Origin of the sequence: uncultured Shewanella sp., assembly GCF_947491715.1 — a bacterium.
In the GTDB taxonomy this organism is placed as follows: domain Bacteria; phylum Pseudomonadota; class Gammaproteobacteria; order Enterobacterales; family Shewanellaceae; genus Shewanella.
In genome coordinates, this window is the sequence record NZ_CANLKR010000032.1 from 1 (window position 1) to 56,518 (window position 56,518).

The 56,518-nt window shown below is 39.6% G+C and carries 44 protein-coding genes; 24 read left to right on the top strand and 20 right to left on the bottom strand.

From position 1 onward, the window contains the following. Nucleotides 1–201, top strand: a 201-nt coding sequence (locus Q0779_RS18105) for a hypothetical protein (protein ID WP_298774767.1), incomplete at its 5' end; no start/stop codon positions are given. A gap of 1,948 nt (nucleotides 202–2,149) precedes the next feature. Here Q0779_RS18105 and Q0779_RS18110 read toward each other — a convergent pair. From Q0779_RS18110 to Q0779_RS18120, 3 genes are all read right to left on the bottom strand, one after another. Continuing rightward, on the bottom strand, nucleotides 2,150–3,247 hold the full coding sequence (locus Q0779_RS18110; protein WP_298774768.1) for a GTP-binding protein: 1,098 nt from the start codon (nucleotides 3,245–3,247) through the stop codon (nucleotides 2,150–2,152). Nucleotides 3,248–3,313: 66 nt separating this feature from the next. Then, nucleotides 3,314–4,630, bottom strand: coding sequence for a DEAD/DEAH box helicase (locus Q0779_RS18115; RefSeq protein ID WP_298774769.1), 1,317 nt, complete (start codon nucleotides 4,628–4,630; stop codon nucleotides 3,314–3,316). A 118-nt stretch (nucleotides 4,631–4,748) separates the two neighbouring features. Then, entirely contained in the window at nucleotides 4,749–5,174 is a 426-nt protein-coding gene (locus Q0779_RS18120) for an OsmC family protein (protein WP_298774771.1), read from the bottom strand. A 189-nt stretch (nucleotides 5,175–5,363) separates the two neighbouring features. Here Q0779_RS18120 and Q0779_RS18125 point away from each other — a divergent pair, with 189 nt between their 5' ends. From Q0779_RS18125 to Q0779_RS18135, 3 genes are all read left to right on the top strand, one after another. Beyond that, nucleotides 5,364–5,804 (top strand): thioesterase family protein, encoded by a 441-nt coding sequence (locus Q0779_RS18125; protein ID WP_298774773.1) that lies wholly within the window; start codon nucleotides 5,364–5,366, stop codon nucleotides 5,802–5,804. A 395-nt stretch (nucleotides 5,805–6,199) separates the two neighbouring features. Further along, complete coding sequence (locus Q0779_RS18130; protein WP_298774775.1) at nucleotides 6,200–7,744, top strand: PAS domain-containing methyl-accepting chemotaxis protein; 1,545 nt, start codon at nucleotides 6,200–6,202, stop codon at nucleotides 7,742–7,744. Nucleotides 7,745–8,074: 330 nt separating this feature from the next. Further along, on the top strand, nucleotides 8,075–9,430 hold the full coding sequence (locus Q0779_RS18135; protein ID WP_298774777.1) for a YjiH family protein: 1,356 nt from the start codon (nucleotides 8,075–8,077) through the stop codon (nucleotides 9,428–9,430). A gap of 69 nt (nucleotides 9,431–9,499) precedes the next feature. Here Q0779_RS18135 and Q0779_RS18140 read toward each other — a convergent pair whose 3' ends face one another. Next, a complete protein-coding gene (locus Q0779_RS18140; protein ID WP_298774779.1) occupies nucleotides 9,500–10,858 on the bottom strand; it encodes an NCS2 family permease in 1,359 nt (452 codons plus the stop codon). A gap of 304 nt (nucleotides 10,859–11,162) precedes the next feature. Continuing rightward, nucleotides 11,163–12,173 carry a low-specificity L-threonine aldolase gene (gene ltaE, locus Q0779_RS18145; protein WP_298774781.1) on the bottom strand — a complete coding sequence of 337 codons (1,011 nt, stop codon included), beginning with the start codon at nucleotides 12,171–12,173 and terminating at the stop codon, nucleotides 11,163–11,165. Nucleotides 12,174–12,511: 338 nt separating this feature from the next. Between ltaE and Q0779_RS18150 the strand changes: the two genes are divergently transcribed. Then, the gene (locus Q0779_RS18150) at nucleotides 12,512–13,099 is read left to right on the top strand and encodes a GNAT family N-acetyltransferase (RefSeq protein ID WP_298774782.1); all 588 of its coding nucleotides are present in this window, start codon (nucleotides 12,512–12,514) and stop codon (nucleotides 13,097–13,099) included. Here the strand turns inward: Q0779_RS18150 and Q0779_RS18155 are convergent. Then, complete coding sequence (locus Q0779_RS18155) at nucleotides 13,079–13,501, bottom strand: PACE efflux transporter (protein ID WP_298774784.1); 423 nt, start codon at nucleotides 13,499–13,501, stop codon at nucleotides 13,079–13,081. The two genes, Q0779_RS18150 and Q0779_RS18155, sit on opposite strands and share 21 nt — an antisense overlap. Nucleotides 13,502–13,590: 89 nt before the next feature. Between Q0779_RS18155 and Q0779_RS18160 the strand changes: the two genes are divergently transcribed. Then, nucleotides 13,591–14,463, top strand: a complete 873-nt coding sequence (locus Q0779_RS18160) for a LysR family transcriptional regulator (protein ID WP_298774786.1) — start codon at nucleotides 13,591–13,593, stop codon at nucleotides 14,461–14,463. Nucleotides 14,464–14,559: 96 nt separating this feature from the next. Here the strand turns inward: Q0779_RS18160 and Q0779_RS18165 are convergent, their stop codons facing one another. Further along, nucleotides 14,560–15,102: a DUF4136 domain-containing protein gene (locus Q0779_RS18165; protein ID WP_298774788.1), complete on the bottom strand. Its 543-nt coding sequence runs from the start codon at nucleotides 15,100–15,102 to the stop codon at nucleotides 14,560–14,562. A 229-nt stretch (nucleotides 15,103–15,331) separates the two neighbouring features. On the opposite strand from Q0779_RS18165, the gene Q0779_RS18170 reads away from it, so the two are divergent. The 4 genes from Q0779_RS18170 to ruvX all read left to right on the top strand — a co-directional run bounded on the left by Q0779_RS18170 (nucleotide 15,332) and on the right by ruvX (nucleotide 17,232). After that, on the top strand, nucleotides 15,332–15,649 hold the full coding sequence (locus Q0779_RS18170) for a hypothetical protein (RefSeq protein WP_298774790.1): 318 nt from the start codon (nucleotides 15,332–15,334) through the stop codon (nucleotides 15,647–15,649). Nucleotides 15,650–15,851: 202 nt separating this feature from the next. Continuing rightward, nucleotides 15,852–16,181, top strand: coding sequence for a stress response translation initiation inhibitor YciH (gene yciH / locus Q0779_RS18175; RefSeq protein WP_298774842.1), 330 nt, complete (start codon nucleotides 15,852–15,854; stop codon nucleotides 16,179–16,181). 40 nt (nucleotides 16,182–16,221) lie between these two features. Beyond that, nucleotides 16,222–16,782: a YqgE/AlgH family protein gene (locus Q0779_RS18180; RefSeq protein ID WP_298774792.1), complete on the top strand. Its 561-nt coding sequence runs from the start codon at nucleotides 16,222–16,224 to the stop codon at nucleotides 16,780–16,782. Nucleotides 16,783–16,809: 27 nt separating this feature from the next. Continuing rightward, on the top strand, nucleotides 16,810–17,232 hold the full coding sequence (gene ruvX, locus Q0779_RS18185; RefSeq protein ID WP_298774793.1) for a Holliday junction resolvase RuvX: 423 nt from the start codon (nucleotides 16,810–16,812) through the stop codon (nucleotides 17,230–17,232). 74 nt (nucleotides 17,233–17,306) lie between these two features. On the opposite strand, the gene hemH is transcribed toward ruvX, so the two are convergent. Then, nucleotides 17,307–18,314 (bottom strand): ferrochelatase, encoded by a 1,008-nt coding sequence (gene hemH, locus Q0779_RS18190; protein WP_298774794.1) that lies wholly within the window; start codon nucleotides 18,312–18,314, stop codon nucleotides 17,307–17,309. Nucleotides 18,315–18,703: 389 nt separating this feature from the next. Here hemH and Q0779_RS18195 point away from each other — a divergent pair, with 389 nt between their 5' ends. Continuing rightward, complete coding sequence (locus tag Q0779_RS18195) at nucleotides 18,704–22,321, top strand: invasin domain 3-containing protein (RefSeq protein WP_298774796.1); 3,618 nt, start codon at nucleotides 18,704–18,706, stop codon at nucleotides 22,319–22,321. A gap of 92 nt (nucleotides 22,322–22,413) precedes the next feature. On the opposite strand, the gene Q0779_RS18200 is transcribed toward Q0779_RS18195, so the two are convergent. From Q0779_RS18200 to Q0779_RS18210, 3 genes are all read right to left on the bottom strand, one after another. After that, nucleotides 22,414–24,510, bottom strand: coding sequence for a GMC oxidoreductase (locus Q0779_RS18200; protein ID WP_298774798.1), 2,097 nt, complete (start codon nucleotides 24,508–24,510; stop codon nucleotides 22,414–22,416). Nucleotides 24,511–24,911: 401 nt separating this feature from the next. Continuing rightward, nucleotides 24,912–26,027, bottom strand: coding sequence for a PilT/PilU family type 4a pilus ATPase (locus Q0779_RS18205; protein ID WP_298774843.1), 1,116 nt, complete (start codon nucleotides 26,025–26,027; stop codon nucleotides 24,912–24,914). Nucleotides 26,028–26,248: 221 nt separating this feature from the next. Beyond that, on the bottom strand, nucleotides 26,249–27,286 hold the full coding sequence (locus tag Q0779_RS18210; protein WP_298774799.1) for a type IV pilus twitching motility protein PilT: 1,038 nt from the start codon (nucleotides 27,284–27,286) through the stop codon (nucleotides 26,249–26,251). Nucleotides 27,287–27,319: 33 nt separating this feature from the next. Between Q0779_RS18210 and Q0779_RS18215 the strand changes: the two genes are divergently transcribed. The 7 genes from Q0779_RS18215 (at nucleotide 27,320) to Q0779_RS18245 (ending at nucleotide 34,021) form a co-directional block, all read left to right on the top strand. Next, nucleotides 27,320–28,024 carry a YggS family pyridoxal phosphate-dependent enzyme gene (locus Q0779_RS18215; RefSeq protein ID WP_298774801.1) on the top strand — a complete coding sequence of 235 codons (705 nt, stop codon included), beginning with the start codon at nucleotides 27,320–27,322 and terminating at the stop codon, nucleotides 28,022–28,024. A gap of 121 nt (nucleotides 28,025–28,145) precedes the next feature. Next, nucleotides 28,146–28,964: a pyrroline-5-carboxylate reductase gene (proC, locus tag Q0779_RS18220; RefSeq protein WP_298774802.1), complete on the top strand. Its 819-nt coding sequence runs from the start codon at nucleotides 28,146–28,148 to the stop codon at nucleotides 28,962–28,964. A gap of 31 nt (nucleotides 28,965–28,995) precedes the next feature. After that, a complete protein-coding gene (locus Q0779_RS18225) occupies nucleotides 28,996–29,544 on the top strand; it encodes a YggT family protein (protein WP_298774804.1) in 549 nt (182 codons plus the stop codon). A 145-nt stretch (nucleotides 29,545–29,689) separates the two neighbouring features. After that, nucleotides 29,690–30,142 carry a DUF4426 domain-containing protein gene (locus Q0779_RS18230; RefSeq protein WP_298774806.1) on the top strand — a complete coding sequence of 151 codons (453 nt, stop codon included), beginning with the start codon at nucleotides 29,690–29,692 and terminating at the stop codon, nucleotides 30,140–30,142. A gap of 205 nt (nucleotides 30,143–30,347) precedes the next feature. Next, a complete protein-coding gene (rdgB, locus tag Q0779_RS18235) occupies nucleotides 30,348–30,941 on the top strand; it encodes an RdgB/HAM1 family non-canonical purine NTP pyrophosphatase (protein ID WP_298774809.1) in 594 nt (197 codons plus the stop codon). Further along, entirely contained in the window at nucleotides 30,941–32,077 is a 1,137-nt protein-coding gene (hemW, locus tag Q0779_RS18240) for a radical SAM family heme chaperone HemW (RefSeq protein WP_298774811.1), read from the top strand. Before rdgB ends, hemW begins: the two co-directional genes overlap by 1 nt. A gap of 93 nt (nucleotides 32,078–32,170) precedes the next feature. Further along, a complete protein-coding gene (locus Q0779_RS18245; protein ID WP_298774812.1) occupies nucleotides 32,171–34,021 on the top strand; it encodes a DUF885 family protein in 1,851 nt (616 codons plus the stop codon). A 52-nt stretch (nucleotides 34,022–34,073) separates the two neighbouring features. Here Q0779_RS18245 and Q0779_RS18250 read toward each other — a convergent pair whose 3' ends face one another. From Q0779_RS18250 to trmB, 4 genes are all read right to left on the bottom strand, one after another. Further along, complete coding sequence (locus Q0779_RS18250) at nucleotides 34,074–35,018, bottom strand: LysR family transcriptional regulator (RefSeq protein WP_298774814.1); 945 nt, start codon at nucleotides 35,016–35,018, stop codon at nucleotides 34,074–34,076. A gap of 613 nt (nucleotides 35,019–35,631) precedes the next feature. Next, nucleotides 35,632–36,546 (bottom strand): glutaminase B, encoded by a 915-nt coding sequence (gene glsB / locus Q0779_RS18255; protein ID WP_298774818.1) that lies wholly within the window; start codon nucleotides 36,544–36,546, stop codon nucleotides 35,632–35,634. Beyond that, complete coding sequence (locus Q0779_RS18260) at nucleotides 36,546–36,872, bottom strand: 50S ribosome-binding protein YggL (protein WP_298774820.1); 327 nt, start codon at nucleotides 36,870–36,872, stop codon at nucleotides 36,546–36,548. The genes glsB and Q0779_RS18260 overlap by 1 nt, the downstream gene beginning before the upstream one ends. A gap of 23 nt (nucleotides 36,873–36,895) precedes the next feature. Continuing rightward, complete coding sequence (gene trmB / locus Q0779_RS18265) at nucleotides 36,896–37,612, bottom strand: tRNA (guanosine(46)-N7)-methyltransferase TrmB (RefSeq protein ID WP_298774823.1); 717 nt, start codon at nucleotides 37,610–37,612, stop codon at nucleotides 36,896–36,898. Nucleotides 37,613–37,857: 245 nt separating this feature from the next. Here trmB and mutY point away from each other — a divergent pair, with 245 nt between their 5' ends. After that, the gene (gene mutY / locus Q0779_RS18270) at nucleotides 37,858–38,922 is read left to right on the top strand and encodes an A/G-specific adenine glycosylase (RefSeq protein WP_298774845.1); all 1,065 of its coding nucleotides are present in this window, start codon (nucleotides 37,858–37,860) and stop codon (nucleotides 38,920–38,922) included. Nucleotides 38,923–38,924: 2 nt separating this feature from the next. Beyond that, on the top strand, nucleotides 38,925–39,206 hold the full coding sequence (locus Q0779_RS18275) for an oxidative damage protection protein (RefSeq protein ID WP_298774825.1): 282 nt from the start codon (nucleotides 38,925–38,927) through the stop codon (nucleotides 39,204–39,206). A 117-nt stretch (nucleotides 39,207–39,323) separates the two neighbouring features. Here the strand turns inward: Q0779_RS18275 and Q0779_RS18280 are convergent, their stop codons facing one another. Next, nucleotides 39,324–39,776 carry a GNAT family N-acetyltransferase gene (locus Q0779_RS18280; protein WP_298774828.1) on the bottom strand — a complete coding sequence of 151 codons (453 nt, stop codon included), beginning with the start codon at nucleotides 39,774–39,776 and terminating at the stop codon, nucleotides 39,324–39,326. A 168-nt stretch (nucleotides 39,777–39,944) separates the two neighbouring features. Between Q0779_RS18280 and Q0779_RS18285 the strand changes: the two genes are divergently transcribed. Continuing rightward, complete coding sequence (locus Q0779_RS18285) at nucleotides 39,945–41,240, top strand: DUF1566 domain-containing protein (protein WP_298774830.1); 1,296 nt, start codon at nucleotides 39,945–39,947, stop codon at nucleotides 41,238–41,240. 275 nt (nucleotides 41,241–41,515) lie between these two features. Further along, a complete protein-coding gene (gene thrS, locus Q0779_RS18290) occupies nucleotides 41,516–42,760 on the top strand; it encodes a threonine--tRNA ligase (RefSeq protein ID WP_298774831.1) in 1,245 nt (414 codons plus the stop codon). Between the two features lie 120 nt (nucleotides 42,761–42,880). Here the strand turns inward: thrS and Q0779_RS18295 are convergent, their stop codons facing one another. The 4 genes from Q0779_RS18295 to Q0779_RS18310 all read right to left on the bottom strand — a co-directional run bounded on the left by Q0779_RS18295 (nucleotide 42,881) and on the right by Q0779_RS18310 (nucleotide 50,043). Next, nucleotides 42,881–43,963 (bottom strand): HlyD family secretion protein, encoded by a 1,083-nt coding sequence (locus Q0779_RS18295; protein WP_298774833.1) that lies wholly within the window; start codon nucleotides 43,961–43,963, stop codon nucleotides 42,881–42,883. Next, nucleotides 43,960–46,209, bottom strand: coding sequence for a hypothetical protein (locus tag Q0779_RS18300; RefSeq protein WP_298774834.1), 2,250 nt, complete (start codon nucleotides 46,207–46,209; stop codon nucleotides 43,960–43,962). Before Q0779_RS18300 ends, Q0779_RS18295 begins: the two co-directional genes overlap by 4 nt. A 157-nt stretch (nucleotides 46,210–46,366) precedes the next feature. Further along, the gene (locus tag Q0779_RS18305; protein WP_298774835.1) at nucleotides 46,367–48,337 is read right to left on the bottom strand and encodes a methyl-accepting chemotaxis protein; all 1,971 of its coding nucleotides are present in this window, start codon (nucleotides 48,335–48,337) and stop codon (nucleotides 46,367–46,369) included. A 605-nt stretch (nucleotides 48,338–48,942) separates the two neighbouring features. Further along, nucleotides 48,943–50,043, bottom strand: coding sequence for a methyl-accepting chemotaxis protein (locus Q0779_RS18310; RefSeq protein ID WP_298774836.1), 1,101 nt, complete (start codon nucleotides 50,041–50,043; stop codon nucleotides 48,943–48,945). Nucleotides 50,044–51,058: 1,015 nt separating this feature from the next. On the opposite strand from Q0779_RS18310, the gene Q0779_RS18315 reads away from it, so the two are divergent. Continuing rightward, on the top strand, nucleotides 51,059–51,919 hold the full coding sequence (locus Q0779_RS18315; RefSeq protein WP_298774837.1) for a phage terminase small subunit-related protein: 861 nt from the start codon (nucleotides 51,059–51,061) through the stop codon (nucleotides 51,917–51,919). Next, nucleotides 51,916–56,518 (top strand): type I polyketide synthase (locus tag Q0779_RS18320; protein ID WP_298774840.1); only part of this gene is annotated, 4,603 nt, incomplete at its 3' end. The genes Q0779_RS18315 and Q0779_RS18320, both read left to right, overlap by 4 nt.

The following is a 56,518-nucleotide window of genomic DNA, read 5'->3' on the forward strand; positions in this document are numbered from 1 at the left end:
ACTATCATCCCTGACAGCCTGACTCATCTGCAAAGTACTTCCTGTACTCTTTATAAGCATTCAACTTCCAATATTGAACCACTAGCTGAGCCACTAGCCATCCTTGCCCGTTATTTCCCTATGCCATTGTCCATCCTTTCACGCACTATCATCCCTGAAAGCCTGACTCATCTGCAAAGTACTTCCTGTACTCTTTTATAGGCACTCAACTTATAGGCACTCAACTTATAGGCACTCAACTTCCAATATTGAGCCACTAGCTGAGCCACTAGCCATCCTTGTCAGTTATTTCCCTATGCTATTGTCCATCCTTTGACGTACTATCATCCCTGAAAGCCTGACTCATCGGCAAAGTACTTCCTGTACTCTGTATAGGCACTCAACTTATAGGCACTCAACTTCCAATATTGAGCCACTAGCTGAGCCACTAGCCATCCTTGCCAGTTATTTCCCTATGCCATTGTCCATCCTTTGACGCACTATCATCCCTGACAGTCTGACTCATCTGCAAAGTACTTCCTGTACTGTTCTCTCTCCTGCATAATTGATACAGTAACTTCCTTGAACTTAACCTCTAACAATCCTTATCTGCATTGTATAAACGACTATAGCGCCTCCTTGCACCACTTCCTTGTATTACACTTTCCTTTTAAAATATGAGAATGAGTGACTTCCATGTCAACTGCTAGCATATCCTATGCCCAATTCTCATCTTGCTTCCTTGCTTGCCTATATAAGTCGAAGACACCTAAAGTGTTTCATTGATAATCATTTAAATGAATAACATCCTTATCTCAGATTAAACACTTCCTGTGTTTAACCTTCATTTAAAACAACATTTTTATCACTTATAAATGGCTGGCACTCCTTGTGCCCATTGCTAAGAGAGTTAGTGATATCCTTATCACTCATTACGCTCATCCTAAGCACGACTCTCTTCGATGCTTCCTTGCTGGTGACTTACACTTCCTGTGTTTCATTTTTCAGCGAAGATGAGTAACATACTTGTTAACTGCTAGCACATCCTGTGCCCTCATCCTTAGCATCCTTGCTTTTACTGCTCCTTGTTTTTACCAATCAATATACGATTGGACTTTCAACAAAAAGTGTTGAAAAATGATAAAAACTATCAAATATCATCGAAAACAATTAATTTTAGTTATCAAATAAAAGCTAAAGACCACTTCTATTTCATTCTCTTTATTCGCTGGTTTAAAAAACCTTCGCTGCTTTCGATAGGGTTATTTTAGGTTTTCTATGAATAAAAAACACCGACGCTATTAAATCCCTTCTAAGTATCAACATATAAAAGATAGAGCAACACCAAATAAGACATTGATTTAAAGTAACTTTTAAAGCATCCGTCGTGATTGCCTCAACGAAAAAAGACCTATATCCCACAGCTTTGTAGGATATGTCTTACATTGCGAATAGCATTTACAACAAATAAGCCCCACAAGAAGAACAGTAAACAAACAAAATTTCATTTTTGATTAAAAATAAAACAAAAAAACATATTAAAATAACTTTTGCTATACAAAAGTATTAGATTAATTATGCTAAACCCACGCACAGTTAAAAATAAAAGGATTTTTGAATGAAAAAGAATATATACCCGTGATACTTGAAGATGCAGGATTCAGCTGGAATTAAAAGCCTTTTAGGCAAGGTCATTAATTGCTCCTGCATAAATGACATTTCCATCATCCTTGATGGTCAGCTTGAACAGCGTGCCTAGTCATTCTAAGCTGATGTTCAATAACGCAGTATAAAAGGCTTTTAAACCAGCCCTTTGGGAGTCTGTAAAATCACCTACTTCTGCGTTGTATCACCTTAAAAGGCAATAAGCATTCTTGCAATAATACGCCTTGAATTAGGCACTTTTACAGGCTCTGAAAACATGCATCTTCAAGTATCACGGGTATAACTAGCTTATTCACACTCCTTGAGCTCTGCGCTGTAATGGCTCAAAAAGCGAATAACCTACCTGAATTCAGGTTAATCAATATAAAGTTAAGAAGGATAAAAGCGAACAGGACAATCAATAATACTGACAAGCCATGAAAATCCCTTTCTTAGGTTTCCCTTAGAATAAATGATAAAAAGTTAAAACAGGGATAGAGAGCCTCTAATACAAATAAACCTAAGCTCACTTTAATAAAGTGAACAATTGTAATTCAAGTTCAGCAACAACACTCTCTTTTCGAGTGATAATTTCAATTCTTGAGTCCATGACTTCATCAAATTCACTTAACTCCAGTTCACCTTCTATCCAATTGATACCAACTATCCCTTCATCAGTAATCAATATCGCTTTAACTCTCACAGCCTCTATGCTATTGATAAATTTTAGCAAAAGGCTCAAATCGAATTCATATCGTGGAACAAACACCCAAGCATAAGAATAATGCGCTTCAGCGAAGTGAGACTTACTCCATATACCTCGATGATCAAATACAATATTCTTCGCATCATCAATTTCATCAAAAACTGGAAACTGATAATGTGGAATAGCTCGAGACAATAGTGAGCTAGACTGAGATCCTAATGTCAGTTTCGATGCTATAGGCTTAACCTGACTTGTAGAAGGTGAGCGCTGCTCAGTAACATAATGACAAACATTGTCCATTAGCACTAAAAGCTGAGCCGTTTCAATATCAGACTCCTCAGGCACTTTAGATGAAACTCGTAAACACTGACTCTGTTTCAATTGCTTTTCTTGCAAAAAAAGCATCAAATTGACAAATTCATCATGACGATATTCATCTGACTTACTAGCCAAAATGATATCTGCAACAGTCAATTGCTGTAAAAAAGTCTCATTGCTTCTATAGCAAGTATCAGCCACTTTACGCGCATCCACTAAGGTAATACATGCTTGCATTGCGATCACATGTTTAAAGTGCGGCTCTGTGAGTACTTTTAATATGGCAGCAGGATGACCCAGTCCAGTAGGCTCTATAATTAACCTATCAGGTTTTGCTTTTGCAATTAATTGAGTAATGGCCACTTGCATGGGTACGCCTGCAGCGCAGCACATACAACCTCCCGCCACTTCTCGAATATGGATATCTTGCTGCTCCTTAGCCAGTAAAGCACTATCGATACCGACATCACCAAATTCATTGACTAAAACGGCCCACTTTTCCTCTTTAGGCTTCACTAAGAAAAGCGCTTTAATAAGCGATGTTTTTCCCACGCCCAGAAAACCCGTTATGATATTTGTTGGTATCGCTGTTTGGATCATATCAATATACCTTAAGATAATCATTCGATGAAAAAGTTAACATCTACAAGCGTAAAATTAATGAAATTAACCTTTAATCTTAGGTTTCAGCCCTTTTCGCTGAGCTCTTCCTTTACTTTTATTCATTTTCCCCCGTTTGTCAGCTGAAGATTTATAAGTTGAAGAGCGGTATTTTTTGGGCTTTTTAAGTGCCGAATTCTCTCTATAACGAGCAGGTAAAGGCGTGCCAAGTTCATAACCTGGTAGAGTCACTTTCGGTAATGACTGTAAAATAATAGCTTCAATATCCGCTATCATAGCGTCATCTTGGGGAGAGACAAATGAAATCGCTCTCCCTTTCTGGCCTGCTCGTCCTGTTCTGCCTATTCGATGAATATAATCTTGAGGATCCTCTGGTAATTCAACATTAATCACCAGAGGCAAAGACACGATATCTAAGCCACGAGCAGCGACATCGGTCGCCACCATGACACGTAATAAACCTGCTTTAAACTCTTCTAAAACACGATTTCGTGCACCTTGTGTTTTATCACCATGAAAGACGCCATTTTTTATTCCATCAAGCGTTAACTCTCGACATAAATTGTCTGCGCTTTCTTTCGTACTGACAAAGACCAGGACTTGCTGCCAATTATTGCGTCCGACTAATTCTGAGAGTAATTCCGTTTTTCGGCGCTTATCCACTAAATAAACTTCCTGACTTATATGGTCACCCGTTGGCTGACTGGCCACATTGATCCAATGGGGCTTGGATAGCATTTTTCCCGCTAATTGTTTCACCTCATCATTATAAGTAGCCGAAAAGAATAACGTTTGATGCTGAGGCACCAACAATGTCTTAATCTTTTCAATATCACGAACAAACCCCATATCCAGCATACGATCGGCTTCATCAACGACAAGATGAGCCACCTCAGAGAGATCAACATGCTGCTGGCCAATATGATCAAATAAACGCCCAGGTGTCGCCACTAAAAAATCCACTCCTGACTGCAAAGCTTTACGTTGAGGATTCATATTCGCACCACCATATACTGCGATAGCATTAAAAGGCAAAAATTGACTATATTTAACAATACTTTGGCTGACTTGAATCGCAAGTTCTCGAGTGGGTGTGAGTACTAACACCTTAACCCGTGGCTGGTAAGTCAATGTATTATCATTAGCAGATACATTATCGAATGTCGATTTAATCAAGAGTTGAAGTAAGGGCAGAGTAAAGGCAGCTGTTTTGCCTGTCCCTGTTTGGGCGCACGCCATGACATCATCACCCAATAATGCTAATGGGATCACCTCTGACTGGACCTGTGTTAATGCTTGGTAACCGCACTGAGAAACAGCATCGACAATTCTTGGATCTAAGCTGAGGCTAGAAAATTTCATGATAAACTCATAGGGGGTTGTTAGGAGATAATAAAGGTATCAAGTTTACCAAGAAGCCCCAGCTTTTAATAGCCAAAGCATTCTTCCCCCCCCTATTTATTGCATTTTATGGTCCGTATTATGCCGCGCTATGACTGACTAATGTCGGATTCAATAAATTATCGTGTATTGGACAGCGATGACAAACAAGATCTAAAAAAGCTTGTTTTTCTGATTGGGTTAAATCAGCATCAATATCGGCTTGAATATCTATCGAATCAAACCCCACTGGAGTGTCGACTTCCTTTCCAAGTAAACCATCAGTATTAATGCTTGCCGTCACTTTCACATCAATTCCGTGCAATACTATACCTTTATCTCTCGCCACCATCTTAGCAATCGTTGAAATACAACCTCCAAGTGAAAAAATAAACATTTCAAGTGGCGTCGCACCAGCATCGGTTGCAGAGGGTTGATCAATCACTAAAGCGTGATCTCTAATACTGGCACTGACTTTCCAATCAGCTGCCATTTGAGTATTCACCACTATTGTTTTATTGGGCATACTATTGTCGTCCATTTAAAAGGCATTAAACTAACACTATTAATACCACAATTAAACTAAAGGTATAGATATAAATAAAAACCAAGCTTAACCTAAAAAATTCACCTTCGTGCTAGAATACTGAGATAGGTCCACACTATATCCATGCTCATCCAAAGTGCATGCATATATTCAACTAACAAGCTAACTATGGCAATCAAGACCAAATTTGACCAATCAAAAATATTTCACTTTTCTATGCAAATCTATTATGAGGATACTGATTTCTCAGGAGTCGTTTACCATCCTAATTTTTTGAAGTATTTTGAACGAGCAAGAGAGCACGTTATCGGCCCAAGTACGCTGTCCCAATTATGGAAACAACACCAACTCGGTTTTGCTGTCTATCGAAGCGATATGACCTGCTTTGAAGGCATTGAGTTTTCAGATGTCATTGATGTTCGCACTCAATTTTACTTTGAAAGCCAATACCGAACAGTATGGCACCAAGAAATTTGGCGAGCAAATAGTATACGAGCGGCAGTCAAAGCCGATATTGAAATGGTGAGTATGGATAAGTCGCGTCAATTAGTGCCTATGCCAGCGGAAGTGATTATTCAATTAGGACAAGATCCCGATTTATTACTGTAACCCTTTCCACTTTTTAACCATTAAGCAGACAGGATAAAGGCATTCTGTCGCTTTTTTCGCTTTCCGCTAATAAAATCCAGTCGGTTATTTAAACAAAACTTTTATCTGTTAAGACTTCAGTCACCCAATGATCCAACCGCCTGTATGCTTCGACATTAGCAGCATGCTACTAAAGCAATAAAACCGCTAATAGTCAAAAATAAAAAATTAAAATACAATAAAGCCAATTGATTAGCTTAAAAACCTTATTGAACCCTTATATTATTTAAGGGTATAGTAACGTTAACCTTTAAATAACAATAAACATAAAATTAGCGTAAAAACATCACATATAAGTCCCCTTGACTTTCCTTTGGAAATGAGGTGCTCCATACGCTGATATATGGAATAAACGAATGAGTAAAACCTTCTCCACAGGCATGAGTCAAGAACGAAAATTATCACTTTCTGATGAGTTGATTTCAACCACTGACAAAAATGGAATGATCACTTACGTCAATCAAAAATTCATCGATATTTCTGGTTTTAGTCAAGATGAACTGCTCGGCCAAAACCACAGTATTGTTCGCCATCCTGATATGCCCAGTGCAGCATTTAAAGAAATGTGGCATAAGCTAAAATCAGGGCAATCATGGAGAGGTATTGTCAAAAATAGGTGTAAAAACGGACAATTTTATTGGGTTGATGCTTTTGTTACTCCGCTGATCGAGAATGGAGAAATCATTGGCTATCAGTCAGTGCGTATTGCCCCCAAGAGTCAATTTATTAAAAATGCCGAAAAAATTTATTTGAAACTAAACCAAAAAAAATCCGTTTCAGATCCTATCAGTTTAACGCAAAAACGCATTCTATCGGCTTTTAGTGCCACGATTGGTTTGCTCATCGCAGGCTATATTTGGGGTTGGGGGGTGATCTTAGCGGGGATTTTATTAATGGGGATTAATTTAGCTATTTTTTACGATGAAGCCTTTCGCATTCCAGCTAAGCTTATGACAATGAAGCATAACTATGACTCAATTAGTCGCTTTATTTATTGTGGCCGAGACAGTTCATCTTTACTCGATTTTCAACTCATGATGAAAGACGCTAAACTTCAAGGCGTATTAGGCCGATCTCGAGATCATGCCCAGCATATTGAAAATATTTCACAAAAGCTGATCACATCAACCCAACAAACCCATTCAAATCTCGATTTGGAAAACCAACAAATAGAACAAATTGCCAGTGCAATGGAAGAAATGGGCGCCTCTATTAGTGAAGTGGCCAATAATGCCCAATCCACATCACTTAACATTGATGAAACCTGCCAACTTTGCTTAGATAGCCGCGATACCATGCAAGAAAATAGTACCAGTATTGATGCATTAACAGCATCAGTCGTTGAAGCTGCCGCAAATGCACATCAATTAAATAAAGAAGCAGAATATGTTGCCAGTGCAATGACTGAAATTGACGCTATCGCCGAACAAACCAATCTGCTTGCTCTAAATGCTGCAATTGAAGCAGCAAGGGCAGGTGAACAAGGTCGTGGTTTCGCCGTTGTCGCAGATGAAGTCAGAGCACTATCGAGTCGCACCCAAGAATCAACCAATAGCATATCCAAAAGTGTTGATAAAATGTTCAGCATGCTAAGTCGTTGGGCAAAACAAATGGATCAAAGTCAGTCCCAAGCAGAGCAATGTGCATTAGACACCCAAAAATCAGCCACTAAAGTCGATACCATTTATCAATCCATGAATCATATTCACGATCTCGCTCAGCAAAATGCGGTTGCAGCAGAGCAACAAAAGCAAGTCATTGGTGAAATAAACACAAATATCACTCAGATCAGTCAAGCTGGATTTGAAAACCTCAATGCTGTCAATATGGTCGAGTCATCCGTACTTGAACTTAAAGTGAATGCTGAAAAAGCAAAGTCATTAAGAAAAACATTTAGTTAACACATAAAAAAAACAAAAAACGTTTTGAATAATTATTCAAAACGTTTTTTGTTTAAAATAAAGCAAGTTGCATCCATATAATAATTCACTTTTATTTCATAAAGTTAAGAAACACTTTCAGTATAAAAAACGCCTTCCATTTCATAAACTAAAGTAATAAGCAAATATAATCACTTTATTTAAAAATATAATTATTTTACATGAGATGAATTTGACGGTAGAGTTGCCCACTTATTTTTTAAAATTGCGATAACGATTCTAAATGTTTGACTAATGTCTAAACATGACACCAATACATGCCGAAAATTCTCGCTATATGGGGTATAAAAAATGTCTACCAAAAAAACCCACAATTTAAAAACAATCCTTACTTTTCTTATTCCATCTTTAATTGGCTTATTATTGTTCATGACTCCCGTCAGTTATAATGATGCCATTACAATACCTATTGCTATTTTTGCGAAAGGACTTGAAAGCCTTCTTGACAGCGTGTTGACATCCATTATTACGGGGATCGTTATTTTTACTGGCGTCATGTCACTTTTTACCAAGATTGCTCGCCCCCAGTGGATCATAAAAAATACATTCTTGCATTCTCTATTTAATATTAGCCCTGCATGGTTAGTGATCCGTTTACTGGGCACAGGCTTTATTATTCTCACTTTTTTCCAATTTGGTCCCGAAGCTATTCGCTCTGAGAACACAGGCGCACTGGTATTAAATGATTTATTACCCATTCTCCTATGTGTGTTCTTATTTGCAGGTCTATTGTTACCTTTATTGCTTAATTTCGGCCTACTCGAATTATTTGGTAGCTTACTCACTAAAGTGATGCGCCCTATTTTTAACTTGCCAGGCAGAAGTGCCATTGATTGTATGGCCTCATGGTTGGGTGACGGCAGCGTGGGGATCCTGCTGACAGCAAAACAATATGAATCCGGTTTTTACACCCAAAGAGAAGCCGCGATTATCGGTACAACCTTCTCTGCCGTTTCCATCACTTTTGCTTTAGTGATTATTTCACAAGTACAACTCGAACATCTCTTTGTGCCTTTTTATCTCACCGTTTGTTTTGCGGGGATCATGGCCGCAGTAATCGTACCTAAACTTCCCCCTTTATCTTGGAAAAAAGACACTTATGTCGATGGAACGCCGCGACATCCGGATGATGAAGTCATTCCAGCCGATCATAGCGCCTTTTCTTGGGGGATACATTTAGCCCTCAAAAAAGCAGAAAAGTCAGTAGGCTTTAAACAAACCTTTATTGATGGGCTCAAAAATGCTATCGATATGATTTTTGGTATTATCCCTGTGATTATGGGCATGGGAACCATTGCCCTTATTTTGGCAGAATACACCTCGATTTTTGATTATTTAGGCATGCCTTTTATTCCATTATTAGAACTTTTGCATGTCCCTGAAGCCACAGAAGCCTCGAGAACCATAGTGGTTGGTTTCGCCGATATGTTTATTCCTTCCATTCTAGCTGGCAGTATCGAATCTGACATGACACGCTTTATTATTGCCGCCATGTCAGTCACGCAGCTTATTTATATGAGTGAAGTCGGCGCCTTGCTCATCGGTAGCCGGATTCCCATCAATATTCTTGAACTCTTTGCTGTTTTCATATTAAGAACTTTAGTCACATTACCCATTATCGCTGGTATTGCTCATTTGATTTTCTAAACCATATTAGAAAGTTACCCATAAAAAAGGAGCGGCGATTGCCGCTCCTTTTTTATCACATTGGCATCACTAAATCGCCCAACCACCGAGATAGAAAATCACTAAACCTAAAGTAATAATGATCACTCCAGGTTTTAGTAAACGCCACTCTCCACTACACAAGCGCCCTATCACTAAAGTGACAAACCCCAGCATAATACCTGTGACAATGTTGCAACTTAATATGATAAACACAGCACACGTCAAGCCGGCCATTGCATCCACTTTATCGCTAAAATCAAGCTTAGTGACATTGGATAACATTAATAAACCCACATACATTAATGCTGGGGCTGTCGCGTAAGCAGGCACTAAATAACTTAATGGTGCAAGAAACACCATCAACAAAAACAATAACCCAACTATTGTCGCCGTCAACCCAGTTTTACCGCCTGCAGCAGTCCCAGCAGCGGACTCAATATAAACCGCTGCTGGCGCCCCACCAACCGCCCCCGCAAACATACTGCTTACCGAATCAGAGGTTAATGCCTTAGCCGCACCTTTAATATCATCCTTTTCGTCCAATAAATCTGCTTGTCCCGCCACAGCTCTAATCGTTCCTGTCGCATCAAAAATTGCCGTCATCACTAATGCCAACACTATAGGTAATACCACAGGATTAATGGCACCAATAATATCCATTTGTCCCATCAAAGAATGCTCGGAGTTAAAATCCGGCATAGCCAATAAGCCTTGATAGTGCACTTTAGGATCAAAAATAAGGCCGAAAATAGATGAAACAATCACAACAATTAAAATACCACCCGGCACTCCTCTACGCTCAAGGCCAATCGTGGCAGCCAACCCGATAATGGTTAATATAACAGGTAAGCTATTAATATCACCTAAAGCAACAGGTAACCCTGTATCATTCGCCACAATAAGCTGTACACTATTAGTCGCGATGAGAAGTAAAAATAATCCAATACCAATACCCGTTCCATGCGCAATCCCTTTGGGCAGATTACTCAGTACCCACTGGCGGGCGCCAGTAATACTGGCTAAAGTAAATACCACGCCCATTAAAAAAATCGCCCCTAAAGTCACAGGAATAGCAATCCCTTGACCTAGCACCATACTAAAAGCAGTAAAAGCCGTTAATGAAATAGCGCAACCAATTGCCATAGGTAAATTAGCCCACAAGCCCATCAATAGAGAACCAAAAGCCGCAATTAAGCAAGTTGCAATAAATACCGCTGCAGGATCAAAGCCTGCACTGCCAAGCATATTAGGCACAACAATCACAGAGTAAACCATAGCCAGAAACGTCGTCAGCCCTGCTATCATTTCTTGACGTACAGTACTGCCTCGATCACTTATCTTAAAATAACGATCTAACAATGTCCCTAATGGCGCTGTGCTCGTAGTTAGCGTCTGCTCAGACTTCATAGTGATTATAACCTTAGATTTGATAGTATTTAATAGGAAGGAGACCAATACATATAATGGCTAAATTTAACAAACAACCCGCACTAACTAGTTGTAAGTTATGATGATATCAGCAATATACACATAGAGCTGACAGTTTAAAATCCGCTAGTTTACAGGATCTTATTAATGTTAAATAGGTGTGTTAGGCTTTCTATTAACCTTCAAATCAAAAAACAGAAATTTCTATTTAAAGCCTATTAATGCCACATCAAAACAAGCTAAATTTGTCATTCAACTTGTTTTGATTAAATTCAATAGGCTATTATTTTATTAGGCTTTTAAGAGTAGTAATAAAAAATTTAATATCGTTACGGCTCACATCCCGATGCAGTACCAACCTTAACGTAGTATTTTCAGTGACTAAAATACCCTTTTCTTTAAGCTGAGTCACCAATGTGTTCACATCAAGCTCCCCAAGTACCTTAGCAAATACCATATTAGTTTGAACCAATGACAAATCCACTTCAAATGCTTCTATTTGAGCAAGCTCATTGGCAAGATAGGCGGCATTCTCATGATCCTCAGCCAATCTCTCCACTTGTTCAGTAATAGCAAGCTGCGCAGCGGCAGCGATAATCCCCGCTTGGCGCATTCCACCACCAAGCATTTTTCTCCAACGACGGGCTTTCTTAATAAGAAAGGGATCGCCTAATAAAATGGATCCAACAGGGGCACACAAACCTTTGGATAAACAGATAGAAACCGAGTCAAAATACTGGGTAATATCACTGATCTCAATACCTTGGCCCACAGCTGCATTTGCGACTCGAGCACCATCAAGATGAATTTTTAACCCATGATTAAACGCAAGTGTTTGTGCGCTTGCCAAATACGATTGTGGCAAAATTTTTCCGCCAATCGTATTTTCAAGACTCAGTAGGCGTGTTTGAGCAAAGTGCACATCATCGGGTTTAATCGCCGCTTCAATATCAGAGAGTAATAAGCTCCCATCAGCTTGATTCATCAAGGGCTGAGGCTGAATACTCCCTAATACCGCAGCTCCCCCACCTTCAAACTTATAATTATGCGCTTGTTGTCCACACAAATATTCATCACCTCTCTCACAGTGTGACATTAAGGCCAATAAATTCGCTTGGGTACCAGAGGCAGTAAATAATGCAGCATCAAAACCAAAACGCTCCGCAGACATGGCTTCCAACGCATTAACAGTGGGATCATCACCATACACATCATCTCCTACCTCTGCATTCGCCATTGCCGAGCGCATGGACTTTGTTGGTCTTGTTACTGTATCACTGCGAAAATCGATCATTTTAACCTCATTAAAAATTATCTCAATTACATAATAAAATACAGGGTATTGCAAAAAACAAAACGGTAAATCAGTTTAAGCTCCTCAATAGATCCGGTTTTAGCCGCAACAACACTAACAAAGCATAAAATAAAGCCAACACGATGCACTAATGAAATCAAAATGATATTAAACAGTTAAAATATGAGACCTATTAAGTAAAAAGTGATTTTATAAACATCATCTTAATACCCATATATTCTCATCCATGATATTCAATAGAGTCAACACTCAGCATCATGTTTTTTTGGAAACAAAAAATATGCATTCAGTCAATAATAATACCTAAAGGAGTGTCAATGCAGCAAAAGTACGCTCAAACACAAGAGACTATTTCACCCTGGAATACAGCAAGTAAAACACGCGATGATCTAACTCCATTTGCTGCTGACAATATCGACTCCCAGATCCAATTAAGGCCGATTCAACTAAGTGACGCCCCCAGAGTCAAAGACTTAATGACAATGGCAATTAGTCGACCATTATCTATCGCCCCTATTCATAAAATAAATGAAGCACAAGATTTTATATTAGGTAAAAACTCTAATCAAAATATAAGATTAGGAATTTCACATTCTCGACATGGTTTAATAGGTGGGATCAGTTATGGCTTTGAAAAAGCAACACCCAATCAAAACTACGTCTTATTCAGTTATTGGTTAGGTGAAGCCTATCAACGGCAAGGACATACCTTTAATGCATTAACTCTACTGTTTAATCATCTAAGATCCCAAGGAAACACTGACTTTCTAGCCAAAGTGTATCCCTCTAATACCCCATCACAGCACTTGCTTAAAAAATTGGGATTTCAGTACAATGAAATTTCCACCAGCAAAGATCCTTCAACTTTTATTCATTTCACTCGTTTAGGTCCTCAAATCCCTTGACCTTATATATTTAGCTTTAACGATGTCATATACCCAGTTAAAAACGATAGCGTACACAAAGAAAAATGCAAAAAATGCCGCTTCTAGCAAAAAAGCCGACATCAAACTTATTGATAAAACAAATGCCACAACAGGTAAAGTGAATACAATTAAGCCTATTTCAAAACAGCAAGAATGAAAAATACGTAAATAAAGTGTTCGGCTTAATCTGTCATAACCAAATTTCCAATCAAATATAAGGTTATAAATATAATTCCAGATCACAGCAAATAGGCTCAAGCCCACCATCACCATGGACAAGGTCATACTACCTTCATCCGTCATTAAATAAGAGGCCGGTATCAAAATCAGTAAGGCAATACATTCAAATAAAACAGCATGAAAAATTCGACTCTTTATCATTTCAATAACGCTCTTTTGCCTAACAAGTTGCCATCATTATCCAACAGGAATACAATTATAAAAAGTTAGATACCATCACTTTTACTGATATGCCAACACTTGAACAACTCAATGCATTTATTAGCACTGTCGAAACAGGCTCATTTTCCGCAGCCGCAAGAAAGTTAGGAAAAGTGCAATCTGCTGTGAGTCAGCATATTGCCAATATGGAAGCGGATATTAATCATGCTTTATTTCATCGAGACGGCCGATACCCAACACTAACGGCTCAAGGTCAACAATTACTGCCACAAGCGAAAGCAGTTGTGGCTCAACACGAGAGGCTATCGTTACAAATTCAATCACTGGACTCAGGGGTAAGCACAAGACTAACACTCGCTATTGATGAAGGGATCCCTTATACAAGACTCAGTGACACTTTAGACAACATAGCATCACATCACCCTCAATTACACATTGAAATCCTGTGTGCATCAAGCAAAGACATCGTAGAACTTGTCAAGCAAAAACGCGCGACTGCAGGCATTATTTATAACGATGAAATATATCCAGAGCATGTTGATTTTGAATCATTAGGCTCAGTACTGTTTGATGTTTTTGTCAGTCCAACGCATCCACTCGCTCAAACTCACTCCCCTCATGTTGATATGTTAAAGCTGCATAGACAATTAGTGATTGGATCTAAAGATGCATTAAAAGTCAACGCATTATCACCAGACATTTGGCAAGCTGATAATTACTATATGCTATTGGAATTAACGAAGTCGGGACTAGGATGGAGCTTTTTACCACAGCACTTATCTCAAGAGGCCTTGATCAATAAACAGATCTGCAAACTACCAATAGAATTTAATCAGCTGGGCTGGCAAGCTAATGTCGATATTATTCAACATAAAAGTGCCAGCGAAAATATAATCAACCGGCAATTAAGGCAATCACTTAAAACGCTATTGGAAAAATAGTCACGCTCTTTACCATTAATGGGCTTTCTCTCCCCGTGATACTTCCAACTAAACCCTACATCATGAAATATCACGGTTTATATGAGATCAATCACACTATTTAGGAGGGTACGCTTTAAACAATGCAGCAACTGACTTATTCACAGCCTCAGTGCGTGCTTGTGGCGATTTCTCCTGACGGATAGTATCTTCTGCCGAACCACGCCAAATTAATTGATGGGTTTTATTATTGATCATGTCAACAATTAACGTACCCACATTATATTCACGTACCGTCGTTTGCCCACCAGCCATACCGCCCCAACCCGGTCCAAAATAGGGATGATAACCGTAATAAGTATTAAAGGTATTCACATTGAATCGCTTATTGACTTTAGTCAGATAATTAATCAACACATCGGCATCATTGGCATTCGTTAGCGTTAAGCCTTTTAATCTTAACTGCTGTGCAATGGCCATACGCACTCTTTGATCCATTAATCCGTCAAGGTGATAAGCTGAATCCCCCACTTTCTTTTGAACCCAAGCATATGTTTTTACCTGGCTGAAATCAAAACTGGGATTATAATCAGAATTGGTTTTTAGGGTGCTACAAGCACTAAGGGAAATCAGTGCCAACACAACAAATAGCTTCTTCATAGATTCTCCATTAACAACAAAATATGATTAGTAATGCTCCACAAAAACAGTCTTGTTATTACCGATAACTCGATCAGGTACATTTAGCATAGATTCAAAATCAGGGGTTTACAAACTCATAACGCAATCATTAATGTAAAGATAAAGCAAAATAATCCCATTTATGAATTGACTTATACAAAAACCTAAATGATAATAATTATCAATTACAACAACGAGGAATACAAGAATGTACTGGTTAATTTTAGGCTTCGTAGCAGTTAGTGCGGTTATCGTCTGTCTGCCACAGAGCATGTCACTTGCTATTGCAGATGATCCCAAATTATCCAGTAAAAAGCTAACCCACTTTGCTTTACTTTTGTTACCCATTATTGTGTTAGCCTGGCTATTAATCACATTAATGAATGGTAATAACACACATTTTGGTGCAACAGCCATTAGTTTTGTGCTCACATCTTGTACTGTCGCCTTACCTAGGTTACACAAGCTCATACTCGTCAGTGCCATGCTTACGGCCATTTGTTTTATTATGGAATCCATTTTTTAGTTTCAATGGAGTCATACACATTCATATACTTCAATCACTACCAAGCCATTAGATAATGGACGTTAAGATCCTATCCTTCGACTCTTAGTCTCACCAATAACGTCAATAATGCTAATCAAACAAGCAAATTGTTAAAAAAGCATATTGAAACTTGCGTAATTTTGGTAAACTGGGCGACAGAATCCTTAGCGCATTTATTTTTATGAAATTCGACCCTAATTCAAATTTAGTCTACAGCACAGATTCGGGCAGAATTGCTCCGACTCAGGCAGAAGAAACAATCCCTGAAGGAGATGGAATCGTTCGCATACATAAGGAGAGTAAAGGGCGTAAAGGTAAAGGCGTATCGGTCATAAAAGGCTTAGGGCTAGATGAAAAAGCCCTTAAAACATTGGCCCAAAAGCTCAAAAAACAGTGTGGCTGTGGTGGTACGGTTAAGGATTTCAACATCGAAATACAAACCGATAACCGAGACTTATTAAAAAGCTTACTAGAAAAATTGAATTACACAGTTAAATTAGCGGGAGGTTAACCCTTCCACCTTATAGCTGATGGCTTTTAGGAGCACAAAGATGGACAGCTTACAGAATCATTTTTTAATCGCAATGCCATCCCTCAAAGAGACTTATTTTGAGCGTTCAGTCATTTACCTTTGTGAACACAATAAAAAAGGGGCCATGGGCATTATCATTAATCGACCAAGTCCTATTCTTTTAAACGAATTACTGATCCAAATTAATGTCAAAGGTGATGATAAAGCCCATCATAATGACGATCAAAAAATCCTTATCGGTGGGCCCGTCACACCAGAAAGAGGCTTTGTTTTACATTCCAATCAAACTGGCTGGAAGCAAAGTAAGGCACTCAGCGATGAGCTAATGCTCACCACATCCCAAGACATACTTGCCTCTCTAGGATCCGCAAATGCACCTAAAGAATTTATCGTAGCATTGGGCGCTTCAGTTTGGGATAGAGGTCAATTAGAACAAGAAATAGCTGATAATACTTGGTTAAGCATTCCTGCTGATCACACATTACTATTTGATGTAGATTATGATTTACGCTGGCAATATGCCACTCAGCCTCTTGGCTTTGATGCATGGCAGTTATCAAATCAAATTGGCCATGCATAACCAGTATCACCTATTAGGAATTTATTAATGGATTCAAAAACAGTTTTAGGCTTTGATTTTGGTACCAAAAGTATCGGTATCGCTATAGGTCAATCACTGACAGCAAGCGCCAGACCCTTAGTCTCGATAAAAGCCGAAGATGGGATCCCACGTTGGGAGCAAATCGGTAAACTCATAACAGAATGGAAACCCGATTTTATTATTGTGGGTCTGCCTCTCAATATGGATGGAACGGAGCAAGAGCTGACTAAACGCGCTAAGAAATTCGGGAACCGCATTCGTGGACGTTTTGACATTAATGTTGAATTTCAAGATGAAAGATTAACCACTGCCGATGCAAAAGCTAGGTTATTTGATATGGGCGGCTACAAAGCCCTCACTAAAGGGCAAGTTGATGCCATGTCCGCGGTACTCATCACCGAAAGTTATTTTGAAAATCAATACCAATAAACCAAAACGCAGCTCATACAGCCCGTGGACCTTAATAAAGTAAGCTCACGGGCACCTTTAAACAGCGACCAGCATTACTTTAAATAAGGCCTCACAATATTTGCCATCATTTGAATATGTAAATCATCATCATTTAATGCACTAATATAACGATAACGCTCACCACCCGCCGCTTCAAAAATCAAACGGTTTTCCCCCTCAATTTCTTCTAACGTTTCTAAACAATCGCTGCTAAACGCTGGACACACTACCGCAATATCTTTGACTCCTTGTTTTGGTAAGCCCGCCATTGTGGCATCGGTATAAGGCGATAACCATTTTGCCTTACCAAAACGAGATTGAAATGTTGAAAGATAATCAGCTTCACTTAAGCCTAATTTTTCGACAATTAATTGAGTCGTTTGTATACAGAAACAATAATACGGATCCCCTAAATGTAAATTCCGTTCAGGCATACCATGATAAGATAGAATTAATTTCTGAGGGCGGCCATTAAGCTCAAAATCTCGAGTAATCGATTCCGCCAAAGCATGAATAAAGTCAGGATGGGTATGATAACCATTAATAAAATGCAGAGAAGGCACAAAGCGCCAATGTGACAACTCTTTCGCTATTGCATCAAAAGCTGATGCCGTTGTTGGCGCTGCATATTGGGGATAAAGCGGAAGGACAACAAGTTTATCAACGCCTTTATTATGCATTGTTTGTAATGTCGAACTCACCGATGGTGAGCCATAGCGCATACAAAAATCAACAACCACATCATCACCTAACTGCTGAGTTAATTTGGCCGTTTGCTTTTCAGTAATAGCCATTAGTGGCGAACCTTGTTTTGTCCATATTTGTTGATACAAAGCGGCCGATTTTGCAGGTCTAATTCTTAAGATGATCCCATGAAGAATGAGCATCCAAATTAATTTAGGAATTTCTACCACTCTAGGATCAGACAAAAACTCGGCTAAATAACGTCTCACAGCCGATGCGGTTGGTTCATCAGGCGTGCCTAAATTCACAAGTAAAACACCCGTTTTCCCTCGAGCCATGTGCCCTTTATCTTTACTTAACCCTATATACTTAGCCAAATTTGCCTCTTAATGACTCATAACCAATAAGTGCTCTATTAAAGCATAAAATAACAATAATGAAGATAAAATTTATTACGATATAAGAAGTCTGCTCACTTGTTCGTTATTGATTGCTCATAACTTATACTTCAATGTAACAATTAACCAGTCTCTTCAGCTGAAATAACAAATGAAATCCACATTCCCTCTTTTGACACATAAATCAATACCCTCCTTGACACTATTTACCGATTTAAAATAATTAATCTACTGGACATTACTCAATTTACTGCTACATATTTAATATAATAAGAAAAATTAATTTCAACAATAATAGAGCCTATTTCAATTCATTCCTTATTCAAAGAAATGCGATAGCAATACCTGACAAGAACAAGGAGCTGTTCATGCGCAAGATAAAATCATCTCATCACCATGCTAACCAGAGATTATTCACGCTCTTAATCATGTTATGCAGTCTATTGTTTATCTCTTCTTGTAATGACAGTGAAGTTGTTCAAGACGATAACTTAGTTGATAAGGAAATAACCCTACAATTACTCGTTAACAGTGAAAGCACCAGCAATGAAAGCACTAGCAGTAACATTAGTTGGCTAGAAGGCACATTCAGTCTCGATATAGGTGATAATACCAACGACACCATAGTTACCCTTACAGATGGAAATGAGCAGACCCTTTTAGAAGCCAGCAACGGGGTTATTCATGTTGTAGATACACTCAAAGTACCTTCAAGCGGTATACTGACTCTAAAAGCAAGAATAACAAATTTAGACGAAACTAATCCCCCTAACATTACCGTCAAATTACAACTATCACACCAAAGCTTTTTTTCCGCCATCTCTCTTTTTGACATAATGAGTGGAGAAGAAAGCATCACTAATCACATCGAACTGATGGCAAAAGAAAACACAACCGATTTTGCTTCTAGTTATAATCAAACATCAGTCAATGTTACCGGCAATACAGTCAATGGTTCCGTCTCCCTTGACACCCCTATTTTATCAAGCAATACATTAGCTGGCCAGATTATGGATGGCGCCAGTGCAAGCATCACCATCCCTGATAACACACCACTGTTCGATGCCAATGGAGATCCATTCATTGCCGAGGGTGAAGTATCAATGGCCATCAAATTCATCTCAGCCGATCCCAATGGTTTAGCGCCTTTTGAAACGAATCCTCTATTTAACTTTCCGGGTGGTTTAGATATAGATAACTTTGAAGGAGATGGACCCGCTGATCTCAATGGTAATCAAAATATTAGCTTTATTAGCGCAGGTTTTGTTGCCATTGAAATACATGATGAAGCCAATAATCAAGTTTCTCAATTTGGAAGCGATGGAGTTACACTCAACTTTAACGTACCCAAAAGTACAATCAATCCAAACACTCAGTTACCATTATCATTTGATGATGCCTCAATTCCCCTCTGGAGTTATGATCAAACTACGGGTGAATGGCGTTATGAAGGCAGTGCTACCATCCTCACAGAAAATACCGATACTTTTACACTCGAAACCCAAATTACTCATCTATCATATTACAACCTTGACTGGTATGGTTCCGATCGCTGTAAACTGAATATTGATGTTGTCGATCAAGATGGTGTTGCAAACAATCAATCTTTACAAGTCTCATTCACTCGTGAAAGTGGCGGTTGGGCTAGGAAAAAATACGGCTGGGGTGAACCTCTAGATCAGCTAAACATTCAACGAGTTCCCGCGTTTAAAGGATACTTCCACTTATTTGATGCTAACAACAATCCACTACTCGCTTCAATTGAAGTGGATAATGAACAAATGGAGATCACAGATACTGCAAAAGGCATATTACTAGATGATTTTTGCTTTGGAGAAACCAATGATTCAGAATACACCTTTACCGCGAAGCTTAACATTAGCAATCCCCCGCGTATTGATATTTCTCCTTCAGTGACTTTAGTTTGCCCAATAGATGATACTCAAACCGCAACGGCCACAGAAGGCTGGTATGCCCTTTATGAAAATTACGCCTACAAAGGCAGTGGTCAATTAGATGGCGAGACACTCAATCTCACTAATTTAACCGAAGATGCAAACTATCTCTTTTACTACAGTGGCCCTAACGATTGGGGAAGAAGCGAATTTACAGCAACCAGCAACTTAACCGATATTCGCGTCGATGCATTATCACTTTGCCCCACCATAGAACAAACATTAAATGTTCAGTTTGTTTGTCTAGACGAAGATCAAAACATACTCAAAAGTAAGCCGGCCTCTGCTGCAAATCACTGGGTATACAATAGTGACTATTGGCAATACATGTGGGGAGAAGCCGATAGCAATGGCAGTAGTGAACTCACACAGACAATTGAAGGGTTTGAATATTTTGCTTATGTTTATGCAAGACACGGTAGTGACTTTTACTGGTTTTGGGCTCAAGACACCTTTGAAGCTGAAGAAAATACTACAGCAGAAATCGATATTGCCCTGCCTGAAAGTGATGAGTTTTGCCAAACGGATTTAAGTCTTGACCTTACAACCAGTACCTTTACCGCTTCTTCTTCAACAGCCGCAGCAGGAGACACCAACAAAATCACATTATCTGTTCAAGCCAAAGATGAATTTGGCAATAATATTACCTTAAATGCTGATGAACTCAGCTTTTCAGCCACACCAAGCGATCCAATAACCATCGATAATATTCAAAACCTCGGTAATGGTACTTTCAGTGCAGATGCCTATTCAAATACCGTTGGCACTGTTGAAATCACAGCCACGATTGGAAGTGAAACATTAACCAACACAGTCACGTTAACCTTTACCAATACGCTTTCGCTAACCAATGATATCTTCACCTCTGATGTCGACTCTGTCATTGCCAATAATAGTGATGTTGTGACCCTTAACTTACAAACATACAATCTCGCAGGCACCCCTTTTGGTGAGTCTGCTGGCGATTTAAGTTTTACCCTACCGACTGGTTACACGCTCGTCACTAATGTCAACAACGAGGATGGCACCTATACCACTACGATATCTGGCATAAAAGCAGGCACATTAACCCTTACTCCCATGCTTGACAGTCAAGCATTATCGACAAATTTAAATATTGAATTTACTCAAGCGTTAGATATTAACCAATCCAGCTTTAGTATTAGCTCCGATACTGTCGATGCCGACGGCAGTTCAACCACCATAGCCACTGTCATGCTGCGTGACTATAACAATGAGCCATACTTACTCAGCGATGAAACGCTTACCTTCACTATTGATGGCACTGCTATAGAAGTTAGTAGCACAGATGAAGGTAATGGTAATCACACTGCCACCTTTAGCTCAACCACCGCCGGAGAGGTCATCATTAGCGCACATGTGGCTGATGATGAAATAGGCCAAGGCACTGTCACCTTTACCGCGACAGGCCCAAGTGCCAGTGAGTCAACGTTAACCTTGTCCGCCAATGCCATTTCAACAGAGTCGACTGTCACAGCAACAGTCTCTTTAAAAACAGCAAGTGGCGATAATTATACCCAAAGTGGTGGTGCGTTAGCCGTCACCGTTGATGATAATGTCACCGTTTCCAATGAGAATGATCATGGGAATGGCACTTATACTTTTGATCTCACTAGCAGTGTAGCAGATAATTATACCGTATCCGTTACTATCGGCGATGTGTCTCTTGATAATACTCAAGCGGTCAGCTTCACTAGTGTCGATGTCAGTAGAACAGTCATCACACCCGATCCATTAACCATTATTTATGTCAACCCTAGCACAGCTGGCAGTATTACAATTTCACTGCTTCAGGCTGATGATTCTCTCGTTGGCCATGGCGGGCATACTATTAGTTTTACTGGCACTTACTTAGATGTTAATTTTATTACACATGATGGTACAATTGATAATAGCGACGGCACCTACACAGCAACTTTTAGCTGTCTTGGAGTCTATCCAAGCAATGCAGATATCACTACACATATTGATGGGATTGAAAGTGTGGCTTTTCAAATTGATTGTGATTAACCACCAATATGGGGCTGCTAACTACCAGCCCCATATTTTTATGAGGAAAAACCTCACCATAACTCTGATTTCAATAAAAGCGATTTAAAATACTAGTGTGGGTATTCATTGATTAAGGTATCCGCCGCTTTCTCGCTGACCATATATACCGCGGATGCGATAAAGGTACCCGGAATGCGGGGAAACACTGAGGCATCAACAACCCTTAAGTTTTCAATGCCTCGTACTCTAAAGCGGCTATCTAACACCGCAAGGGGATCGTTATCAGCACCTATTCTAGCGCTACCACTAGCATGGTGCCCCCAAGACTCATTACGCACCCAATTTCTGAGCTGCTCATCCGTTTGAATGTCTAACCCTGGTTGAATTTCATTAAAAACAAGCCCATTTTGCACCACTTGAGCATTCATTCTTCGTACTGTTTTAATGCCTTCTACAACCGCTGTTAAATCAAGCTCACTGGCATTGGCTTGACCACCTTGCATTTGTGTTTTTACATCGCCCTCTTCAAAATAATTAAAACGGATATCGGGCTTATCTAATGGATCCTTTGATACAAGGCGAATTTCTCCCCCTCTATTTTCAGTATGACCTTTTAAAATCAGCCAACTCCATTTATCACCCGCTTGCTCAGCAGAGCTGTAACCATTGTAATAACCTCTAAAATCTATGGGGCCGGCAAAAATATGTAAGTCTGCATCATGACTGACACTGGATTGACTTAAATAGCTGAAAATAAAACCATTGGTTGAGAAGAATCCTGTGCCTCTTCCAGTGTCTTTTCTATCTTGCTTATATTGCGCAAAACAAGGATCTAACAAAGGAGAGTTGACATTACACTCTTGATGAACCTTAAATAAATCTTGGATTTCATTAATCACAGCCACTTCATATCTATCTTGTAAGTTTTGACCCACTCCAGGTAAATCATGACGTAATGTGACACCAACATCGGCTAAATGTTCAGCTTCTCCAACCCCAGATAACATCAGTAATTGTGGCGTATTAAAGGTACCGGCTGATAGTACGACCTCATGCTCCACCTTGACTTGTTTTTTTGGTGTGATCCAAGGAAGCAGTTGCAACCTATCAGCACTATAGACATGACCTCTGTCAATATATTCCACTCCAACGGCTTGTTTGCACTCACCTTCACATTCCCATTGACCTAGGCTTGTATTAAAAACAGGATCGGCTTTGAAAATCACTTTTGTCACTAACGCCCCCGTTTTCACGGTTAAAAATGGCTTACCCGTTTCTGGATTTATAAGCCCTTGGGCTAAACAATCGTTATAAATTTCTTCACTGCTACGTTCAACTTCAGCATTAACATCTTTAAGACAAGCGGCCTGCAAGATCATTTCACGGGCACCTTTACGCTGTCCACGATTAATGGCTGTAGGGGTTAGCCAAAGTCCTTTTCCATCATTATCTTTAATGCTCTGGTTCAACCCATCACTTAATGCATCCAAAGCACTCGCATTAGCAGGAAGGTTTTGTGGTGATTCACTCTCAATCACTGCATTAATGATACTTTCAACAGTCTCTCCATGCATAGCGAGCAAATCTTCAGCTTTGGGTTGATCTTGTGTGAGCGATTGTTCGAAGCGATTAGCATATTGCATCATTGATTCAGGTTGCCAACTTTGATCGCCTGTTAGCTGCGCAATCCCTTGCCAGTCACTGTTTTTGGCCAACACGGAAATCATAGCATTATTCGCTGTCGATCCCCCTAATGAGCTCCCTCTTGGATAAAAAATCCCTTTCTTAAAAGGATGAGATCCTGAGCATTGACATTGACTTTCTTGCATTTCACAGCGCTCGACATCACCAAAAAAGCTTTCACACATCATTTTGCTGTCATTCATCGCTTGCTGAGGATTTTGAAAATGATCAACTGAAAAATTCCAGCTCAAAAAATCATTTTCTGATGCACTACCATTCGCAACGGGAATGTAGTAATTAGGTAATAGTCCATCGTCAAAACCCGCCTCTAATAACAAAACACGGTAACCTGCTTGTGCCAATTTTGCCGCCATAGGGCCGCCACCCGCACCTGAGCCCACAATAACAAAATCATGTTCTTTTGCTTGAACCTGATTGATTAACCCCATAAATAAAATCAAGCTTAATAACGGCCGCAGTAAAATAGAATAACCCCTTATCACCCATAATACGTGTGATCTCATATCTCTTATCCTTAATTGATAGCAATAAACAATGTGTTTTTTATAAAAATTAACGCACAGCCACTTCATCATAAAAATAAATGAAAAAAACTGATAAAATTACCATACCATGCTAATTCACATTCAGATGTAATACTTTTTGCCTAAATATAAATACTAACGAAAATATAAATCAATGAACGGATGGAATAATTAAATATAAAGGAAAAAAGATAAAACAGAACAAAGCAATATAAGAACAATTGAAAAGTTATACTAGGATCTAAGTACCTGAGGTGAAATTATCAGATATTTCGTTTTATTTTTAAGCACAATAAATATGCCGATGACCTGATAACACATAAGTTTCTGCTTTCTAAAGGGCTAAATTCAACTGTTGAAAACTTTTACTTAAGCACTTATCAATCTAAATCTAAGGTGACATTATCTAACGTACTACTAATCGGCGTATTTTCCGATCCTTTTAATTTAATCATTAAACGTAGATCATTGGCGGAGTCAGCATGATGTAACGCATTATCATAGGATATCTCACCTCTGTCATATAATAAAAACAATGCTTGATCAAACGTCTGCATACCCTGCTCATTGGATTTAGACATGGTTTCTTTTAATAAATGTAATTCATTTTTAGCAATTAAACTGGAGACTCTTGGCGTATTAATGAGTATTTCAATTGCAGCAAGTCTTCCCTTATCACCATAGCTCGGCACTAATTGCTGAGCCACGATTGCACGTAAGTTGAGTGATAAATCAAAAAGCAGCTGCTGATGTTTATTTTCTGGCACTAAATGCATAATACGATCTAAGGCTTGATTGGCATTATTCGCATGCAAAGTCGCCATACATAAATGGCCTGTTTCAGCAAAAGATAAGGCAAACGCCATCGTCTCAGCAGTTCGAATTTCACCAATTAAGATCACATCAGGCGCTTGTCTCAATGCACTTTTTAACGCCGCATCAAAAGAAAGACTATCAATACCAATTTCTCTTTGTGTGATCATACTGTGTCCATGCTCATGCACAAATTCCACTGGATCTTCTAAAGTTAATATATGTCCACTAGCATGCTGATTACGATAATTGACCAGTGCCGCTTGCGAGGTAGACTTCCCCGTTCCTGTCCCGCCCACCATAATAAAAAGCCCACGCTTACTCATAACAAGTTCTTTGAGTATCTCGGGAAGCTTTAACTCATCCACATCGGGAAGTTGCGTTTCAATCCGCCTGATCACACAACCAGGCGCTTCTTTTTGCCAAAATGCGCTGACTCGAAAACGCCCAACATCGCGTAAAGAAAACGCAAAATTCGCTTCTCGAGTCTGATGAAACATCTCTTTTTGCTCAGTATTCATTAGAGATTCAACAAAAGACAATGCATCATCTTTAGAGAGCTTATTGTGAGCTAGCGGTTTTAGCTCACCCTCTATTTTTGCACTGGGAGCAAAGCGGGCAGAAATAAATAAATCCGATGCCTTTTTATCCACCATTTCAGTTAATATCGACTCAACATCCATCTTCAATACTCCACTTTTATCTATCACAAGATTCTTTCAAACATATCGATTTAACACCCATCTTCAACACTCCACTTTTATCTATCACAAAAATCCTTCAAACATATCGATTTAACACCCATCTTCAATACTCCACTTTTATCTATCACAAAAGTCCTTCAAACATATCGATTCAACAACCGTCTTCAAGCTTCAAGACGCCATTGATGGCCAGCAAGTATTTAAAATTGCGTCCCAGTATTAACACTTTTCTTTTCTGCATCTTCACGAGTGATCACCCCGTGGTTAAGCAGTTCGTGCAAACATTGATCCAGTGTTTGCATGCCATGGGTCATGCCAGTTTGAATGGCGGAATACATCTGTGGGATCTTATCCTCACGAATAAGGTTGCGAATAGCTGGTGTCGCTATCATGATTTCATGAGCAGCCACCCTCCCTCCTTCGATTTTTTTGATCAAGGTCTGAGAGATCACCGCTTGCAAAGACTCTGATAACATAGTGCGCACCATAGACTTCTCTCCTTCAGGAAACACATCCACTATCCTATCAATGGTTTTAGCCGCCGACGTGGTATGTAAAGTGCCAAAGACTAAGTGCCCTGTTTCAGCCGCTGTCATGGCTAAACGTATGGTTTCAAGATCCCGCATTTCTCCAACCAAAATCACATCGGGATCCTCACGTAATGCACTGCGAAGTGCAGCGTTAAAACTATGGGTATCACGATGTACTTCTCTTTGATTAATTAGGCAGTTTTTATTTTTATGCACAAACTCAATCGGATCTTCTATAGTCAAAATATGTTCATGTCGATTGTCGTTGATATAATCAATTAACGCTGCGAGCGTAGTACTTTTCCCTGATCCCGTTGGACCTGTCACTAGCACCAGCCCTCTTGGGAAACTAGCCACTTTTAGAAAAATATCAGGCGCATGTAACTGCTCTAAACTTAAAATTTCATTAGGAATAGTACGAAACACAGCCCCTGCACCTCTTGCATGATGAAACGCATTCACCCTAAACCGAGCCAGTTCTGGAACATCAAAAGAAAAGTCAACTTCTAAATCAGTCTCAAAAGCTAATCGCTGCTTATCGTTCATGATGTCATAAACCAGCTTATGGACAGTTTCATGATCAAATACAGGGAGATTAATCTTTCTGACTTCGCCATCGACGCGTATCATAGGAGAGACATTCGCTGAAAGATGGAGATCAGACGCATTATGCTTCACGCTAAAGGCTAACAGTTCTGTAATATCCATATTTTTCTAATATCCATATTTAAGTAGAACACAATGACCAGCATACAAAATAAACTTAAGCACTCACAAAAAAGGATAGCTCAAGCAGCCAAAAACGCGTCCAGAGAACCGCAAGAAATCAACTTACTGGCCGTCAGTAAAACAAAACCTATCAGTGATATTGTTGAAGCTTACCAAGAAGGACAACGCTTATTTGGCGAAAATTATGTTCAAGAAGCAGAAATAAAAATACGCGCTTTAAAAGAAACCTATGCTGATATCGAATGGCACTTTATCGGGCCACTTCAATCGAATAAAACCAAAACAGTAAGCCAACTATTCCATTGGGTTCATACCTTAGATAGAGAAAAAATTGCCACCCGCTTGAGTGAGCAACGTCCAGATACTCTCCCCCCCCTGAACGTTTGTATTCAAGTCAATATCGGTAAAGAAATCACTAAGTCAGGTGTTCAATGCAATGAAATTATCACGCTTGCTAAACATATAAGTACACTACCCAACATTCAATTACGAGGACTGATGGCCATCCCTTCAGCCAATGTGGATGAACAAAAAGCCCGTTTAGAATTAGCCCAATTACACTCCTCTTTTATTGCACTAAAACAGCTTTATCCGCAAATCGACACGCTATCTGTAGGCATGAGCCAAGATTTAGAATTAGCCATAGAATATGGTTCAACCTTAGTCCGTATTGGCAGTGCCATTTTCGGTGCCAGAAAGAATAAAAAGGAAACATAAAAGCAATTTTAACAAATCAACACAAAAACAGTGGTAAAATACACCCAAGATGGGTAAAAATATCTTTTAACCCAGTATACTAATGACGCTAAAAATCATTAAATGAGTAAAGAGAGAAAACATGTCGCAAAAAAGTGTTTGCTTTATCGGTGCTGGAAACATGACTCGCAGTATCGTCAGTGGCCTCATTAGAAATGGCTATAACCCACAATTAATTAGAGTCACTAATCCAAGCTTACCCAAACTCGATGCTATGGCGAATGATTTTGGCGTACAGGTATTTCAAGACAATCTTGAAGCAGCCGCTTTATCAGAAGTCATCATACTCAGTGTTAAACCACAATTTATGCGGGACGTCTGTCAACAGCTTGCTAAACTGGATTTAACGGATAAATTTATCATAACCAAAGCTGCAGGTATTACCATCCAGCACTACCAAGATTATTTTGGTCAACCCACTGAAATTATTCGCACTATGCCCAATACACCAACACAAATTGAAATGGGGTTGACAGGATTATTCGCATCAAAAAATGTACCTTTTGAACACAAGCGATTTGCCGAACAAATAATGCAAACTGGTGGAGAAGTGATTTGGGTAGAACATGAGCGAGAGCTTAACGATGTCATTGCCCTTGCTGGCAGTGCCCCCGCTTATTTTTACCTTTTTATGGAAGCCATGGTTGAAAGCGCTGTCAAAAAAGGAGTAAATGAAAATAAAGCCAGACAAATGGCGCAGCAAGCGGCCTTAGGTGCCGCGCAGATGGCTAAACACAATAATGATATCAGCTTGGCTCAATTGAGGCTAAATGTCACCTCTAAAGGTGGCACAACAGCACAAGCTATCGACACCTTTGAAAAAGGAAATTTAAGAGGTCTAGTTGATAACGCTATGACAAACTGTATTGCTCGGGCCGAAGAAATGGCCGAACAATTCTAACTTATCCACTTTTTACTAGTTGAGTAACAATATGAATGCAATGAGCTTTTTGGTAAATACTTTATTTGATCTTTATTTAATGGTTGTCATATTACGTATTTGGTTACAAGCAGCCCGTGCCGATTTTTATAACCCATTTAGTCAGTTTATCGTCAAAGCGACTCAGCCGATCATCGCCCCACTGCGCCGAGTGATCCCATCGATGGGAAGATTAGATACTGCATCGATTTTATTAGCACTCATCGTCGTCGCTCTAAAATATACTATTTTAAGCCTAATGGTTGGCGCTGCATTGGATGTGCCGAGTATTTTACTTATCTCCATTGTCTCCGTCTTTAAAGAAGCTGGCGTGCTGTTATTCTGGATGCTGATTTTACGTGCTATTCTCAGCTGGGTGAGTCAAGGACAAAATCCTATTGAAATGGTTATGGTACAACTAACTGAGCCATTTTTAGGCCCAATTAGACGCATCATACCTCCAATGGGCGGGCTCGACCTTTCTTTATTAGTATTAATGATTATTCTTAATTTCTTAAATATCCTATTAGTTCAATACGTGCCTTACTGGGCGAGCGTTTAACTGACATGTTTGAGTGGCAATCATTTTTGCCACTCTATTTAACCTTATTTTTAAGGCAATATCTGTTACAACACTTTTCTTCTCACCCAGACTCTGTTGAATAGACTAAAATAACACAATAAATAAAACACTAAGGAAAGGTATTATGTTGCTCGCACGCTTATCCAATACTGTCAAAGCTCTCCTCATAGCAAGCCTATTATGCAGCCCGCTCACTTTCGCCGAACAAAAACAAACGGTCGGTAACTATGATATTCACTATATTGCCTTTGACAGTACCTTTCTCACACCTCAAATAGCCAAAGCCTATGATTTAAAACGCAGTCGCTATACTGGTATTGTTAATATTTCAGTATTGAATAACAGTAGCCCAAAACAGGAAGCCGTTGCGGTTGAACTATCAGGTACCGCTAATAATTTACTCGATGCCAGAAAAAAATTAACCTTTAAAGAAATAAAAGAAGGCAAAGCTATTTATTATATTGCTGAAATACCTTATCGAGACGATCAAGAAATTAACTTCAATATCAATGTTAAATACGGTTCTAAGCTCAACACACAGTTAAAGTTCAAACATAAATTTTATGTTGATCAATAAGATCAGATACAATTAGCACCCAAGCGACATCAAAGAAAAAGTGTCGAGTCGCTTGGGTATCATCCGCTCATTTTATATATTCACTGACTATTCCTTTATAACACCCCTTCTTTCTAAGCCTAAAACTCGCGTTATGCTTGCTTGCGCGTTATCATTGCGCCGTATTTTCAATGCATATTTCAATATAACAAAAAAGGTTATTCCAATGAACAAAATCGTATTGGCCAGCGGTAATAAAGGTAAGCTAAAAGAGTTTTCAGAATTGATGAATAACTACGGTATCGACGTTCTAGCTCAAAGTCAGTTTAATGTGAGTGACGTGGCCGAAACTGGCACCACCTTTGTTGAAAATGCGATCATCAAAGCACGTCATGCGGCTAAAATAACAGGACTCGCCGCCATCGCTGATGACTCAGGTATTGAAGTCGATTTTCTTCAGGGCGCTCCAGGCATTTACTCCGCACGTTATTCCGGCAAAGGGGAAAAAGCCAACTATGAAAAAGTACTTCACACGCTTGCAGATACCACAAACCGCAACGCACGTTTTCAATGTGTTCTCGTTTATATGCGCCATGGAGACGATCCTAGCCCAATCATTTGTCAAGCTTCTTGGGAAGGTAGCATAGACTTTAGCCCCAAAGGCAATAATGGTCATGGATACGACCCTATTTTTATTCCTCAAGGTTATGAATGCACGGCTGCACAATTAAGCAGTGAAGTCAAAAATACACTTAGCCATAGAGGGAAAGCATTAACCTTACTCATCACTGAAATGAAAAATAAGGGACTGATTAATTAATGTTAGTTCTGCCTCCACTTAGCCTTTATATTCATATTCCTTGGTGCGTGCAAAAATGCCCCTATTGTGACTTTAACTCCCATGGTCAGCAAAGTGAACTTCCACAAAAAGAGTATATTGATGCCTTACTGAAAGATCTCCAGCAAGATATCCATTACGTGCAAGGACGCCATCTCGCTACCATTTTTATTGGAGGCGGCACACCCTCATTATTTGAAGCGAGTCAAATCGCGCGTCTACTGAAAGGTGTTGAAAAACTGATCCCTTTTAATAAAGCCATAGAAATCACCATGGAAGCAAATCCAGGGACATTAGAACATGATGATTTCAAAGCATATCAAAAAGCTGGGATCACACGATTATCTATTGGAGTTCAAAGCTTCGCTAAAGAGAAACTGAACCTCTTAGGTCGAATTCATGGCGAAAAAGAAGCAAAAACCGCCGCAACTAAAGCGGCCCAAGCAGGATATAAGAGTTTCAATATTGATTTAATGCATGGCTTGCCCAATCAAAATTTTGAAGAAGCCATGTCAGATATTGATACCGCTGCAAAACTGAACCCTCCCCACTTATCTTGGTATCAATTAACCATAGAGCCCAATACCTTATTCCATTCTAAGCCACCACAGCTTCCCGATGATGAAGCACTTTGGCAAATTTATGAGCAAGGACAAAAAAAACTAGCAGCGCTAGGTTATGAACAATACGAAATATCGGCTTATGCCAAACCAGGATTCCAATGCCAGCATAATATTAACTATTGGCAATTTGGCGATTATCTTGGCATAGGTTGTGGTGCTCATGGCAAGATCACCTACCTAGCCAAGAACACCCTATTGCGTACCGTCAAAATAAAACACCCTAAAGGTTACCTTGCCGCTAGCAATTATACCTTTGATGTCAATATTATCGAAGAAGACGACAGGGCACTTGAATATTTAATGAATCGCCTCAGGCTCATGCTCCCGATCCCTAAAGAGGAATTTGAGCAACGAACGGGACTTTCAAGTGAGAGGATTCAATCGGGTATAGAAAAAGCCGTCACTAAAGGCTTATTAATCGATAGCCCAACACAATGGACATTAACCCCGAAAGGCCACATGTTTGTTAATGAATTACTCGCTCAGTTCTGTTAGAGATAACATGTAGAAACACTTAGTAACAAATAAAGCTCAACATTAAGCTTGAGCTTTATTATCATATGGCCATTGAACATAACAAGGCCCATCATGAAGACATCGACTAATTTAAGCATTCTAGCTCTGTCTATTTCGCTTACCTTTTCCACAGTAGCAATATCCAGCCAACAAAACATGACTGACTCCCCTGCTAACAAAGCTGTTAGCAATATTGCCGCTGAAACTGAAACAGAAAAAGCAAATGCGCTTTTTGAAGCCATTTTCATGGAAGAATTGATGACAGATCCCATGGAACAAACACGCTTAGGCATGAAAACCCATTATGGTGAATGGGGAGATGTGGGAGAGACTGCTGATAATGAAAAAATAAAACGGGCTAAGCAACATCTAATTCAATTAAATAAAATAAATCCACAAAAACTGGATAGGCAAGCTTTACTTAGCTTTCAGCTATTAACTCAAAAACTAAAACAACAAATTGCGAATGAGCAATGGCGTTATCATAATTACCCTGTTAGCCAAATGAGAGGCTCACATGCAGGTATGGTCTCTTTTTTAATTAACCATCATACAATAGACAACCTTGAAGATGCTAAGGCCTATATTAGTCGTCTAAATGCCATGCCAAAGCGTTTAAATCAAGTTGAAAACCAACTAAGAATAAGGGCGAATAAAGGCATTATCGCGCCCAGTTTCATTTTCCCCTATGTCATTTCAGACAGCCAAAACATCATCACAGGTTTCCCGTTTGATGATGGCGCGCCCAATGTCCTTTGGCAAGACTTTAATCATAAAATTAATGCATTAAATCTACCTCAACGCACAGAAGAGGCATTATTGGTTTCGGCAAAAAAAGCATTAACAAAGAAAGTCCAACCCGCTTACAGTCAATTTATTAACTATATTAATCAACTCAGTAAACGCAGTAATAATGAGGCGGGTGTCTGGAAATTCCCACAGGGCGAGCAATTCTATAACGACGCACTGACTAAAACGACCACAACTCCATTAACGGCTGATGAAATTTATCAAATAGGGCTGTCCGAAGTTGAACGTATTCATGATGAAATGCGTAGCATCATGAAAAAAGTCGGCTTTAAAGGCACATTGCAAGACTTCTTTGTACACATGCGAAACAGTAAAGCATTTTACTACCCAGACACTGAGCAAGGTAAGAGTGATTATTTGCATGATGCAACTGCCCTTATTGATAATATGGCGTTAAGGCTGGATGAAAGCTTTAAAATAAAACCTAAGGCCCCGTTAACCGTAAAACGGGTTGAAGCCTTTAGAGAAAAATCTGCAGGTAAAGCATTTTATAATGCCCCTTCAGCCGATAGCACACGTCCAGGTATTTATTATGCTAATTTATATAAAATGGAAGCCATGCCAAAATATCAAATGGAAGCACTAGCTTACCATGAGGGCATTCCTGGCCATCATATGCAAATAGCCATAGCACAAGAACTAGAAGGGATCCCTAAGTTCAGAAAATTTGGCGGCTATACTGCATACATCGAAGGCTGGGGGCTCTACAGTGAATATTTCCCTAAAGAAATGGGACTTTATTCCGATCCTTATTCCGATTTTGGTCGTTTGTCCATGGAATTATGGCGAGCGTGTCGACTGGTTGTCGATACAGGGATCCATCAAAAAAAATGGACACGTGAACAAGGTATTCAATACTATATGAACAATACGCCCAATGCCGGATCTGACGCCATAAAAATGGTTGAGCGTCACATTGTGATGCCTTCACAAGCCACAGCTTATAAAATTGGTATGCTAAAAATCCTTGAATTACGCCAAAAAGCACAGCAAGCATTAGGTGAGCAATTTGACATTCGTGATTTTCACACTTTAATTTTAGCCAACGGTGCACTGCCACTTAATATATTAGAACAGCAGGTTGACGATTGGATTAAAATAAGCAAACACTAAAATTTAAAAATCAGATTTCAAAAGGGGGGCTTTAAAAGCCCCCCTTTTCACTTTATGGCTTTCTTTTCGCATAAAGTTCTTTGTATTTTTCATCCCAATAAGGTGGGCTACCAATATGACCTTTAATAAACTCAATAAAGGCGCTGACCTTCGGCGCTAAATGTTTACGTCTTGGGTATACCGCTTGCAAAGGCAAATGTTGCGTCAATTGCCAATCGTTAAGTAATGGTACTAAAGTGCCTTTCTCGATTTCATCTTCAAGTAAATAACTGGCTAAATAAACCACGCCTAAACCATTAACCGCTGCAGACTTTAAGGCTGGCGCATTATCAATACGAAAGTTACCCGATACACCTATTTCACAGTAATCATCACCTTGCTTAAATTGCCAAGTGCTGTGCTCATGCCACTCACCTTGATAAACCAAACAATTATGATCCACTAACTGTTCAGGTCTTGCAGGCTTGCCATGTTTTGCTAAATATTCTGGCGATGCCACTAATAAAAATTGGCATTTCATCAAAGGACGCGCCACCATGCCTAAAGGCAGTTGTTCTGATAAGGTCAGCAATAAATCAAGCCCTTCGCTGACAATGTCAACTTTATGATCTAATAAACTGACCTGTAATTCTAGCTCTGGGTGCATTTCCATAAACTTTGGAATAGCGGGAATAATGTGCATTGAACCAAAAGACTGAGAAATACCAACCTTCAATAACCCCCGCGTTGCATCATTTAAGTTATGAACACTCGCAATAGCTTGATCTGCGTCTCTTAATAACTCTTCTCCTTGAGAGTATAATAGTTCACCCGCTTCGGTAAGGCTTAAGCTTCGTGTGGTACGCTGAATAAGCTGAACACCCAGTTTATGCTCAAGATCGGCAACTTGAGTACTCACTTTTGATTTAGAGATACCCAACTTTCTCGCTGCAGCACTAAAACTGCCAGCTCGGGCTACATGGGTAAAAATAGCGATAGGTTCCAACAGTTCTAACATTTAAATTGCCTTAAAGTCTTTACAGCACTAAAGATGCATTAATTCTTATTTATACCCATCACATATGATGATAATCCATTGGCTTATCATTCAAATGAAAACTTCATTTCAAAAAATCCGCTTTTTTGAAAATCAGTAAACGAATATGAATAGGCAGTGATAACATTTTTAGTATACCAAACTATTTCATTAACACATAAATAAGTGTAAAAACAAACCAATATACTCATCCATATGTGAACACTACATGATTATTAAGTACTGAGAAAGTCAAAATAAAGTGATAACTATACCCGTGATACTTGAAGATGCAGGATTCAGCTGGAATTAAAAGCCTTTTAGGCAAGGCTTTGAACAGCGTGCCTAGTCATTCTAAGCTGATGTTTAATAACGCAGTATAAAAGGCTTTTAAACCAGCCCTTTGGGAGTCTGTAAAATCACCTACTTCTGCGTTGTATCACCTTAAAAGGCAATAAGCATTCCTGCAATAATACGCCTTGAATTAGGCACTTTTACAGGCTCTGAAAACAGGCATCTTCAAGTATCACGGGTATAGAAGGAAATGAAGTCCAAACAAGCTGGACTTTATCGAATATTCACATCAAAAAAATGCTTAAAAAATAGAACGTCCCAAGCCTTGACACAAAGCTTCTAGCGCTGCCGTCCCCGCTAAAGAGTTACCATTTTTATCTAATTCAGGTGACCAAACACACACAGCCAAATCACCGGGGATCACGGCAATAATGCCACCACCTACGCCACTTTTACCTGGCATGCCCACACGATAAGCAAACTCTCCAGCGCCATCATAGAGTCCTGAAGTTGCTAATAACGCATTCATTTGACGTGTTTGAACTTTCGTTATTAATTGCTCACCTGTGGCGCTCCTTCCACCGTGTGCAAGATATAACATGGCTCTAGATAAATCTGCACAACTCATTCGCAATGAGCAATAATGAAAATAACTTTGTAAAACAGTATCAACATCATTATTAAAATTACCAAATGACTTCATCAAATAAGCAATGGCCGCATTTCTTGCACTGTGTTGATATTCAGAAGCAGCCACTTTTTTATCGTAACTAATGCTAGGGTTTCCACATAATCCCCTAACAACTTCTAACATTCTGTGCTTTGGCGCACCTAAGCGAGATTGTAATAAATCCGCAATCACTAAAGCACCAGCATTGATGAAAGGGTTACGCGGCAAGCCCCTTTCTAGCTCAACTTGCACTAGAGAATTAAACGACTGTCCAGATGGCTCTTTTCCTACCCTTGACCAAATTTCATCTTCACTGTAATGACAAAGTGCCAAGGTTAAACTGAACACTTTTGAAATACTTTGTATCGAAAAAGGTTCTAGATAATCTCCAGCACCAATGGTGGTTCCATCAATCGATGTTACCGCAATACCCAACTTATTCGCATTCACGTTGGCTAACGCGGGAATGTAATCAGCAACCTTGCCTTGTCCAAGTAGAGGCCGAACAGTATCCATAACCTGCTCTAACAAGGCCAACTCAGGCATTAACTCCACCAAATATCATAAAGCTCACTCACTTCTACGTTTGAAACGGCTTTATCAGCCCAAAACGCAGTCACAGCAGCTCTATCATCTTCGGTACACTGACCAATCATTTGGGTCGCAATAATTCCTTCCCATTCCTTATGACCGCCACCATGAAAACCTAACTTTCTCGGCTCAATGACATCATCAACAAATTGATCAACAATTAAATCTATTTGCTCTTCAGACACTGAATCATCAAAAGTCCAAGTGATATCAAATCCAAACTCTTGAAACTCATCAACGCGCAATTTCTTGCGTAATCGACGACTACGATTTGCGGCCATAATATGACTCCTATATAGAAATATTAGCTAATACGCTCAAATATTAAATCCCATACACCATGACCTAAACGCTGGCCTCTCGCCTCAAATTTAGTCAAGGGCCTATGATCTGGTCTGGCAACACATGTGCCTGTAACAGACTGATTTTTATAACCCGGTGCAGCATTCATGACTTCTAGCATATGCTCGCTGTAATTTTCCCAATCAGTCGCTAAATGAAACACACCACCAATCTTGAGTTTACGCCGAATAAGTTCGGCAAATTCAGGCTGAACAATACGACGCTTATGGTGACGTTTTTTATGCCAAGGATCGGGAAAGAAAAGCTGAACGCCAGCAAGCGAGCCATCTTCGAGGCTATGTTCTAATACTTCAATAGCATCATGATGATACACTCTCAAATTAGACACTTCAGCAATCGCCGCATCGGCTAAGCATGCCCCGACTCCTGGCTTATGAACTTCAATACCAATAAAGTTTTTATGAGGTGCCGCCTTTGCCATTTCAACCAAGGACGCCCCCATACCAAAACCAATTTCAAGTATTGTATCTGCATCTCGACCAAAAATATCTACCAGTGAAATAGGCTCAGGCGTATAGCTTAACCCCATAATCGGCCATTGTTGTTCCATCGCTTGAGCTTGGCCTTTTGTTAGCCTACCTTCACGTAAAACAAAACTTCTCACTTTTCGAAGGTATTTACCTTCCTCATTAAATTCAGCGGTAGTTACATCGCTCATTAGCGTCCTCGGCCTAGATAAAAATAGGATTAAAAAAGGGCATTATCCAAAGTTAATCGAACAGTGCAAGCAATAAGTACAATATTCACTAACCACTATATCGAATATCACAGTAAATATTAAATCGGATAAAAAATACTCACCATTAAAAAAGCATCAATAATGAGCAAAAGACATTGTATCAAATACATTCACTTCTTCGTTTAGCTATTGTGAAAACCGACAGTGAAAGTTACACTGCGCGAATGAAAACAACTCCCCTTTTCTCAAAGCGAATTGTCGACTGGTATGACATACACGGTCGCAAACAATTGCCATGGCAGTTAAACAAAACCCCCTATAAAGTCTGGATTTCAGAAATCATGCTACAGCAAACGCAAGTAGCCACTGTTATTCCATATTTCAATCAATTCTTAGCACGCTTTCCTGACGTCCTTTCATTAGCAAATGCTGAGCAAGATGAAGTATTACATTTTTGGACAGGCTTAGGTTATTACGCAAGAGCAAGAAACTTACACAAAGCGGCGCAACAGATCAGAGACATGTTCAATGGTCATTTCCCAACAGAATTTCAACAGGTATTGGATTTACCAGGTATAGGCCCCTCTACTGCTGGCGCAATCTTATCTTTATCTCTTGGTCAACATCATGCCATTTTAGACGGTAATGTAAAACGTGTACTTGCGCGCCACGGTACTATTGCAGGCTGGCCAGGGAAAAAACCTGTTGAGCAAGCATTATGGTCATTGAGCCATGAATATACGCCAAAAGACAATGTGCAAAAATATAATCAAGCCATGATGGATATTGGCGCAACGATATGTACTCGCTCCAAGCCTAACTGCCCTATTTGCCCTGTTGCCATAGACTGCAAAGGCCAATTAAGCGGCAGACAAAGTGAGTTTCCCAGTAAAAAGCCGAAAAAGGCCATACCTGAAAAAGCAGCATGGTTATTGGTGATGACATACCAAGATCAAGTATTATTAAATAAAAGACCTCCTGCGGGTATTTGGGGCGGACTCTGGTGCTTTCCCGAATTTAAAACAAAAAACCAACTCAATGAGTACCTACTCCAAGAGAATATTACTTTCGACAATGAAATCGAATTACCCGGTTTTAGGCATACATTTAGCCATTTTCACCTCGATATTCAGCCCATTTTTATTTCTGTGTCAATGCAAAAAGATCACCGAGTAATGGAACAAAATACCTCACTCTGGTATAACTTACCCAATCCACAAAAAGTTGGTTTAGCTTCAGCCACTGAGCGAGTTTTAGCCAGCTTACGTTCTATTTTAAATAAGGAATAAACATGGCTCGCACTGTCAATTGCGTCTATTTGAAAAAAGAAGCTGAAGGTCTTGGCTTTCAACTGTATCCAGGCGAACTGGGGAAACGTATTTTCGATAACGTGAGTAAAGAAGCTTGGGGGTTATGGCAAGCGAAGCAAACCATGCTTATCAATGAAAAAAAGCTTAACATGATGAATGTGGATGATAGAAAACTCCTTGAAGAACAAATGATCCGTTTTCTATTTGAAGGACAAGACGTCGAAATCGAAGGCTTTGTTCCTGAACAAAAGAAAGATCAGTAAGCTTTTAGCTTCTTCGCCTTTCCCACTGAAGAAGGAGTAAAGTTATATATTACAGTGCTTTATTCCTTTTTTGCAAGGCTCTTCGCCAAAACATAAGCCAATTCACTAACCCAATCATTAAAGTGATAGCTTGAACCCTTCATGGCTCGCTTGAAATCCTAAACTTTCATAAAAACGCAACGCATCAACCCGTGACTTATTTGAGGTTAACTGCACCATATTACATTTCCTTTGCTTTGCTCGCTCAATTGCCCATTCAAAAAACAGTGTTCCAAGTCCTTTTCCTCGATGTGCTTTATGCACTCTAACCCCTTCAATTAAACAGCGCCAACTCCCAATATGCGTTAAATAAGGAATAAAAGTCAGCTGCAACATACCTAGCACATCCCCTTTATCTTCCACAATGATGAGTTCATTATTATCATCTTTTATAATCGCCTCAAAAGCTGAAAGATATTGAGGGTTGAGTGGCATCTGACTATCTTCACGTAACCTCCCCAGAGGATCATCAAACAGCATTTGCACCAAACAGTCTATATCTTTTCGTTCAGCTTGCCTAAATAACAACATATCAATCTATTCCTTTAAAAAATCATATTTTATCATAATTAATGAAGCCGCCTTTAATCCCGACTAACAATATTGCCATAGCTTTACACTCATCATACACACATTTAATCGTATAAGTTCTATCATAATCAGTAACTCATCGCCCTTAGCATTCCAAAAGGCCACATCATGACCATGACTTACATGAAACAGCTTATTTACACCAGTATGCTAGTGTTAACCAGCACACAATTCGCTTATGCTCGACCTCTGCCCCCTAAACAGCCACAGTTTAATTTTATTCCCATCCCGATTGACACACCTAATACAGATTCAATAAATCAATTTCCATTAGTCGATACGGGTCAAGTCACTACTTTCAATAACTATAAAGCCATTAAAGCTCCGCAAAAAGGAGATGCTTTTTATGGACAAGATGCGCAGCATATAAAAAATAAACCGTCTTATACCAATAATCACGATGGCACAATCACCGACAATGTCACAGGCCTGCAATGGCAACAATCATTTAAAGTAATGGGCTACCAACAAGCAAGGGATCAGTTGAAACACTTTAACCTAGCAAACCACACTGACTGGCGCTTACCCACCATTAAAGAAGCCTATTCATTGATGCTTTTTAATGGTGTGGATATTAGCGCAAAAGATATGTCAAAAGCCGGTCAACACCGTAAACCTTTTATCGATATCAATTACTTTGACTTTGAATATGGCGCAAATGGTAGACGCGGTATAGATACCCAAATGCTCACATCGACAGTTTATCAAGGCACAACAATGGGCGGAAATCAAACCCTCTTTGGTGTTAATCTCGCCGATGGCCGTATTAAAGGTTACCCATTAATGGACCCTCGCACCCGCACTGGCAAAATGTATACCGTCAGGTTTGTCCGTGGCGAGACTAACTATGGTAAAAATCATTTTCAAAATAATAAAGATGGTACCATTTCAGACCTAGCCACAGGACTTATGTGGCAGCAAAATGACAGTGAGCAAGCCGTTTCTTGGCAAAGTGCACTACAACTGGCTCAAACTCGTAATAAAGAAAACTACCTAGGCCACAATGACTGGCGATTACCCAATGCTAAAGAGCTACAAAGTATTGTCGATTATAGCCGCTCACCCAGTGCCACACATTCGCCAGCAATTAATCCACTCTTTAGTGTCACCTCTATCATCGATGAAGGCGGTAAGAAAAACTATCCTTTCTACTGGACATCCACAACTCATAAAAATCAGCAAGGTGGCGCTTCTGCTGTGTATGTGTGCTTTGGTGAAGCATTGGGATTCTTTAAGCCTCCTATGTCAAAAGGCACACCAAAACTGGAAGATGTTCATGGCGCAGGTGCTCAGCGCAGCGATCCTAAAGTGGGTAAGGCCAGTGATTTCCCACAAGGTTTTGGTCCTCAAGGCGATGTGAGGCGTATCGACCACTTTGTACGTTTAGTGAGAGATAGTCATTAAGGCTAAAATTAAAAGGGCTTTTTTAAGGCCCTTTGTCATTCCCCCCCCTTTTAGAGAGCCGATAAAAATCACGCTTTACAGCCTCTAAAGGTTTTGATAGATTTAAAAAATGAACATGATAAAAGTATGCTTATCTAAGCAATCACTCAATCAAGCAAAATATCAGCTTGTAACCACCTCTACCACCGGTTTATTTCTCGGAGGCTAGCGTGTAATCGTGTTTAAAAAAAGACCCTCTGAGCGAAAGCCAGAGGGTCTTTTTTTGTCCATGGCTTTTGCTCATTGCACTGATAAAAGTTCCTTCATTAACTTTTTTAAAAGAGGTAATAGCCATGCAAAAACACAGAGACATCGCACAACAATTAGACTTATTCCATTCAGAGCCTGTCGCACCAGGTATGGTATTTTGGCATCCCAATGGACTGAAATTATACAACAATGTCAAACGGCATATTCAAAAGCGTTACCAAGCTGAGGGCTTTTTAGAAATAGCCACTCCCATGTTTTTAAAAAAGTCACTATGGGAAATATCAGGACATTGGGATAAATTTCATGATGACATGTTTGTTGGCACAGGCCATCAAGAAGAGGCACAATACGCATTAAAACCTATGTCATGCCCAGCGCATATTCTGTTTTTCAAAAAACAAGTTCTGAGTTATCGCTCTCTTCCCTATCGTGTCTTCGAATTTGGCAATGTACACAGAAATGAGCCTTCTGGCGCCTTAAATGGGCTAATGCGCTTAAGGCAATTCACACAAGATGATGCCCATGTCCTTTGTCAGTGGCAAGACTGCATCAGTGAAATACAAAATTTTTTAAACAGGGCCAAACAAATATACAGTGATTATGGCTATCATGAACTGGATGTCCGTATATCGACTCAACCGAAATCGGCCTTTGGCGAAGACAGTGATTGGCGTAAAGCAGAAGCCTTGCTCGCAACAGCCTGTAGAGATTTAGCCATTAATGTGCAATATCAACTTGGAGAAGGCGCCTTTTACGGTCCCAAAATCGAGCTCATGCTCAAAGATCATCAAGGACGCTTTTGGCAATGTGGTACAATTCAGTTGGACTTTAACATGCCAAAACAGTTTAATTTGGCCTATATCGATGAAGCTGGTGAACGCCAAACGCCTATTATGCTACATCAAGCCATTTATGGCTCTCTTGAACGCTGGATCGGCATTTTGCTGGAAACTCATCAAGGTCAATTGCCTGCTTGGGTGCATCCACAGCCTGTGGCCATCGCCTCCATTCACGGACAAGCCAACGCCTATTGCCAAATGATCCAAACACGTTTAGCTTCACTTGGAATTGACGCCATACTCAATGATCAAGAAATGAGGATCAGCAAAAAAATAAAACAATTTCATCAACAAAAAACTCCACTTGTGATTATTGCTGGCAATAATGAAGTATTAACAAATCAATTAGTGATGAGAACACTCGACGGACAACAACACAGGTTTACAATAGAAGCAGCAATCATTGAACTTACATTAAGACTCAAACAATAAGAAAGAAGGTGAAGTGAATTCATAATTCTGCTCATTGAGTCATTAACTCACTTCACCAAAATACATGAACATTGCATTTACAGTATTAAGTTAGGCAATACTAAAAATCCTAGATTTTGGTTAATAAATGTAATCAAAAAAACTCACCACTCTTAAATATAAATGCCCAATACCCCCCATAATACCTGCCTGTTCAGGTACTATGAGTACTCTTGCTGATGCACCAACCCGTTGAACTTTACCATTCAAAGTTTGGTCTATTTTAATGCGTACTTGAAACCGTTTTGAGCGTGTTATCCAAGTCATTGGATTATCAATTTCAGGCAACAACCCCGATGGATAGCCTTGCCCAGTAACATTCCCTAATCCTAGATTATCAACACGGCTATAAAATACATGATTAGGGTACATAAAAAGACTAAATGAGACAGGCTGCTCTTCTTTAATTATTGATAGCGCATTTTCTTTAAAGTTAGCAACTAGCCACCAATTAGCAGTATCGATTACAGTCATAACCTTATCATCAGCTTCAATATAACTACCAATACTTAACTGAAGGTTATCAATAACACCATCAAAAGGCACAATAAAAGTTGTTTTGTCTAACTCGTACTGAGCACTAGCAAGCTCCGCTTGCGCTAGTTTAACGCTAGCATTTTCACCATCAATCATGGCATTCAATTGGCTATTTAACACTTTTATTTCATCGATTGTTGATAGTACTTGAGCTTGAGCTTGTTGATAATTATTATACGCCTGATCTCTATCATCTTTAGAAGAAAGCTGTTGCTCAGCCAATTTTTCATAACGTAAATACTCTTTCTTTGTATAAGCTAACTCAGCCTCTTGCCCAGCTAATATATGTTGCTGTTGTTCTAATTGATCTTGTAATTGTTGAATGTTCGCTTTAATCAGCACTAAATTTGCAGTATAACGATCAACTTGATATTGATAAGGCTCTGGATCCAGTTGAAATATTTTATCACCTTTTTTAACTTTACTGCCATTTTTCACAAAAACTGAGATGACTCTCCCATCCACTTGAGGTGAAACTTGTAATACAGTAGCCTGAATATAAGCATCAGATGTATATGGTGTATAACGGTCAGCTAACACCAAAAATATAACCAATAACATAAACAATAAGAACAGTGCCATTAACCAAGCATTGATAGAATAAAAAAGTAATTTAAGCTGTTTCATCGTTTATCCTTTTCAATATAAGCATTCATGCTCTTTTTTTTATCGAAAAGACCAGTAGACTTATCATAATCAGAGGTTTTTAAAACAAAATTTGAAATTATTTGCAGTTCACTTATTACTCCCAGTAATGCAAACTCTGCATAACACTTCTTACTGTTCAAATATTCACCGTTGAAATCAATCAATGATGTGGGCAACTTATCTTCTATTTTCGATAACAAAGTACTTAACTTTATCTGAAAATCTAATATATTTTCTTCCACCCGTTTTTCAACATCAGATACCATTTCAGAGGCTTCCTCAATTAAATTAAAAAGTACCTCTCCATGATCAACAAAAATTTGTACAAAACGCTTTTTTTCTTGAAGACTCTCAAGGTTTTTGAAAACATCATAAACAGTAATAACTTGCAAAGATAATCGACTACAGGATAAGTTAACTTGCTGCATGTATTCTTCAATCATGGTACTTTTATGAAAGGTATGACTATAGTCATTAATAAGAACAAGGTTAGATTGCAAACTATAACGCACTTGATTAAATTGCTTTTCTATTTCATCAACCTCACCATTATTAAACTCGATCAACTTTAATAAAAAGCCTTTAGCTTCAATCAATATATTAGCTGCTGAATCCCTAAATTGTTGACGTGGCTCTTGAGGCCAAACAAAATGAGCCACTAAAAATGAAATTGAAAAACCAATTAATGCTCCAATCAATCTTCCAAAAGTTTCATCTGGAGGACTTAATGGCAAAGCTTGACTACCAAATGTCATCGTCATACCAATACAAAATTGCACACCTGCATAAGCTGTTTTAGCAGAACCAGCAGCTAAATAACTACCAAATAAAAAACCGGCCGCCATCCACACTATAAGTAAAATTAAATGATCTTGTGCACTGATAATGAATATACCTAAAATACTGTAAGTCGCACCTGTAACGACTCCAAATATCCATAATGGTAATCTTAGGTGAATACCACCAAGATTAACTTGGGCTAGCATAACAACAATACTAATAACAAGATAACTACTCGCTGGTACATTAATTAAAAAAATATGAATAAGAAGGGCTAGCGTTATTGCCAACATCATCTTAATCGCGCTTTTCAAACTATCAAGCTGTAACGTTTTAACATCCCTATTTAAATTATCTTTTATGTTTTTTCTATTCATAATTAAATAGGCCTCATGATCAACTTCTTTATTGAGGCTATCCATTAATACAGAAATATTTTTATCCGCAGCACATATATGCACATAAATACCACTAAATTTATATGGTATTTTTATTTCATGCTCTGCCTCACTTTTTACACTATCAAGAACAAACTCTTCCCGTGGAAATTTATTCGCTAAACAACAATACATTACAACATCTAAGCGACGTACTAACGACATCATTTCAAAACCAACTTGTCGGCGTGCATCAATATCAATCTCTTTATCATTGAACCTGATTAATACTGTTTCTATCAAACGAATATTAACCATTAAGTGTGATAAAGCATTGAATTGAATAAGCAATACTTGAAAATGAGGTATTTCATGACTCAAATGGTTCTTGCGTGTCTTAATTAATAATTCTAAATCATGAAGCATGCTCAATGTGATCGTAACGGGAATACGTTCAATTGTTTCTTGTCGTAAAAAAGCTTCTGTATTTTGCTTTAACAAAAAAATATATTCTTCAATCAAACCACTATAAGCTTCCAATACATCTAAGCTTTTTGGCAATGGCCAAACCAACTGAGTTATAAACCAGAGGATCACTAAGCCTATCATAAACTGAACTAACCATTGAGTAGCAAAACCTTCCGTTGTTTCATAAGTTGAACTAGCAGTAAAGACAATTGTTACTGTCACAATAATAGAAAAAATGGCTGTAATTTGGTGTGGCCAGCGATTACGCATTGTTTCAGCAACCCAATATGCTTGAGCAAAGGTGATAAGCAAAGAAAAAAAGAAAAACAAATAAGGTTGTTGTGAGAATAAGTTAATACAAACACTCATTAATAAGACACTCAATAACACACCACAAACCAGAGAAGTCCCTGCTGTATAAGATTCATCTTTAGAATAGAACATAAGAAACAAGGCAGGATAAATAGCAAAGAGGGTCAGAGGAAGTTGAAAAAAAGTCGCAAATAAAATAATCAATAAGAAAATTAGTGTGGCCCTAAGGGCATTAAACAACCTCATTTTTAACATATAACGATGTAGGCTACGAGATTGCTCCAACATTCAATCCATGAAATCGATATCAATATATAAACAATAACACAAATTTCACATAATCAAAGGAACTAGCAGAAAAACCTCCTCAACAAAATAAAGGAGGTAAAGTGATCAATTCAATAGTAAATAATCTAAGATAACATTAAGCAATATACTGAATATGCTACTCTGTTTTAAAATTGGACACCCGTTCTGTTAACGTTTCACCTAATTTGGCCTGCTCTGTCGCATTAATTTCAACTTCTTTAGATAGCCCTGACATCATAGAAGCGGCATCACTAATAGAGACTATATTGCTACTGATATCTTCGGTCACTAAGTGTTGCTCTTCTGCGGCACTGGCAATTTGTGTGGCCATATCACGAATTTGTTCAACGGAAATTTCGATATTATCAAACACTGTACTGACTTGCTCAGACAAATCCAGCGCCTGATGAGACTGCGTTAAATTAACATCCATATTTTTTGATACTAACTTTGTTCTTTCTGTTAGCATGCCAAGAATATGGTTAATTTCACCCGTTGAATCTTGGGTCCTTTTTGCAAGGTTCCTCACCTCATCAGCCACAACGGCAAAACCACGCCCCTGCTCACCGGCACGAGCAGCTTCAATCGCAGCATTTAATGCCAATAAATTAGTTTGCTCTGCAATTCCTTGAATTGTTAATAAAATATTATTAATATTTTCAGTTTCTTGTTCCAGTTCTTGGATCACTTGATTCGATGTTTGAATACTTAACCCGAGCGCTTGCACACTCTTGATACTGGTTTTAATGACGTCCTTACCATTTTGGGACGCTTTTAAGCCTTCTTGAGACACATCGGCTGTATCGGCACAGTTTTTCGCCACTTCATTAGCGGTCGCCGCCATTTGAGTCACGGCCGTCACCACTTGCTCAATGGCGACAAGCTGCTCCCTAGAAGACTTAGCAACTTGAATAGCACTGTCATTGGCACGTCCGGACACACGATGAATATTGCCGGCATGATTTTTAATTTCTTGGATCATACCCTGTGTTGTTGAGATAAATTGATTAAACCAATTAGCCAATTCACCGGTTTCATCTTTACTCTTAATATTTAAGCGGGCCGTCAAATCACCTTCACCTTCAGCTAACGTCTTCAGCTCAACTTTCACTTCATTAATGGGGTCAACAATATGCTTAGCAAAAATGACTCCCAATAACACCAGTAAAGCAATTAACAAGCCACTGACAATCACAGTGATCCAAATAAGCTGATCCGCAGAGGAAAATATTTCATCACTTTGCTTAAAGCCGATAATTTTCCAACCTAATGTGGGTGAGTTAACAATATTCGCCATATAATGCGTGCCATTGATATCCAAATCAACGACACCTGAATCTGTCTGTGCGATCGTTTGAAAGTAAGGAGCCTCAAAAGTCTTTAGTGCTTTAAAGTTATTCTCAGGATTATTGGCATCGATCAAAATATTACCGTTGCCCTCAACAATCATCAAAAAACCAGTATCACCAAATTTAATTTTTTGAACCATTTCAGTCAGCGCTTTAACGGAGACATCAATGGCCACCACGCCTTCAAATTCATTTTTTTTATTTTTAAATGCTTTAAGTACAGAAACATATACAGCATCATCGGGTTCCCAATAATAACCATCGATACGTTGAACTTGATAGTTACCCTTTTCACCTAAAGCGAACCAAGGCTCATTGCGAGGGTCCCAATTCTCATAGTCAGCTGTACCTGGCCACTCCAAATATTGTCCGTCCTTATTGCCCATATAGACGAAACCTAGCGTCGGATTATTTTGACCAACCGCACTGAACAACTCGAAAATTTCTTGCTCTCGACCTCCATTAGCCATGGCCACTTGAGCAGGTTTTCGTTTTTCATTGAAATAAGTGCTTATCTCTCCTTGAGCAGCGGCACGCACAATAGGGCTATCAGCTAAAAAAGACACATTGTAACTGAGCACATCAAAAAAATTACTAAATGACTGGTCAATAATGGCAATATCCACACTACTGGTCTGAATAAAATTCGTTTTAGCGTGTTTGATAACATTCTGCGATGTAATAACAGAAACGATTAATACCGGTAATAGTGCAATGGTTAAAAAGGCAAAGATAAGTTTACTACGGATCGTTAGCATTCAGCTCTCCTGCAATAGCTACGTAAATGGCACACCAAACTTTAACATATCCTTATACAGGAAAACTTAATTTTGCTAAAGTAATAAACAACTTAATATTATAAAACGTAAAAAATAACGCAAAAATGATCAGGTGTATTTACTATAACGTCAAAATATTCCATAAACTGCGATTCTACCCACAATAAATAAAGCCCCAACAAACTGGGGCTGATGAACAGAAAGATGATGACAAACAAGGCTTAGCCTTGTTTTTTGTTTTCTATGTTATCTTTATTTACATTATTCCCCTTCATTGCAGCCGCTTTTTGCTCATCCTCTTCAGCACGCTTGAGATCCTTTACACCAACAGTGCCAAACCAAAGAAAAAGGAGTCCAAAAGCTAAAATATAGCGTTAATAAAAATGAGGTAAATAAATTTTTATTGGTGTAATTTTTTTCATTGTTTGTTTATTTCTTCTTTTAGTTCATTTTTTATATTCAAACCAAGATAGAGCAACATCAATTGATGGCATCTAAAAAACCGACTGTACGCCTATTCAAACTAAAAAATGGCCAGCAAAACTGACCACTTTTATTAAAGCTATTTTTAGTTTCCGTTCGCTCTACACTTCTACATCCATCGCGCCGCCAAGCGCCGATAAATGGCTCAGTACATCGGCGCTGGCTTTTTCCATTAAATCTAAATATTGTACCGCTTTGGCTTCATCACCTTGCTCGAGGGCATCCAAGGCTGAAATACCGTTTTGATGCACGGCCACATGGGGTTTTTCTAATGCTCTGAAGTAAGACAGTGACGCATATTTCTGTGCCCCTTCCCCTTGATAATACCATTTACCTAAACGGCACATAGTATGGTCGGCGAAATCACTCATGGTTTTATTCGACATGCCTAACATGACTTTATACACTTCAAGCTTCCAAACGATATGATCCATCTTCACCGTTTGAATAAAACTTTTTGCCGTCGTATTACTGATCACTGCATACATTTGCTGAGAGACTGAGACCACTTCTTGAGTCGTACTTTGAATAGACTCAGAGTTTTCTCTGACGCTCAAGCTATTGATGCCAACATGACCAATACCTTCAACCACACTGTCCATACCTTGATTAATTTGGGTAATTAAAGAAGCGATTTCGTTCGTCGCATCCGCTGAACGTTTCGCTAATGCACGCACTTCATCTGCCACCACGGCAAACCCACGCCCTTGCTCACCAGCTCGAGCCGCTTCAATCGCCGCATTCAGCGCGAGTAAATTTGTCTGCTCTGTGATCCCTTGAATTAACGTAATAAAACCATTAATCCCTTCCGTTACGGTTTTCAAATCGGCAATAGAGCCAGACACTTTATCGGTATCAGTATTGATCACTGAGGTTGCATCCACAGTGGTATGCAACAAGTCTATAATATTATCAAATAATGAAATCGAACCCTTAAAATCATCTCGATTGACCACCAAAGAATTCGCTGAATCGGCAATTTCTTCTCGTATTCCAATGATCATATCCGCAGAGTTTAACCAAAGCTCATTAAGACCTTGCTGATGGGTTAACGCTTGCTTGCCCTCTGATATTTTTTGAGCCAATTCATCACTATTATCCGCTTTACTGGCTAATTCTTGCTTTAAAAAGGCAATCTCTTTGACTTGCTCTCTATTGATACGCTCAAGATCTTCAATTTTTTTTGTGCTTCTAAAAAACATTTCAATATTATCTCTATAGGGTTAAAGCTATTCACTCATTAAGCTCAACAAATACACTTAACGTAATCCAACGGTCAGTGTGCAGTACAGTTCGAGTGATAATGAAAGGTAAAAGCCCTAAAATTCAACAAGCTTTCCTTTATTCATGTCAATTTTAAAAATGCTGAAAATCAAATTATTGACATCAGCACCCTATGTTTTTTATCCCATATCATCCCTTAAATACTCACTTTTATGGCCTAAAGAAAATTATTCTGTCAGGCTATCATCTTGTTCTAAGCAATTAATAAGTGGATAAAATATGAATCATCATTGCTTACAATGGACATGACACTAACCACAGACTGGCACTACTTGAAAATAATGGCATTAGGCTGCACTCGAGTCATGCTATTAGAAGTATAAGCGACCCAAAAAAACCAGAACTCGAACAAAAAAGTATCAAATTTAACAAAAAAAGCCATAACAATGCTCTCTAGCGAATAATTCAGCCCCTAGATCATTATTATATAAGATATTTTTTCACAAAAAATAAAAATAATTAAGATAAAAATACTGATATTAGAATCAAAGTCACATAAATATCTACTCAACTTTAGTTGACTATAAAGAGTTAACCTTTAGCAAGATCCGACTAACAACACCTCAATCAGATCACAGCTGAGCCGTGGCAGCACTTTTGAAACACATTTCCCATCAAGGTTAAAAACCTGTCACTAACACGTCTACTGGGGCTAAATATAACACTCATTCTTGTTAAAAAAAGTCAGTACTGACGACTTAAAAAACTTCTAGTCCCAGATCATTGTATTGCACTCTGACCTATTGTACTCTTCGCACCACAAATAAAATAAATAATAGCTTAAACGTGGACTTAATACTTTTGTCTGTTTTTTTACCCATATAAGTCCCAATAGATTATTCACTCTATTTTGAGTGGTAAGCATCTGATAGCGGCAAAACACGCACAATCAAAAATAGATAACGCATAAAATGGATAACTAAATAAGCCGCAATGAAAGCTAAACACCCCAACGCCACAACGACACCTGAAATGAGAACCTTCATTCAAGAGTCTACATTCAGCGTAAAACAGCTAGCCAAAGTACTGAATATCAGTGAAGCCACTGTGCGTAAATGGCGCAGACGAGACTCCATTACAGAGGGATCAGCCACCCCTCATCACCTCAATACCACATTAACGCCATTACAAGAATTTGTGGTTGTGGAACTTCGCACGCAGCTTAAAATACCGCTGGATAAGCTCTTAAAAGCCACTCAAACTTTTATTAACCCAAACGTGTCTCGTTCAGGTCTCGCTCGATGCCTTAAACGCCATGGTGTCTCTCAATTAAAAACGGTCTCTCAAAATGCATTACATGAAGATTATTGCAATCAATTACCGTTAATGAAAGACAGCCACTTAACAACCTACACACTCAACTCTGAAACATTGGCACAAACCTTAGGCTTGCCCAGTGCTAATGGCCGCGATGTGGTTCAAGTTGTGTCTATTATTATTCCCGCTCAATTAGGGCATTTACACCATCCAACCGAAGAAGATGAATGTGCAACACCTTGTGAACAAGCTATCGATACCAATAAACCCAGCTGTGTCTTTGTCAGTACCGATCCCACAAGTGACTGGCTATATCTCGATATATATCAAGGCTGCCACAAGCTGGCCGCTGAACGCTACATGACTTATGTGCTTAAATCAGGGCCCTTTCATTTACGTCGATTATTATCCCGTAATTACCGTATTTTCTTGAAGCAGTTCCCCGATATGGCCAACACTCGCCAAAGCCTACTGGCTCACACAACGAATTCTAACATCGACGCAGACCGTTCTGCGATCACTGGAGACTCAGTATGAGCTCAAAAAAAGATAACCCATCAAATGAGAAACACATGGATCCCCGTTTAAATAAGCGATTAAAAGATACGCCCATTGCCATTGTCGGTATGGCCAGTTTATTTGCGCATTCACGTTATTTAGATCAATTTTGGGATCTCATCAGTGATCAAATTAATGGCATTACCGATGTTCCATCAAGCCATTGGCAAGCTGAAGATTATTTCGATACAAATAAGAGCACACCCGATAAGACCTATTGTAAACGAGGAGGCTTTTTACCCGAAGTCGACTTCAACCCAATGGAATTTGGCCTGCCGCCGAATCTTTTAGAATTGACCGATACTTCACAATTGTTGTCTTTATTGGTCGCAAAAGATGTCTTAGCCGATGCGGGGATCACCAGCACATCCGATAAAAATAATATTGGGATCACATTGGGTGTCGGTGGCGGTCAAAAAATCAGTCATAGTTTAGCCACCCGTTTACAGTACCCTGTTCTGAAAAAAGTGTTTAAAGAAAGTGGGATCAATGATAGTGACAGTGAAATGTTGATCAAAAAGTTTCAAGATCAATATGTTCACTGGGAAGAGAATTCTTTTCCTGGCTCGTTAGGGAATGTCATTGCAGGCCGAATTGCTAACCGATTCGATTTAGGCGGCATGAATTGCGTGGTGGATGCTGCCTGTGCGGGCTCTTTAGCCGCCATGCGAATGGCCATTAGTGAACTGGTTGATGGCCGCAGCGATGTGATGATAACAGGTGGCGTTTGTACTGATAACTCACCTTACATGTACATGAGCTTTTCTAAAACCCCTGCCTTTACCACCCAAGAAGTCATTCAACCCTTTGATATTGATTCCAAGGGAATGATGATAGGCGAAGGCATAGGCATGGTCGCCTTAAAACGCTTAGAAGATGCTGAGCGAGATGGAGATAAAATCTACGCTGTGATTAAAGGCGTGGGTTCCTCATCGGATGGTAAGTTCAAAAGCATCTATGCCCCAAGGCCAGAAGGTCAAGCAAAGGCCCTCAAGCGTGCTTATGATGATGCTGGCTTTGCCCCTCATACACTCGGATTAATCGAGGCTCACGGGACGGGCACGGCGGCAGGAGACGTGGCAGAGTTCAATGGGTTAAAAAGTGTCTTTAGTGAAGCCTGTGATAAAAAACAACATATTGCATTAGGCTCAGTGAAGTCACAAATTGGCCATACAAAATCCACAGCGGGTACGGCAGGACTTATCAAAGCGGCATTAGCTCTGCACCATAAAGTGCTCCCCGCCACCATTAATGTCTCTCAGCCTAACCCCAAACTGAACATTGAAGACTCGCCTTTTTATCTCAATACGCAAACACGCCCTTGGTTACCTCGAGTGGATGGCGCGCCAAGACGAGCAGGGATCAGCTCCTTTGGTTTTGGCGGCACTAACTTTCATTTTGTGCTGGAAGAATACCAACAAGAACATAAGAGACCTGAGCGAAATGAAAAAACGGAGGCGGTGAATGGCTATCGCCAGCGCCGAGTCGCACAAACCTTTTTGTTTAGCCAACCCACTCGCGATTCACTGCTAGAGCAATTAACGCAAGTACGAGCCGATGCGAAAAAAAACCAGCATGTCCTTAATGTCATTGCTGATAGCTACTCCTTTAGAAAACTTGAGCCCACACATCCTCGAATAGGTTTTGTTGTCAATAATCATCAAGATTTGATTGAAAAACTCACCCTCGCTATCGGTGAGCTCAATCAAAATGAAACAACGCACTGGATCTTGCCTCAAGGCATTAGTTTTCGCGCGGCAGCCTTAGTCGACCCCCATAAAGAAGCCACGAAGGCTTCAGGCAAGGTCGCCGCTCTCTTTGCAGGTCAAGGCAGCCAATATACAAATATGGGCTTAGAGCTAGGCTGTCACTTTCCTGAAGTTCGTCAGCAATTTGCTTTAGCCGATAGCATGTTTAGCCAGCACAATCTTGACCCCGTTTCACAACAAGTTTTTCCTCGCCCAGTGTTTAATAAACAAGATGAGAAAGCACAAACCGTCAATCTCACTCAAACACTTTATTCTCAAAGCGCCATCGGTGCGCTCTCTATGGGGCAATATGACTTACTGACACAAGCAGGATTCAATGCTGACATAGTCGCGGGTCATAGCTTCGGTGAGCTCAGTGCCTTATGTGCCGCAGGCGTCATTAAGCGCGACGACTATTATCAGCTGGCGTTTGCTCGAGGGCGGGCCATGTCTCAAATTCCTGGCGACATGGATGCCGGTAGTATGGCCGCAGTGATAGCTCAGCAAGCAGGCGATTTACCCCAAATCCAACGCTGTCTAGACAATATCAAAGGCGTTGACATTGCCAATTTCAACTCGCCAACCCAATATGTCATCGCAGGAGAAAAACACGCGTTAGAAAGTGCGACACAAGCGCTGAAAAGCTTAGGCTTTAAGGTGATTCCATTGCCCGTTTCAGGGGCATTTCACACACCACTTGTCGCCCATGCTCAAGCCCCCTTTGCAAAAGCCATTGATAACGTCAGTTTCACTAAACCTCAACGACTGCTTTTTAGCAATAGCACAGCAAAAGCCTACAACAAGAATGCCAACAGCATTAAAGCGGGCTTTAAGCAACATATGCTGCAACCCGTCAACTTTAGCCAGCAAATTGAAGCCATGTATCATGCTGGTGCGCGGGTTTTTGTGGAGTTTGGTCCTAAAAACACACTGCAAAAACTCGTATTAGAAACCTTAGCCGACAAAAAAGATGAATGTTGCGTTGTGAGTATTAACCCCAAAGCCAGTTTTCATCATCACCAAAACAGCGATCAACAATTACGTCAAGCCGCCATTGAAATGGCTGTTGCTGGGATCACTTTAGAGACGCTCGATCCTTACCAAGCCCCGACACGTCAGCCAGAAAAAGTTACGCCCATGACCATCAAGTTATCGGCGACAAACCACATCAGTCAAGCCACTGAAGACAAAATGGCGCAATCATTAAGCACTGGTAAAATTTCACCCGAGATTCAAATTCGAGACAGGATCATTGAAAAAGAAAAAGTGGTTGAAGTTGAAAAGCTCATCGAAGTAGAAAAAAGAGTTGAAGTAGAAAAAACAGTTAACGTTAACCCTGCAGCTGACAGAGCAGAAATAAAAGAAATGAACAGAGGAGTTAACGCCAGTGAGCATTCTTCATCGGCCCCCATCAATCAAATGACACACACTGCCACACAGCAAGCGAATATCCATCCTCAAATAAAGAGTCAAAGCGCCGTGCCTAACGATAACTCAGCATTAAGCCAATTTTTTGCCGCCCAGCAACAGACAGCCCAGTTACACCAAACATTCCTGACCATTCCACAGCAATATAATGAGACTGTGACCCATATGATGGCTGAGCAAACTAAAATGGCGAATACTGGCGTGGATATTCCTGCCGCACTCGAACAGTCCATGGCACAATTCCATCAACATCAAGCTGATACCTTAAAAAACCATGCCCAGTACTTAAGCTTACAAAGCCAAAGTAATCATGCTGTGCTTAACATGATTGAGCAAAACCAAAACCTGCCTCATCAAAACCAAAATGCTCTAAATGAGAGCGCTCTAAATGAGAGTGCTCTAAATGAGAGTGCTCTAAGCCAAAGCACTCTAAACCAAAGCGCTCAAAGCCAAAGCCATTCGAGCACACACGTCACAGCAAACGAGCCTGTTCATCAACAAGATATCGCGCAAGCAACGACTCAAGAAAACAGTGTCAAAGCGCACGATAACGCTATCACCCCAACGGTGTCTACTCACACTGTATCACAATGGGAAAACAACCAACCCCGTGCGATGGCTTCCCTTAATGAGGCAATGGAAAATCCGACTCCGGCAGCACCTATAGCTAAACAACAGCCGACACGACAGTCACTTGAGCAACCCCTTTCAGAGGCGGTTCAATCTCATCAGGCGCTCAGTCCCAATCAGAGTAACATTGCAGACATTCAAACTTGCATGCTGAGTGTAGTGAGTGAGAAAACCGGTTACCCCACTGAGATGCTCACCCTTGAAATGGACATGGAAGCAGACTTAGGCATCGACTCCATTAAACGCGTGGAAATTCTCGCCTCAGTGCAAGACAAGCTGCCCGAACTGCCAGAGCTTAATCCCGATGATTTAAGCGAGTGTCGCACGCTAGGTGAAATCGTCACTTATCTAAGTTCGCAAAGTGCAAGCCTCTCTGGCACCAGCATGCAGGCAGGCATTCAAATTGCAGACATTCAAACTTACATGCTGAATGTAGTGAGCGAAAAAACCGGTTACCCCGTAGAGATGCTCAACCTTGAAATGGACATGGAAGCAGACTTAGGCATCGACTCCATTAAACGGGTGGAAATTCTCGCTTCAGTGCAAGACCAGCTGCCCGAACTGCCAGAACTTAATCCCGATGATTTAAGCGAGTGTCGCGCGCTAGGTGAAATCGTCACTTATCTAAGTTCGCAAAGTGTAAGCCTGTCTGGCACCAGCACGCAGGCAACAAGCCAGAGCATTCAAACGACTGGCATTCAAACTTGCATGCTGAGTGTAGTGAGCGAAAAAACCGGTTACCCCGTAGAGATGCTCACCCTTGAAATGGACA

What these genes read in the sequence shown, in the direction of transcription:
- Q0779_RS18140 (WP_298774779.1), bottom strand. Translation starts at nt 10,858, where the DNA reads ATGAAGTCTGAGCAGACGCTAACTACGAGCACAGCGCCATTAGGGACA.
- Q0779_RS18170 (WP_298774790.1), top strand. Translation starts at nt 15,332, where the DNA reads ATGTACTGGTTAATTTTAGGCTTCGTAGCAGTTAGTGCGGTTATCGTC.
- Q0779_RS18205 (WP_298774843.1), bottom strand. Translation starts at nt 26,027, where the DNA reads ATGGATGTTGAGTCGATATTAACTGAAATGGTGGATAAAAAGGCATCG.
- hemW (WP_298774811.1), top strand. Translation starts at nt 30,941, where the DNA reads ATGTTAGTTCTGCCTCCACTTAGCCTTTATATTCATATTCCTTGGTGC.
- Q0779_RS18295 (WP_298774833.1), bottom strand. Translation starts at nt 43,963, where the DNA reads ATGAAACAGCTTAAATTACTTTTTTATTCTATCAATGCTTGGTTAATG.
- Q0779_RS18300 (WP_298774834.1), bottom strand. Translation starts at nt 46,209, where the DNA reads ATGTTGGAGCAATCTCGTAGCCTACATCGTTATATGTTAAAAATGAGG.
- glsB (WP_298774818.1), bottom strand. Translation starts at nt 36,546, where the DNA reads ATGCCTGAGTTGGCCTTGTTAGAGCAGGTTATGGATACTGTTCGGCCT.
- mutY (WP_298774845.1), top strand. Translation starts at nt 37,858, where the DNA reads ATGAAAACAACTCCCCTTTTCTCAAAGCGAATTGTCGACTGGTATGAC.
- Q0779_RS18260 (WP_298774820.1), bottom strand. Translation starts at nt 36,872, where the DNA reads ATGGCCGCAAATCGTAGTCGTCGATTACGCAAGAAATTGCGCGTTGAT.
- Q0779_RS18310 (WP_298774836.1), bottom strand. Translation starts at nt 50,043, where the DNA reads ATGTTTTTTAGAAGCACAAAAAAAATTGAAGATCTTGAGCGTATCAAT.
- Q0779_RS18130 (WP_298774775.1), top strand. Translation starts at nt 6,200, where the DNA reads ATGAGTAAAACCTTCTCCACAGGCATGAGTCAAGAACGAAAATTATCA.
- Q0779_RS18120 (WP_298774771.1), bottom strand. Translation starts at nt 5,174, where the DNA reads ATGCCCAATAAAACAATAGTGGTGAATACTCAAATGGCAGCTGATTGG.
- Q0779_RS18115 (WP_298774769.1), bottom strand. Translation starts at nt 4,630, where the DNA reads ATGAAATTTTCTAGCCTCAGCTTAGATCCAAGAATTGTCGATGCTGTT.
- proC (WP_298774802.1), top strand. Translation starts at nt 28,146, where the DNA reads ATGTCGCAAAAAAGTGTTTGCTTTATCGGTGCTGGAAACATGACTCGC.
- Q0779_RS18250 (WP_298774814.1), bottom strand. Translation starts at nt 35,018, where the DNA reads ATGTTAGAACTGTTGGAACCTATCGCTATTTTTACCCATGTAGCCCGA.
- Q0779_RS18200 (WP_298774798.1), bottom strand. Translation starts at nt 24,510, where the DNA reads ATGAGATCACACGTATTATGGGTGATAAGGGGTTATTCTATTTTACTG.
- Q0779_RS18110 (WP_298774768.1), bottom strand. Translation starts at nt 3,247, where the DNA reads ATGATCCAAACAGCGATACCAACAAATATCATAACGGGTTTTCTGGGC.
- Q0779_RS18230 (WP_298774806.1), top strand. Translation starts at nt 29,690, where the DNA reads ATGTTGCTCGCACGCTTATCCAATACTGTCAAAGCTCTCCTCATAGCA.
- trmB (WP_298774823.1), bottom strand. Translation starts at nt 37,612, where the DNA reads ATGAGCGATGTAACTACCGCTGAATTTAATGAGGAAGGTAAATACCTT.
- rdgB (WP_298774809.1), top strand. Translation starts at nt 30,348, where the DNA reads ATGAACAAAATCGTATTGGCCAGCGGTAATAAAGGTAAGCTAAAAGAG.
- Q0779_RS18305 (WP_298774835.1), bottom strand. Translation starts at nt 48,337, where the DNA reads ATGCTAACGATCCGTAGTAAACTTATCTTTGCCTTTTTAACCATTGCA.
- Q0779_RS18280 (WP_298774828.1), bottom strand. Translation starts at nt 39,776, where the DNA reads ATGTTGTTATTTAGGCAAGCTGAACGAAAAGATATAGACTGTTTGGTG.
- Q0779_RS18215 (WP_298774801.1), top strand. Translation starts at nt 27,320, where the DNA reads ATGACCAGCATACAAAATAAACTTAAGCACTCACAAAAAAGGATAGCT.
- Q0779_RS18135 (WP_298774777.1), top strand. Translation starts at nt 8,075, where the DNA reads ATGTCTACCAAAAAAACCCACAATTTAAAAACAATCCTTACTTTTCTT.
- Q0779_RS18165 (WP_298774788.1), bottom strand. Translation starts at nt 15,102, where the DNA reads ATGAAGAAGCTATTTGTTGTGTTGGCACTGATTTCCCTTAGTGCTTGT.
- Q0779_RS18315 (WP_298774837.1), top strand. Translation starts at nt 51,059, where the DNA reads ATGAAAGCTAAACACCCCAACGCCACAACGACACCTGAAATGAGAACC.
- ruvX (WP_298774793.1), top strand. Translation starts at nt 16,810, where the DNA reads ATGGATTCAAAAACAGTTTTAGGCTTTGATTTTGGTACCAAAAGTATC.
- Q0779_RS18225 (WP_298774804.1), top strand. Translation starts at nt 28,996, where the DNA reads ATGAATGCAATGAGCTTTTTGGTAAATACTTTATTTGATCTTTATTTA.
- Q0779_RS18210 (WP_298774799.1), bottom strand. Translation starts at nt 27,286, where the DNA reads ATGGATATTACAGAACTGTTAGCCTTTAGCGTGAAGCATAATGCGTCT.
- Q0779_RS18125 (WP_298774773.1), top strand. Translation starts at nt 5,364, where the DNA reads ATGGCAATCAAGACCAAATTTGACCAATCAAAAATATTTCACTTTTCT.
- Q0779_RS18155 (WP_298774784.1), bottom strand. Translation starts at nt 13,501, where the DNA reads ATGATAAAGAGTCGAATTTTTCATGCTGTTTTATTTGAATGTATTGCC.
- Q0779_RS18195 (WP_298774796.1), top strand. Translation starts at nt 18,704, where the DNA reads ATGCGCAAGATAAAATCATCTCATCACCATGCTAACCAGAGATTATTC.
- Q0779_RS18180 (WP_298774792.1), top strand. Translation starts at nt 16,222, where the DNA reads ATGGACAGCTTACAGAATCATTTTTTAATCGCAATGCCATCCCTCAAA.
- ltaE (WP_298774781.1), bottom strand. Translation starts at nt 12,173, where the DNA reads ATGATCGATTTTCGCAGTGATACAGTAACAAGACCAACAAAGTCCATG.
- yciH (WP_298774842.1), top strand. Translation starts at nt 15,852, where the DNA reads ATGAAATTCGACCCTAATTCAAATTTAGTCTACAGCACAGATTCGGGC.
- Q0779_RS18150 (WP_298774782.1), top strand. Translation starts at nt 12,512, where the DNA reads ATGCAGCAAAAGTACGCTCAAACACAAGAGACTATTTCACCCTGGAAT.
- Q0779_RS18275 (WP_298774825.1), top strand. Translation starts at nt 38,925, where the DNA reads ATGGCTCGCACTGTCAATTGCGTCTATTTGAAAAAAGAAGCTGAAGGT.
- Q0779_RS18245 (WP_298774812.1), top strand. Translation starts at nt 32,171, where the DNA reads ATGAAGACATCGACTAATTTAAGCATTCTAGCTCTGTCTATTTCGCTT.
- Q0779_RS18285 (WP_298774830.1), top strand. Translation starts at nt 39,945, where the DNA reads ATGACCATGACTTACATGAAACAGCTTATTTACACCAGTATGCTAGTG.
- Q0779_RS18160 (WP_298774786.1), top strand. Translation starts at nt 13,591, where the DNA reads ATGCCAACACTTGAACAACTCAATGCATTTATTAGCACTGTCGAAACA.